Genomic DNA, 57,005 nt, shown 5'->3' with positions numbered 1-57,005 from the left:
TTCAAATTCAATCAGGTTTTCGTCTTTCATTCAGCGTCCCTCCATTTGTACTAATACGCTTATTTTACAAAAAAAGACATGATTTGTATATGTATCAAGCCATATAAATAAAGAGCGGAACAGAAATCGAATGGATTTCGTAGTTCCGCTCTTCGCAGAGATGATGCGTTTTTATAAAAAATTGAGTTCACATGCATAAAGCATCGTTTACTCATTTTTATCGTTGATAGTACATGGCGCAGTTATAAACCAAGCATGAACAACTTCTGCTTGGTTTATTCGATGTTAAAATGAATCGCTAAGTATTATGAGTGCACCATTCAGCGACACATACGTGTAAAGAATCTGGATGTGATTCAATAAGATTTGGCGATGTCATCTTGATTTACGACCGATTACACTAAAAAAGCGCGCACCCCATCCTCATTGAGTTCACGCTTTGTCGTCAATATTTAGTTGGATGGGGTACTCTGAGCTAGACAATATTTGTATGTGGCAAACATTATCGTTGCACTCATTTGCTTTAATGTAGTAGTAGTGTATTAATTAAACTAATTCGATAATTACTTTTAATGCGCCATCGCCGTGACGTGGAGCAACTTTAAGAATACGAGTGTAACCACCTTGACGTTCTTCATAACGTTCAGCGATTTCACCGAATAATTTTTGAAGTGCTGTTTGTGTTGTTTCATCTTCGTTTAAGATTTCAACATTACGTAAAGTTTTTGCTGCTTGACGACGAGAAGCCAAGTCACCTTTTTTACCTAAAGTGATCAGTTTTTCAACTACGCTACGAAGTTCTTTCGCACGTGCTTCAGTCGTTTCGATGCGCTCACTTACGATTAATGATGTAGCTAAATCACGTAACATTGCTTTACGTTGATCTGAAGTACGACCTAATTTTCTGTAACCCATGAGTTAACCTCCTTTATCAATCTTCTTTTCTTAGACCTAAACCTAAGTCTTCTAATTTATATTTTACTTCTTCAAGAGACTTGCGACCTAAGTTACGAACTTTCATCATATCAGCCTCTGATTTATCAGCGAGTTCTTGTACAGAGTTGATACCTGCACGTTTAAGACAGTTGTAAGAACGTACAGATAAGTCTAATTCTTCGATAGACATTTCTAATACTTTTTCTTTTTGATCTTCTTCTTTTTCAATCATAATTTCAGCATTTTGTGCTTCATCAGTTAAACCAACAAAGATATTTAAATGCTCAGTCATGATTTTCGCTGCTAATGAAACAGACTCTTGTGGTGTGATTGAACCATCAGTCCATACGTCTAATGTTAATTTATCAAAGTCAGAACTTTGACCCACACGCGTATTTTCCACTGTGTAATTCACACGTTCTACTGGTGAGTACAATGAATCAACTGGAATAACACCGATTGGTAGATCACTTGAGTTGTTTTGATCAGCTAATGCATACCCGCGCCCTGTACTTGCAACTAAACGTAATTTAAGGTGACCACCTTGCGCTACTGTTGCAATTTTAAGATCTGGGTTTAAGATTTCAACATCACTGTCATGTGTGATATCTTTTGCAGTGACTTCGCCTTCTTCTTTAACATCGATTTCAAGTGTTTTATCTTCTTCTGAATATATTTTAAGTGCTAACTTTTTAATATTCATAACAATTGTTGATACGTCTTCAACGACATGATCAATTGCTGAGAATTCGTGTAAAACACCTTCAATTTCGATATATTTAACAGCCGCACCTGGTAATGATGATAGTAGGATACGACGTAAGGAGTTTCCTAGTGTAGTACCGTAACCACGTTCTAGTGGTTCAACAACGAACTTACCGAATTTAGCATCATCACTAACTTCAATTGTCTCAATTCTAGGTTTCTCAATTTCAATCATTTACATATCCTCCTTAAGTACGTCGACTTGCATAAACTTTAAATTCAAGTGATTTGTGACAAAACAAAAATTTAATTATACGCGACGACGTTTTGGTGGACGGCAACCATTATGTGGTACTGGAGTAACGTCTTTAATCGCTGTTACTTCTAAACCTGCTGATTGTAATGCACGGATCGCTGATTCACGACCTGGACCAGGGCCTTTTACAGTTACTTCTACTGATTTTAAACCATGTTCCATTGCTGCTTTTGAAGCTGTTTCAGATGCCATTTGTGCTGCGAATGGAGTAGATTTTTTAGAACCTTTGAAACCAAGCGCACCTGCAGATGACCATGATAAAGCATTACCGAATTCATCTGTAATAGTTACAATTGTATTGTTGAATGTTGAGCGGATGTGTGCCACACCGTTTTCAATATTCTTTTTCACTCTACGTTTACGTGATACTTGTTTACGTGCCATAGTATAATTTGCCTCCTTTACCTATTATTTTTTCTTGTTAGCTACAGTTTTAACTGGGCCTTTACGCGTACGCGCATTGTTTTTAGTTTTTTGACCATTTACTGGTAAACCACGACGGTGGCGGATACCACGGTATGATGAGATTTCCATCAAACGTTTGATGTTTAAGTTTGTTTCACGACGTAAGTCACCTTCAACTTTATAGCCGTCAACAACTTCACGGATACGACCTAATTCATCATCAGTTAAGTCTTTAACACGTGTATCTTCTGAAACGTTTGCTTCTGAAAGGATCTTTTGTGCTGAAGTTTTACCGATACCGTAGATATAAGTTAATGAGATTACTACGCGTTTATCACGTGGGATATCAATTCCTGCAATACGTGCCATTATATTTTACACCTCTCTTTTAATTAACCTTGTTTTTGTTTATGCTTAGGATTTTCACAAATTACCATTACTTTACCTTTACGTTTAATGACTTTACATTTTTCGCAAATTGGTTTTACTGATGGTCTTACTTTCATTTTTAAACCTCCTTCAATGTTGGAGTGACAATTATTTATAACGATATGTGATTCTTCCGCGTGTCAAATCATACGGAGACATTTCTACTGTTACTTTATCGCCAGGTAGAATACGAATATAGTTCATTCGAATTTTACCACTCACATGTGCTAGAATTTCATGACCATTTTCTAATTCTACTTTAAACATTGCGTTTGGTAAAGTATCTAATACTGTACCTTCAAGTTCGATAACGTCTTGTTTTGCCATTGGAATAACGCCTCCTTTTTGTTGTAAGGATGTTGAATATTAACTCAATAATCGCTTGGCTCGTTTCACTTTCAAAATATCGTTATAAAGCCTTATCACAATCAAATACATTTATGATACTAAAGATAACGACTTAAGAAGTGATAACCAAGTCGCTATTATTTTAATGATTCCAAAATATTTATGACGTCTGCTGTAACTTCATCAATATTTCTAGAACCGTCAATATTTTTCAGAACACCTTGTTTGCTGTAAAAATCTAAAATAGGTTTAGATTGTTTTACGTTTACTTTCAAACGATTAGCAACAGTTTCTGGGTTGTCATCTTCACGTTGATAAAGCTTACCACCATCAAGATCACAAACACCTTCAACTTTTGGAGGGTTGAAAACAAGATGATACGTTGTGCCACAAATCTCGCAAATACGACGACCTGTAAGACGATTCATTAATTCCTCTTCTGGCACTTCGATATTCACAACTGCATCAATTGTTCTACCAAGTTCTTCTAGAATAGAATTTAAAGCTTCTGCTTGCTCAATCGTACGAGGAAATCCATCTAATAAGAAACCTTTTTTCGCATCGTCTTCAGAGATACGTTCTTTGACAATACCTACTGTTACTTCATCTGGTACGAGTTCCCCACGATCCATAAATGATTTTGCCTCTTTACCAAGCTCAGTTTCATCTTTAATCGCTTTTCTAAACATATCCCCCGTTGAAATATGAGGAATAGGGTACTTTTTGGTAATCTCAGTCGCTTGAGTCCCTTTACCAGCACCAGGTAATCCCATTAAGATAATGTTCATGAGTGCCCTCCTACATATTATCGTCTACCAAAGCCTTTATATTCTTTTTCATTCACTTGTGCTTCTAAGCTTTTCATTGTCTCAATCGCTACACCGATAACGATGAGTAAGCTTGTTCCACCTAACTGAATGGCTTGAGGTAAGTTCATTACTTTAGTCGCAATAATTGGCAAGATTGCAATGACTGCTAAGAAAATTGAACCTACAAAAGTTAAGCGATAAAGGACTTTCGTAATATATTTTTTAGTTTGTTCACCAGGACGAATTCCTGGAACATAACTGCCTTGCTTCTTAAGATTTTCTGCCATTTTTTCTGGGTTAACTTGGACAAATGCATAAAAATAAGTAAATGCAATGATCAAGATCACATAGACAACCATACCCATATTATTAGATGGGTCTGCATAGTTCCCCACTTTTTGTGCCCAATCTGCTTTTGGGAAAATCAATGTTAACGTTCTTGGCAATAAGAAGAATGCCATAGAAAAGATAACTGGAATAACCCCTGCAGAGTTCACTTTTAACGGTAAGTACGTTGCTTGTGAACCAAGTCGCATGTTGGATTGTTTTTTTGCATATTGAATCGGTATTTTACGAATGGCTTGTAAAACATATACAGCCCCAACAGTAAGTAAAATCATACCTAATACGAGACCGCCTACTTTTAACCAAGCAAGTGTCACATCATCTTGACCGATAAATTCTTGTTGATAGAATTGGATCAAGGCAGATGGAAGTGTAGATAAAATACCTGCAAAGATAATGATAGAAATACCATTACCCACACCATATTGTGTGATTTGTTCACCCAACCACATTAAAAACGCAGTTCCTGCTGTAAGCACTACTGCAATAAGCAAATAAGACATTACACTTTGCTCTTTAATAAGAGTTCCGTTCAAATAGTTATTGAACTGAAACGCCATACCAATGGACTGAATAAATGCTAAAACAATTGTAAAATAACGCGTAAAGTTAGTTAACTTCTTACGTCCTGTTTCACCTTGTTTTGCCCATTCAGTAAACTTCGGTACAATGTCCATCTGCAACAATTGTACTACGATAGAAGCAGTGATGTAGGGCATGATTCCCATTGCGAAAATGGAAAAGTTCTTCAAGGCTCCGCCACCAAACGTGTTTAACAAGTCAGTGACGCCTTGAGAACCTTGTCGATTATCAAAAGCTTCTGGATTAACACCAGGTGCTGGGATGTACGTACCTATTTTGAAAATGACTAACATTGCAAGAGTAAAAAGTATCTTGTTACGAACTTCTTTTGTTTTGAAAAAGTTCACAAGCGTGTGAAACATTAGATCACCTCGTGTGCTCCGCCTTTCGCTTCAATAGCGTCCTTAGCTGATGCTGAGAATTTATGCGCTTTGACAGATAATTTCTTTTCTAATGAACCATTACCTAAAACTTTAATGCCAGATTTTTCACTTTTAACTACGCCTGTTTCGATTAATAATTCAGGTGTTACCTCAGTACCATCTTCAAATTTGTTAAGTTGGTCTAAGTTAACGATAGCATATTCTTTACGATTAATGTTTGTGAAACCACGTTTAGGAATACGACGGAATAATGGTAATTGACCACCTTCGAAACCTGGTCTTACGCCACCACCTGAACGTGCTTTTTGACCTTTTTGACCACGACCACTAGTTTTACCGTTACCTGTAGCCGCACCACGACCTACACGGTTACGTACTTTACGTGAGCCTTCTGATGGTTTTAATTCATGTAATTTCATTTTGGCACCTCCTTAATTATTTTTCTTCTACTGATACTAAGTGACTTACTTTGTTGATTTGTCCACGAATTGCTGGGTTGTCCTCAACGATAACAGAAGAATGGATCTTGTTTAGACCTAAAGCTTTAACTGTTTTACGTTGTGTTTCTGGACGCCCGATAACGCTTCGAGTGAGGGTGATTTGTATTTTAGCCATTTAAATGTTTCCCTCCTTAATTATAAAGTTCTTCTACTGATTTACCACGTAAACGGGCAACATCTTCAGCATTTTTTAAGTTTTGTAAACCATCAATTGTTGCGCGCACCATGTTGATTGGTGTGTTTGAACCTAAAGATTTACTTAAAATGTCAGTAATACCTGCAAGTTCTAATACGGCACGAACTGGGCCACCTGCGATAACACCAGTACCAGGTGCTGCTGGTTTCATTAAAACACTTCCTGAACCAAAACGTCCAGTAATTGTGTGTGGTGTTGTACCATCAACACGTGTTACAGTGATAAGATTTTTCTTCGCTGCTTCAACTGCTTTTTTGATTGCTTCAGGTACCTCTTGTGCTTTACCAGTACCGAATCCAACGCGACCATTTTTGTCACCTACTACTACAAGTGCAGTAAAACGGAAACGACGACCACCTTTTACTACTTTAGCAACACGGTTAATCGTAACTACGCGTTCTTCAAATTCTTTAACTTCTTCTTCTCTACGAGCCATTATATATTGTCCCTCCTTTTAAATTAAAATTGAAGTCCATTTTCACGAGCTGCATCTGCTAATGCTTTCACACGGCCGTGGAATAAGTATCCTCCACGATCAAATACAACTGCTTCGATTCCTTTTTCGCTTGCTTTTTTAGCAATTGCTTCACCGACTTTAGATGCTAATTCAACTTTTGTAGCTGAAGCGTCTGCATCAACGTCTTTAGTAGAAGCTTGTGCTAAAGTTACGCCTTTAGTATCATCAATGATTTGTGCATAGATGTGTTTGTTTGAACGATATACGTTTAGACGTGGCTTTTCGCTAGTACCTGACAATTTCGTACGAACGCGTGCATGTCTTTTTAAACGTACTTTGTTTTTATCAATTTTGCTGATCATGTCAATACTCCTTTCTGTAGAGTTTATTTATTATTTACCAGTTTTACCTTCTTTACGACGAACATATTCGCCTTGGTAACGAATACCTTTACCTTTATAAGGTTCTGGTGGACGAACGTCACGAATTTTAGATGCTGTTGCACCTACTAATTCTTTATCGATACCTTCAACCTTAACAGTTGTGTTTTTATCTACTGAGAAAGTAATGCCTTCAGCAGCTTCGATTTCAACTGGGTGAGAGTAACCAACGTTTAATACAAGATTTTTACCTTGTACTTGAGCACGGTAACCTACACCGATAAGTTCAAGTGATTTTTCGTATCCTTTAGATACACCTTGTACCATGTTATTGATTAACGCACGAGTTGTACCATGAACAGTTCTGTGTTCTTTAGAATCTGATGGTCTAACAACTTCAAGTGTGTTTTCTTCTTGTTTGTAAGTCATTTCTTCATTTAAAGTTCGTGATAATTCACCTTTAGGCCCTTTAACTGAAACTGTATTACCTTCGATAGTTACAGTAACGTCGCTAGGGATTTCGATAATTTTTTTACCAACACGGCTCATGCTATGGCACCTCCTTATTTATTATATCTTACCAAATGTATGCTAATACTTCTCCACCAACATTACGTTTTCTTGCTTCTTTATCAGTAATTACACCTTCAGAAGTAGAAACTAATGCGATACCTAAACCATTTAATACTTTAGGTACTTCGTTTGCTTTCGCATATACACGTAAACCAGGTTTAGAAATACGTTTTAAGCCTGTAATAACACGCTCGTTGTTTGAACCATATTTTAAGAATAAACGGATAACACCTTGTTTATCATCTTCGATATATTCTACATTTTTGATGAAACCTTCGTTTTTAAGGATTTCAGCAATTTCTTTTTTAATATTTGATGCAGGTAATTCTAATTTTTCGTGACGCACCATGTTTGCGTTTCTTACACGAGTAAGCATATCTGCAATTGGATCTGACAATGTCATAGTTTGTTGCCTCCTTTCAAGAGTTAAATTTTTACCAGCTAGCTTTACGTACGCCAGGAATTTGACCTTTGTAAGCTAATTCACGGAAACAAATACGGCAAAGTTTAAATTTACGAAATACAGAATGTGGGCGACCACATTGTTCACAACGTGTATATTCACGAACTTGGAACTTTTGTTCACGTTGTTGTTTAGCAACCATTGATTTTTTAGCCATTTAATTCGCCTCCTTCAGAAATTATTTTTGAAACGGCATACCGAATTGAGTTAATAATTCGCGCGCTTCTTCGTCTGTATTAGCAGTAGTAACAATAACGATATCCATACCACGTACTTTTGATACTTTATCGTAGTCAATCTCAGGGAAGATTAATTGTTCTTTAACACCTAAAGTGTAGTTACCGCGACCGTCAAATGCGTTTTTAGAAACACCACGGAAGTCACGTACACGTGGAAGTGATACTGAGATTAATTTATCTAGGAATTCATACATTCTTTCGCCACGTAAAGTTACTTTTGCACCGATTGGCATACCTTCACGTAAACGGAATGTTGCAACTGATTTTTTCGCTTTAGTGATTAATGGTTTTTGACCAGTGATTGCAGTTAATTCCTCAACAGCGTTATCTAAAACTTTTGAGTTTTGTACTGCGTCACCAACACCCATGTTCACAACGATCTTTTCGATTTTTGGTACTTCCATTACTGAACTGTAGTTAAATTTCTTAACTAAGTTTTCAGTAACTTCTGAGTTAAATTTTTCTTTTAAACGGTTCAAAGTGGATCCTCCTTTCAACTATTATGAATTAGACTTGATTTCTTCGCCAGATTTTTTAGCGATTCTTACTTTTTTACCATCGACAAATTTGTATCCAACACGAGTTGGTTCGTTTGTTTTAGGGTCTAATATTTGTACATTAGAAACGTGAATTGCTGCTTCAGTTTCTAAGATTCCACCTTCAGGATTAAATTGAGTTGGTTTTTGGTGTTTTTTAACGATGTTTACACCTTCCACAACGACACGGTCTTTTTTAGGTTCAGTTGCTACAACTTTACCAGTTTTACCTTTGTCTTTACCTGCGATAACGATTACGTTGTCACCTTTTTTGATATGCATGTGGGCACCTCCTTAAGATTTATGATTATTATTTACGATTAATTATAGTACTTCTGGTGCAAGGGAAACGATTTTCATAAAGTTTCCTTCACGTAATTCACGCGCTACTGGACCAAAGATACGTGTACCACGTGGTCCTTTGTCATCACGAATTACAACACATGCATTTTCATCAAATTTGATGTATGAACCGTCTTTACGACGTACACCTGATTTAGTACGTACGACAACAGCTTTAACAACATCGCCTTTCTTAACAACGCCTCCAGGTGTAGCATTTTTAACAGTAGCTACAATAACGTCACCGATGTTAGCAGTTTTACGGCCAGATCCACCTAATACTTTGATTGTAAGTACTTCACGAGCACCAGAGTTGTCTGCTACTTTTAAGCGTGTTTCTTGTTGTATCATGATTAAACCTCCCTTATCTTTTAAATAGTCATTAAATAATTACTGATTCTTCGACGATTTCTACTAAACGGAAACGTTTTGTCGCTGATAAAGGACGAGTTTCTTGGATTCTAACGATATCTCCGATTTTAGCTGTATTGTTTTCGTCATGTGTTTTATATTTTTTAGAGTATTTTACACGTTTACCATATAGTTTGTGTGTTTTATATGTTTCAACTAAAACAGTGATTGTTTTGTCCATTTTATCTGAAACAACTTTACCAACGTAAACTTTACGATCATTTCTTTCGCTCACTTTAGTAACCTCCTCTTTCAATCATTATTGGTTTGCTTTACCTTGTTCTAATTCTCTTTCACGTGCAACAGTTTTTAGACGTGCAATTGTTTTTCTTACTGTTTTAATGCGTGCCGTCTCTTCTAATTGACCTGTAGCTAATTGAAAGCGTAGGTTAAAAAGCTCTTCTTTTGAAGATTTGATTTGCTCTTCGATTTCTGAAGTGGTTAAGTCTCTAATTTCCTTAGCTTTCATTTGTTTCACCACCCAATTCTTCACGTTTTACAAACTTCGTTTTAACTGGAAGTTTGTGACTCGCTAAACGTAATGCTTCACGCGCAACTTCTTCAGATACGCCTGCAACTTCAAATAAAATTCTACCTGGTTTTACTACTGCAATCCAGCCTTCAACCGCACCTTTACCAGCACCCATACGTACTTCTAAAGGTTTTTGTGTATATGGAGTGTGAGGGAAGATTTTAATCCAAACTTTCCCGCCACGTTTCATGTAACGTGTCATAGCAATACGAGCTGATTCGATTTGACGAGATGTGATCCATGAAGTTGTTGTTGCTTGAAGACCAAACTCACCGAATGTTACAAAGTTACCGCCTTTTGAACGACCCTTAGTGTCAGGACGATGTTGACGACGATATTTTACACGCTTTGGTAGTAACATAATTATTTTCCTCCTTCACTATTTTTCTTAGTAGGAAGAACTTCACCACGATAAATCCATACTTTAACACCTAACTTACCATAAGTTGTGTCAGCTTCTGCATGTGCATAATCGATGTCTGCACGTAAAGTATGAAGTGGTACAGTTCCTTCTGAGTATTGTTCAGCACGTGCGATGTCTGCACCGCCTAAACGACCTGAAACTTGAGTTTTGATACCTTTAGCACCTAATTTCATTGCTCTTCCGATAGCTTGTTTTTGAACACGACGGAATGAAGCACGGTTTTCTAATTGACGTGCAATGTTTTCAGCAACTAAACGTGCATCAAGATCAACTTTCTTGATTTCAATAACATTGATGTGAACTTTTTTATCAGTTAATTGATTTAATTTGTTACGAAGTTTTTCGATTTCAGAACCGCCTTTACCGATAACCATACCTGGTTTACCAGTATGAATTGCGATGTTGATGCGGTTAGCAGCACGCTCAATCTCAACGTGAGATACTGAAGCGTCTTTTAATGCGTTATCAATAAATTTACGAATTTTTAAATCTTCATGTAAAAGTGATGCGAAATCTTTCTCTGCGAACCATTTCGCTTCCCAGTCACGGATAATACCAACACGAAGACCGATTGGATTAATTTTTTGACCCACGGTATTCCCTCCTTAATATTTGATTAAGCTTCTTGAGCTTCCTCTTTACCATCACTCACTACGATTGTGATGTGGCTTGTTCTTTTGTTAATTGCGCTTGCACGTCCTTGCGCACGTGGACGGAAACGTTTTAATGTTGGTCCTTCGTTAGCATATGCTTCTTTAACAACTAATTCATCTGTGTTCATGCCATAGTTGTGCTCTGCATTAGCTAAAGCGGACATTAATAATTTTTCTACTACTGGAGAAGAAGCTTTGTTTGTTAATTTTAAAATCGCTACTGCTTCTCTAACATCTTTTCCTCGGATTAGGTCTAATACTAATCTTACTTTACGAGGTGCGATTCTGATCGTTCTAGCAACCGCTTTTGCTTCCATTCGTTTTTCCTCCTCTACTCATTAAAAATTGTTTATCTTCTTGTTTTCTTATCGTCTGCAGCATGTCCTTTGAATGTACGTGTTGGAGCAAATTCACCTAATTTGTGTCCAACCATATCTTCAGTTACATATACAGGTACATGTTTACGTCCATCGTATACAGCAAATGTGTGCCCAATAAAGTTTGGGAAAATTGTTGAACGACGTGACCATGTTTTAATTACTTGCTTTTTCTCGCTATCGCCTTGAGCTTCCACTTTTTTCATTAAGTGATCATCGACGAAAGGTCCCTTTTTAATACTACGAGCCATAGTGGCGCCTCCTTTCTTATTATGTGCGTGCAGCGATTACGCCGCACACCCAAATAAGCTATTTTTATTTTCTCTTACGTCCACGTACGATAAGTTTATCAGAACGTTTTTTACCACGACGAGTTTTCTTACCAAGCGTAGGTTTACCCCATGGTGACATTGGTGATGGACGACCGATTGGTGCGCGACCTTCACCACCACCGTGTGGGTGATCGTTAGGGTTCATTACAGAACCACGAACTGTTGGGCGTTTACCTAACCATCTAGATTTACCAGCTTTACCAACGTTAACAAGTTCGTGTTGTAAGTTACCAACTTGACCGATTGTTGCACGGCAAGTTGAAAGAATCATACGTACTTCACCAGAGCGAAGTCTTACAAGTACATATTTACCTTCTTTACCAAGTACTTGTGCGCTTGCACCTGCTGAACGAGCAAGTTGACCGCCACGTCCTGGTTTTAATTCGATGTTGTGAATAACTGTACCGACTGGAATGTCTTTTAATTGAAGTGCGTTACCAACTTTGATGTCAGCTTCTGAACCACTTTCAATGACTTGACCTACTTCTAAGCCTTTAGGTGCGATAATGTAGCGTTTTTCACCATCTGCATAGACGATTAAAGCAATGTTTGCTGATCTGTTTGGATCATATTGGATTGAATCCACTTTACCTGGAATTCCATCTTTGTTACGTTTGAAATCAATAACACGGTATTGACGTTTGTGACCGCCACCATGGTGACGTACCGTCAATTTACCTTGGTTGTTACGACCCGCTTTTTTCGGTAGCGGTTGTAATAATGACTTTTCAGGTTCAGATTTTGTGATCTCAGCAAAATCTAATGTAGTCATATTACGACGACCATTAGTAATTGGCTTATAATGTTTAAGAGCCATTGTCGCTTACCTCCTTATTGGTATGTTTTTAGTTGAATAAGTCGATTTGACCTTCTTTAAGTGTCACAATCGCTTTACGGCGTTTGTTTGTATAGCCTTGGTAACGGCCCATACGTTTTTTCTTTGGTTTATAGTTGATGATGTTAACATTTGCAACTTTAACTTCAAAGATTTCTTCTACTGCTTTTTTAACTTGAGTTTTGTTCGCACGAACATCTACATCAAAAGTATATTTATCTTCAGCCATTGCTGCAGATGATTTCTCAGTGATTACGGGGCGCTTTAGAATATCTCTAGCTTCCATTATCCGAGCACCTCCTCAACTTTTTTAGCTGCTTCTTGAGTGATTAATACGCTATCAGCGTGTGTTAAATCTAAAACATTTAAACCTTCTGGTGTTGTGATTTGTACGCCAGGAATGTTACGTGCTGATAATTCAACATTCACATCTTCTCCAACTGTTACAACCAACACTTTTTTAGGTAGCTCTAAATTTGTTAAAGTTGTTTTGAATTCTTTTGTTTTTGGTGCTTCTAAGTTAAAGCTGTCCACAATTTTGAATTCATTTTCTTTAACTTTGTAAGAAATTGCAGAACGTAATGCTAAACGACGCATTTTCTTAGGCATTTTGTATGCGTAGCTTCTTGGTGTTGGACCGAATACGACACCACCACCACGCCATTGAGGAGCGCGAATTGTACCTTGACGCGCACGTCCTGTACCTTTTTGTCTCCATGGTTTACGTCCACCGCCACGTACTGCTGAACGGTTTTTTACCGCATGTGTACCTTGACGTAATGAAGCACGTTGTAAGTTAATTGCTTCAAATAAAACTTCATTATTAGGTTCGATTGCAAATACTGCATCGCTAAGTTCTACTGAACCTGCTTTTGAACCATCAACTTTGAATACATCATAATTTGCCATTATGCATTTCCTCCTTTCGCTACGATTTATTTGTTAGCTTTAATTGCTGATTGGATTTGAACAAAACCTTTTTTAGGACCAGGTACGTTACCTTTAACTAAAATTACGTTGTTTTCCGTATCGACTTGAACAACTTCTAAGTTTTGAACAGTTACTGTATTACCACCCATACGGCCTGGTAATTTTTGCCCTTTAAATACACGTGATGCGTCTGAAGCCATACCGATAGAACCTGGCGCTCTATGGAAGTGTGAACCGTGAGACATTGGTCCGCGAGCTTGATTATGGCGTTTGATTGCACCTTGGAAACCTTTACCTTTTGAAGTTCCTGTTACATCAATGATGTCTCCAACTTCAAATGTATCTACTGAGACTTCTTGACCTACTTCGTATTCGTCAACATTAACGTTTCTGAATTCACGAATGAAGCGCTTAGGTGCTGTGTCAGCTTTTTTAGCGTGACCTTCAGCTGGTTTATTCGCATATTTGTTTGTTTTTCTATCTTTTTTGTATGCTTCTTTGTTTTCAAAACCGATTTGGATTGCGTTGTAACCGTCAACCTCAACCGTTTTCTTTTGTAATACTACATTTTCTTTTGCTTCTACTACAGTTACTGGGATCAAGTCGCCGTTTTCACCGAAAACTTGAGTCATCCCAATTTTTCTTCCTAAGATTCCTTTGGTCATCGAAAGTCCACCTCCTAAAATTTTCTATTATAATTTAATTTCGATGTCTACACCTGATGGTAAGTTTAAGCCCATAAGCGCGTCAACTGTTTTTGGCGTAGGATTAACAATATCGATTAAACGTTTATGTGTACGTTGTTCGAATTGTTCACGAGAATCTTTATACTTATGAACCGCACGAATAATTGTGTAAACTGATTTTTCTGTTGGTAATGGAATTGGACCAGAAACATCCGCTCCAGAACGTTTTGCAGTTTCAACAATTTTCTCAGCTGATTGATCAATCACACGGTGATCATAAGCTTTTAATCTAATTCTGATTTTTTGTTTTGCCATAATTTACCCTCCTTATACGTCTTCATTAAAGTGATAGACTTCTCCACGAAAACTATCTCACACAACGCCATGGCAAAGCGGCCGGGTGTGTCAGTAACCTTTCGCTTCATCGCATTTAAAGTCCAACATTAGACATGATACATGAAAACCGTTGACTTGGCAACCATTTCCCTAAAGTTTTTTATGTCTAATTCACATACCATGTTATTTTACTTGAAATACGGCTTAAGTTCAATAGTTTGAAAGAATTTTTTTCGTTATCATAGAGATAGTTTTTGTGAGTCATTGGATTACAGTTTATAATAGAAGAAAATGATCTTCACTGATAGATCATCATTTTTAAGTGTAGTTATTATTTCTGGTGAATCACTTGTGCGGTGTATGTAAAATGCTTAAACTTAAAGTTTTTTATTTAATGAGTGAGCCAGATTTGTCACTTCTTTTTAAAGATAGGAGGTGAATCGAGTGACTAAAAATTCTAAAACAGCCTTAATTATTCTTGCGCTAATTGCTTTAGTTTCTGAATTTATTGCTGGTTTCCCATTTTTTGGAGGCTGGTATGTATTAGCTTTAGGATGGCAGCCATTAGCTTTTAATGCTTTTATTTATTTGGTGATGGTTTTAATCTTTATCTTTGGTCAACAAAATACGATACGTCCTATGCTTTTAATTCCAGCATTTGGTATCGTAGCGAATGGTATCGCTATTATCCCTGTCATCGGCATGGTTTTACACTGGATTATGTTAATTTTGCTTATCTTTTTCCTTATGATCGTATTAGTCTCTCCAGTGTATATTCGTAACGCTAAAGCTACTGTGATTTACACAGATGAAAATCAAAATAAAACACAACACAATAAGTAATCTAAGTCATTATTTGAAGTATGTAAGCATACTTATAATTGTCAATGATTAGATATATACTTTAAATTTAAAACCTAAAAAAAGAAGTTAGATACATGAACAAGTCAAGCCTGTTCGTTCTAACTTCTTTTATATATATACTTATATATCAATCTATTGAGTTTATCCGTGAACAAATACAAAATATAGAATAAAGATAACCAATAAACCGTACATAATAGGATGGACTTCTTTATGACGTTTCGTTAATAACATTGTAATAGGATAGAAAATGAAGCCACACGCAATCCCTGTCGCAATAGAATAAGATAAAGGCATCATAATAATTGTGACGAAAGCTGGCACTGCAACTTCAAATCGTTTCCAACTAATTTCCGCTAGACTGGAAGCCATCAATACCCCTACAACAACGAGTGCAGGTGTCGTTACTGCTGGTGTGACTACAGCCATTAGCGGGTTAAAGAACAACGCAAGAAGGAAACAAAAGCCTGTAACAATACTTGCAAAACCTGTCCGAGCCCCTACTGCTACGCCTGATGTCGATTCAATATAAGAAGTCGTCGTTGTTGTACCAAAAATAGCACCTGTCATCGTCGCAAGTGAGTCTGAAAACAACGCTCTCCCTGCACGAGGTAACTTGTTATTTTTCATGATACCTGCTTGTGAAGCGACGGCAACAATCGTTCCCGCAGTATCAAAGAAATCAATAAATAAAAATGTTAGGATGACAATTAAAAACTGGATTGTAAATAATTGTGATGGATCTTGAAATGATTCAAAAGCAGCACCAAATGTAGGCGCAATGCTAGGTACCTTACCTAAGACCGCATGTGGTGGTGCGATTTGTTGTGTCACTAAACCAGCAATCGCTGTGACTACCATACCAATAAATATTGCGCCTGGTACTTTCTTTGCATAAAGTACAACGGTAACGATAATCCCCACGATAGCAAGTAAAACGTTAGGGTCAGTGATTTTTCCTAGTGTTACAAGTGTCGCATCTTGATTTTTAATAATTCCTGAACTTTGTAATCCTACAAAGGTAATAAAAAGACCAATCCCTGCCGACACTGCCATCTTCATTTCATATGGGATGGCATTAATAATGGTTTCTCGCAATCCAGTTGCTGTTAGAATCGCAAAAATAAATCCAGAGAAGAACACACCTGTTAAACCTGTTTGCCATGGAATCCCCATTGTTAACACGACAGTAAAGGCAAAAAAGGCGTTCAATCCCATGCCCGGTGCAAGTGCAATAGGATATTTTGCAATGAGTCCCATAAATAAACAGCCTACAAATGCTGCTAATGCAGTCGCAACAAATACCGCACCTTGATCCATTTTTTGATCAGCTGGAACACCATCCACCCCTGCTAAACTTAAAACTTGTGGATTAACAGCTAAGATGTATGCCATTGATAAGAAAGTCGTCAAGCCACCTAGAATCTCTCGTTTATAATTCGTTTGATTCTCGTCAAAACGGAAATAATTTCTCACTTTAAATTTCTCCTTTTAATGAAATACTTTAACATTTTAATACGATTACTCACGAATTTCAATATGAGAAACGAACTTTAATTGATAAAATTAGATTTTTGTTCGATTTTTAGCTTACTTATAAGTTTAAACCTTTCAATGCATCTTTGAATGGATTGTTTTCCAACGTATCCTCTTTCATATACTTTTTCATATCTTTTCTATTTACTTTATCTTTGCCTTTATTTTTAAATCTTTTATCCATTTGCACTTGCGATTCAGTATAGCCACACGAACAACGATACGTTGCTTGTTTACCTGTACCAAATTTAGTCAAACGTTTTTTACATTGCGGGCAACGCGCTTTGGTTTGTGTTTTAACATCTTTTTTAGTTTTACATGATGGGTCTTGACAGACGAGCATTGAGCCGTTTTTCGTTTTTACTTTTAACATAAACTTTCCACATGTCGGACATTCTGCAGCTGTTAAATTATCATGCTTATATTTTTGTTCACTCGATTTAATCGTATGAATGATTTCATTTGTAAAAGCTTTCATTTCTTGAATAAACTGTTTGCGTTGATACTGCCCCTTTTCAATTTGAAGCAGTTTATCTTCCCATTGCGCCGTTAAGCGTGGCGATGTAAGTGATTCAGGCGCTAAATCTAATATTTGCTTTCCTTTAGACGTGACCTTAATTTTTCCGTCTTGACTTTCAATTGCGTTCATATGAAAAAGTTTATCTATAATATCCGCACGTGTTGCCACTGTACCGATACCGCCAGTCACTTTAAGTGTTTGTGCTGATTTTTTATCTTTTAAATCAAAGTATTTATCTGGTCGTTCCATCGCTTTTAATAGAGAGCCTTCATTAAAATAAGGTGGCGCTGATGTTTCGTGCGTTTTAATAACATATTCATTCACGGTTAACTGTTCACCTTGCTCAAACTGAATTACCGGATGGCTCGTATCTACATTTTCTTGTAAAGCCTTAAAGCCCATGTCTATCGTTTCTTTGGATTTATACAGAAACGTTTTGCCCATGAGTTCTATTTCGACTTGTGTTTCTCTATAGCGATAAGGAGCAGATAAAGCTTCCAAAAAGCGCTGAACAATCAATAGATAAATTTTCTTTTCTTGTGTTGATAAATCTGCCATGTTTGCGCGTACTTCTGTAGGTATAATGGCGTGGTGATCAGATACTTTTTGATTATTTACAAAAGACGATTGTTTCGTGTAACGTTGATTCATCAGTCCGCGCGCATGCGGTTGATATTCTGTTCCCATTGTCGCCTGTATACGCTCTTTTAAAGTATCTACCATGTCTGTTGTTAAGTAACTTGAATCTGTACGCGGATATGTGACAAGTTTATGCCGTTCATAAAGTTGTTGTAGTGTGTTCAATGTCTGTTTTGCGCCTAAACGATAGCGTTGATAAGCGGCTTGTTGTAAATCTGTTAAATTAAACAACGGCGCCGGATATGTTTTCTTCTCTCTCGTTACGACTTTTTTCACGAGCGCTTGCGCATGATTCACTTTTTGAGCTAGTTTTTCTAATTGTGCACGTTCATATATCCGCTTCTCATGCTGATAGACAAACGTTGCCCCTTTCACATTGATTTCAAGCGTATAATACTGTTGCGGCTTAAAATGCTTAATCTCTTCTTGTCTCATTGCTACTAACTGAATAGTAGGCGTCTGAACACGGCCTAGTGAGAGTTGGGCATCATACTTCGTTGTTAATGCACGTGTTGCATTAATTCCGACAATCCAGTCAGCTTCACTTCTTGCTAATGCCGCTTGATAAAGGTCACTGTATGCTCGACCATCTTTCAATTTTTTAAAGCCTTCTTTAATTGCTTTGGTTGTTACTGAACTGATCCATAAACGCTTGATTGGTTTTTTAACATGAGCTTTTTCAATAATTAAGCGTGCAACTAACTCCCCTTCGCGTCCAGCATCTGTGGCAATAATTATTTCATTGACATCATTTCTTTTCATCAAATGTTGAACCGTGTTGAATTGTTTTCTCGTTTTACCAATGACAACAGTTTTCATATGCTTCGGTATAATAGGTAAATCATTCAATTGCCAGCGTTCATATTTTTTATCATATTGCTCTGGTGTTGCATTTGTCACAAGGTGACCTAATGCCCAGGTCACAATATAACGTTGATTCTCAAAGTAACCTTCTTTCTTTGAGTTAACACCTAGCGCTTGTGCAATGTCGCGCCCTACTGAGGGCTTTTCTGCTAAAATGAGTGACTTCATTAATTGTTCATTCCTCCATCAAAAAACACTTCTTCATTTTTATTGTAACACGCCCTATCAAAATTTATAGAAAAGGTTGAGCTCGTTTCAAATGTCTCACATTCATCCTTCATAACTATTAAACCTCGATACTCACGTGTTAAGCACTGAATCACTGAATTCATCATCTACAAACATATCGAAGTCTATTCTTCTTACACGTTTATTTCAGTAGACATACGCCTTTCATTTCAAATCGAAAAAACTTATAATAAGATAAAGTATCATACTAAGGAGGCGCACGATGAAGATTACTCAAGTCACTCCCAGTCGAGAAATTGCGTCATTTATACAAAATTATGCCACTGAAAAACAATCGTATACAAATAAACTGCCACTTAATCATATTGATGCTTTAGAACATTTTTTAGAAACAGCTGATGGCGAAATCAGTATATTTGTCGTTGAAGAAGCCTCAGACATTAAAATGGTTTTACTGTGCATGAGCTATGCGGAAAACCGTTATAAAGTAATCGGTCCTATTAAACAGAAAGATTATACATCTTCTGGAGAAGTATTTAAACAGTTATTTGATCAAATGACAGCACAACATACGCAACCTTCTACCTATTATTTTGCATTTTCAGTTCATCATGAATTAATCAAAGACTACATGAAAAACATTGGCGCATCTTATACGTTTACAGATTATCATTTAGAAACGAGTCAAGATTTGGGCGAAACCGACAACTTACGTCACATTGTTCCATATGCTAAAGCGTATCATCGCTATTTCCAAAAATTACATGAAGATACGTTTACACATCATGCGATGACAGCAAAAGAAATTATCGCATCACTAGATGATCAACATGAACTCGTCCTTTATATGGCAGAGGGCCTTTTAAAAGGTTACTTATATTTAATCTATGACGAAGAACAACACCATGCTGAAATTAAATATTTTTCTAGTCATTCAGACTATCGTTTAAAAGGCATCGCTTTTGATTTAATCCAACATGCAATACATCGTGCTTTATCTCGTCCTCAAATAGACCGTGTGTATTTTAAAATACGCAGTAAAAATCATCGCTTAGTTACTCGTTTTCATGAACTCGGCTTTAATATTACTTCAGAATATCAAAAGTTCAAGATATATCAATAAAAGTGTAAATAGCCCATCTTAGACGATTCGATCGACTTGCAAGCATTTATAAAAGAAGCGTAGGCAACTTGACTTGCCAACGCTTCTTTTATATACCTATTCAATCTCGCGTTTTTAATTAATGTTCGAGCTTAACTTATCCTTCCCCAATCAGACAAACAGATATTGATAGACGTACAAAATAACAATACTTATTACAATGGTTACATTACTGGCCATAGCAATGACGGGTAACGTTTTATATTTAAATTGAACCGCATACGAAAGTGCTGCAACACCTACAGGCAATAACCAAGTCAATTGTAATGTCGTTTTAACCATCTCATCTTGGACAGGTAGAAAATAATACACAAGCGTACCAAACAAAATACCGAAACCATAATGTATGACGAGATATTTTAGAGTCAATGGTAAAAATTGACGTTCGATTTTAAAGTCCATTAAAACACCTAATAAAATCATTGACAATGGTAAATTTGCGTGTCCTAAAATCTCGAAAAAGTGAATTGCAAAACTCGGTAAGTGTAATTGCAAAAGATTAAGCGTCAACATCAAGATATACGTCATTAATGGGACTGACTTGAGCATATTGAGTCCGACTTGTTTAGGATTAAATCCGCCACCCACTTGCTTAAAATAACTCGCTGCAAAATAAGTCAAACCAAACATGACAATGGCTCCACCAATATCTGCCATACCAAAATAAAGCAAGCCCTTTTCTGGCCAAATTTGCTGAACGAGTGGATAGGCAAAAATACCAATATTTAAAGCCGCCATCATCATTGCTACCGTACCTCTGATTTCGTTATTATATTTAATAAAGAGAATAACGATAAGTATTTTAGTGATGATACCGTATACCAACATCATGATTGGAAGTATGGTGAGTGACGGATTTAAAGTCACATGATTTAAGTTTACAATGACCACTGCGGGAAGTGTCACATTTAAAACAAGTACAGAAAGAACGTGACTCTCATGTCCCTGAATAAACCCGATTCGCTTAAGTACGTAGCCTACAGCAATGAGAAGTAAAATCATTAAGAAATTCTCTGTCATGCTACACCCCCTAGAAAATACCTTTCAAAAATTACTTAATTCTATGTTACTGTAAAACGTTTTAATAAAGCAATGTGAACATGCTATAATAGTAGAGATTCATTCAAGGAGGAAACTTATGGATTTAGAAAATCAGTTACAAGAACTTAAGCTGGATTACATTCGTATACAAGGAGATATAGAGAAACGCGAATCAACTTCACAGCAAGTAGATCCACTCGTTAGACAACTTGAGCACATCGAACATCAAATTGCTGACATTCGCGCTGAACTACAACAGCAGTAATGTCCCACAATGCCTTAATAGGACGATACAGAAAGGATGTACTTCATGTTAGCTTATCTTATCTTACTTCCACTGATGTACTTAATCGTAGGATATATCAGTATCTTTAAATTACAAATCGCGATGCCTAAAATATTACGCGCGATTATGGGAATTTTATTAATTATCGTTGTTGCGACTTCTCTCATTTACTACCCTGCACAAACTTGGTGGTTATTTGTCGTACTCTTACTACTGATTGGTAATGTTGAAATAACAGCCTTCAAACATTCTAAAGGAGACGAAAAAGGGGTTCAAATTTTAAATATGATGACCCTTTTTATACTCGTTATTTATATCATCATCGCTTTTATTTTTGTATAAATCCATGCATAATTATCATTAGATGATGTAACGTCTAACCATCAAACCAATAAGCACAGCACGTCTATGTTGAGATATGACCACATCTCAACCTATTTTAGCTTTTATTACAAGTATTCAGAAAGAGTCTGGGACTTCAACCCCAAAATAAATAGCGCTAAGATGATCTTTAATAGAAAATCGTCTTAGCGCTTCTTTTTATGATAAAACACTTTATTTATTTCAAACTTTTTCGTAAGTTCCGGTTTCTGTAACGCGCCATCTCTTTTTATTCGTCAAAAAACGATCAATTTAACCTCTTATTTTGCAGAATCGTTTTGATATAAAGATTTCAAAGAAACTAATCTTTCTAATGCGGTATTTAATTGCGCTTCGTCGATAGCAAAAGAAATTCGAACGTAGCCCTCCCCTTCTTCACCAAAAGGGTGACCAGGCGCCGCAAGTATTGACTTTTCTTGTAACAAATAGTCTATGAACGCATCGCTAGTAAATCCATTTGGACATTGTAACCAGAGGAAAATGCCCCCTTTGATAGGTTCATGTGGAATCTCTGCTTCATTTAATGTTTTTTCGATTAAATCACGACGATGGCCAAACACACGACTCTGCTCATTTAATACATCATCGCATTCGTTTAATGCCACTGTACAAGCATCTTGTAATGCACCATACATACCGGCTTGTGTATGGGTATGATATTTTTGTAAATTTTCAATCATTTCAGCGTTTCCGACGGCGAACCCAACGCGATAGCCAGACATATTATAGCCTTTAGAAAAAGAAAACACTTCAACAGCACAAGACTTTGCACCTTCAGCCTGTAGAATACTCGGATTGGGTTGGTCAAATCCAAAGGCTTGATACGCAAAATCATGAACAATTTTCGTCTTCGTTTCTTTAAAACGATCAATTGTGTCTTGGAAAAAGGCTTTTGTAGCTACCGAACCTGTTGGATTATTTGGATACGTCAAATAAATAAGGCGTGTATTTGTCGTGTCTACCACATTCCAATCGGGTAAGTAATGACGTGCTCTAGACAGTTTCAATGGTTTAGGGTGTCCTTTTGCTAATAACACACCCGCAAGGTAATCCGTATACCCGGGATCTGGCAATAGCACTTCATCCCCTGGTTCAATAACACATGTCGGCAAGGCCACTAAACCGTTCTTCGTACCATAGAACAGACAAACTTCCTTTTCTGGGTCTAAAGTGACACTAAACTGACGTTGATAAAAATCAACAATAGCTTGCTTAAGGGTCGCTTTACCTTGGAATGCTAAATATTTCTGATTTTCCGGCTTCACAATAGCCTCTTGTAAAGCTTTAATAATCACATCTGGTGTATCAGCATCAGGTATTCCTACTGCTAAATTAATTAAGGGTAAGGGGCCGTGTTCAACCTTCTTTCCCATTGTTTTACCAAAATAACTATCTGGAATCTCACTGAGTATTGTCGTGTACGCCATCCTATCGTCCCCCTTATTGTTATGGCTAATCGAAATTACGCTTAGTTCTTTTTAAACGTCTAAGTAGAGATAACCGAATTGAAATGCTCAATACTTGTAGCGACTTCAATTCGGAATGCTCTTCATCACTCGCCGTCATTTAAGGCTTCAACATGATGACTCTATCCAATGTTTAGAGAATTGATAATGATTCTATCTTACAAAAGCTCTTACTGAACGTCAACGACTTATGAACGATGCTGACGTCGCATTAATTTATTTCTAAGAGTGAATAAGATTTCATAAATAACAGGGACCACAACAAGTGTCAATATTGTTGATGATAAAAGTCCACCGATTACTGTGGCAGCAAGTCCTTTTGAAATCAAAATTGAATTGTCCTGACCAAACAATAATGGAATAAGTGCACCAATCGTAGCTATCGCAGTCATCAAAATCGGACGAATCCTTGTGCCCCCCGCTTCAAGTAACGACTCTTTCATCGACATACCTGACTTTTCATTATTAATCACTCTATCAATTAGTACAATTGCATTTGTCACAACAATACCAATTAACATCAATAAACCGATCATACTAGGTACAGAAAGTGTTTCTCCTGTTAAGATAAGCGCAAGGACAACACCAATCACGGTATATGGTAGCGCAAACAAAATTGTAAATGGTGCGAGCCCGCCTTTAAATGTAAGGACAAGCACTAAATAAACAATAATAATGGCAGCAAGCATCGCAAATGTGAGTTGTGAAAATGCTTCTTCGATGTCTTTATTTGTACCTCCTACAGAAGTATGCACATTTCTTGGTGTTTTAACTTTGTTCACTTGTTTGTTAACCTCTTGTGCAATAGAACCGACATCTTTACCAGAAATCGTAGCAGAAACGGTACTTGTGTAATCTCCGCCTTCTTTAACGAGTTTATTCGGTGTTGATGATGTTTTTAACGTTGCAACATCACTCAATTTCAAGTTCTCACCTGTTGGGGATGGTAATGGCGTTTGTTCTAATTTATCTTTTGTCCAATTCGTTTGTTTATCACGTTTAACGACAACATTGTACGTATGATTTTTCTCTTTCACTTTTGAAATGGTCATGTCAGGAATATTTTGATTGAGTATCATTGCGAGTTGCGCTGATGTGATACCTGTTTTACCTGCTTTATTCGGATCGACTTGAACTTCATATTGGTCATATGTTTCTGTTAAGTCTGATTTGACATTCGTTAAACCAGATACTTTGCCCATTTTCTTTTCGACCGCTTTGACAGTGCCTTCAATTTCTTCTGTAGAAGGACCTGTAACTTGGACTTCTAAAGTATTGGATTTGCCTCCTGTGCCCATATCAAGGTTTTTCCAATCTCCCGGGTGATGATAGGTCTTAATATGATTCAAGACACGGTCAGGCTCCTCTTTAAAATTAGGCGTATGTGTATCATATTTCACCATCATTGCCATACTATTCGTTGAACCTGTTGGATCGATTGGCGACGCGCCTCCAACTGAATATTGTACATGTTGAACATGTTTCTGCTTAGACAAATATTTTTCGACTTGTTCGGCATGATGTAAAACACCTTGCTCCGTTTCACCTGGTTTTGGTGAATATGTCAGTGCCATAAATTTATCTTCCCCAGTAGATATGAAACTTGTTCCTACTTTCATCGTACCTAAGACCACACTTCCCACTAATAACAGTGTGCTTAAAATAATGACAAGCCATTTATGATCTAAGCTCCAGCTTAATACCTTTTTATAGTAGCGACTGATGACACCGAGCTCTGACTTCGGTTGACGCTTAATCCCATTCTTAAAGAATACAGATCCCAGTACTGGAACAATCGTAATAGAAACTAATAAGGATGCAAGTAAACTAAATGTGACAGCATAGGCAAACGGTCTAAACATTTGTCCAACAGAGCCTGTAACGAAAGCTAAAGGTGCAAAAACGACAATCGTTACAAGCGTTGAAGACATAATCGGAATAAAGACCTCTTTCGTTGCAGAAATAATTAAATGATCACCAGAAAGCGACTCCTCTTTCCTTGTGAGTCTCCGGTAAATATTTTCAATAACAACAATTGAGTCATCAATGACACGACCCACTGCAACAGTTAAAGCACCTAGCGTCAAAATATTTAAAGAGACGTCAGTCAGTTTTAATGCCACTATAGCAATGAGAATTGACAATGGAATCGAAACTACAGATATAGCCGTCATTCTTACATTTCTAAGGAACAGTAAAATAACGATGATAGCCACAATTGCGCCGAGTAATGCTTTTTCAATCATGGTATTTAAAGCGTCTTTAATCGGTTTTGCAGTATCCATAATTTGTACGGATTTTAAATCTTTGTGCTGTTTAATAAAATCCTTCACCGTTTTTTCAACTTCATTTGCGACAGCTACAGTGTTTGCATCTTGTGCTTTAATAATTTGTACATCGACAGCATCTTTACCATTCGTTCTTGAAATTGACTCTCTTTCGTCTGCAAGTTTCACATCTGCGAGTTTTTTTAACGGCACAGATTGAGTTACGTCCGCTGCATTTGCAGATTGTCCTGACGACGATTGTGTTGACTGCAATGCCTGATTCTCTTTTTTATCATCACCCTGCTGTTCAGGACGACTTGATGATTGAGAAGCGATGGCTAAAGGAATCTCCATATTTTTCAGTGCATCGACAGAGGTATATTGACCGTCAATGACAATCGATTTTTCTGTATCACCAAATTGAAATAATCCTAAAGGTGATTTTTTGGTCGCTCCTTCAATATAATCTGAAACTTGTTGTGCATTAAGCCCTGCCTTTTGTAACTTTTGTTCATCAAATTTAACAGTCACTTTACGTTCCGTTTGTCCGTTGACAGTTGCTCGTTGCACGCCATCAATTGTTTGAAGCTTAGGAATTAATTGCGATTCTACTTCTTTCGTGCTCACTTTAACATCGTGATCATGCAAAATAGAGTATGCGACAACAGGAAAAGCATTAACTGTACTTCTTCGGATTTCTGGTTCTTGCACACCATCTGGAAAATCGATTTTCTTCAAAGCTTTTTCGATATCTTGTTCTGCTTTATCAAGATTCGTTTTTTCATCAAAATTTACAGTTACCATTGAAGCATTGGAGAGTGATTCCGTTTTTACACTTGTCACACCTGCCATGCCACGTATTTCTTCGTCAATAGGGTTACTGACTTCTTTCATAACTGTTTCTGGTGTTGCACCTGGCATTGTTGTAGTTAACGTCATTGTTGGAGGTTCAGTATCTGGTAAAAGTTCTAACTTCATTTTAAAACTCGCATAGGCCCCACCCAATACGATGAGTATCACCATTAACATGATTGCAAATTTATTTGACAATGAAAAATCTATCAATTTTTTGACCAAGTTTAACTCGCCCTTTCTCCCGCATTCATTCTTAAGTAGCGTTTATCCATCATTTTTTAAAAGTTTATTTCGCAATTGTCTTATGTAACGCAAAAATACTGCTCAAACATAAGCAATGATAACCGTACGGCGTATTATCATTGTTAAAGTGAACAGTGTCTTGCTTTAATTTAGTTTTCTTTATTTCGAAGCGCTTTAATCCGGCGAACCAGTTTGATTTTTAAATGTGTGAGTTGTGGTTTAAATTGCTCAACCGCTTTATAAACGATTGGGTTTAACACATAATCAAACTCCCCTATTTTTTCACTTAAGTGTGTACCCCATGCTTTTTTAAATGCCCACAAGCCATAGTGACTTGAATCTTTATCAGGTTGATTGTCTGTACCACCAAAATCATAAGTCGTTGCACCTTTTTCACGTGCATATTGCATCATTCTAAATTGCATATGGTGATTTGGTAAAAAATCACGATAATGATTAGAAGATGCACCATATAAGTAATATGATTTCTGACCGGCAAACATCAATAGCGCGCCTGAAAGGTATATTCCATCAGGATGCGTACGTTCTAGCGATTCCATGTCTTTAATCAATGCACTATTCTTATCACGCTTTTGTTGTGCATCTTTTAATTTATTACGCACTTTTTTATTGGCTTGATCTTTTTCCGATAGCCCCTGAATCTCTTGTTCTAATTTTTCTTGCTCATCACGCAAGTCTTTTAATACAGGCTTAGGCTCAAGTTTAACTAAGAAAAGTTCTGCGTCACCATCTGGATGTAGCGCATCATAAATCGTTTCAAAATATGAAACATCACGTGTTAAGAAGCCATCTCTTTCACCCGTTTCTTTCATTAAATTAGCAAATATTTTTAAATCTTCGCGTCCTTTGCGTTCTACTTTCGTTCCGCGTTTAAGTGCAAGTCTTACTTTTGAACGATTGCGGTTCTCAAAGCTTTGGATAAGCGCATCATCACTTTTATCGATAGGCGTCACCATGGTCATTCGCGGTTGAATATAGTCTTTTGCGAGGCCTTCTTTAAACCCTTTATGCTTAAACCCTAAATCTAATAAATCTTGCACTACAGTCATCCCTTGCTCAACTTCAACATCGGGATCAATTTTAATTGTGTAAGCTTTTTCATCTTTCGCGACTTTGATGGCCTCGACCAGTAAAGTCTTGAGTGCCCGTTGATCTGAATAATCAACGACAAAGCCTCGTGAAGCGTAGCATAGTGTATACGGAAGTTTCGGTATTTTTTTAAATAGTAATTGGGCAACCCCTTTAATTTCACCATTTTCTCCGACTGCAATTCGCTTCGCATACCAACCTGTCAGCTTTTTAGTTTCTCCCCATTTTGTCAATTGTAATAAATCGCCATTCGGATGACTTTTAACAAAGGCGTCATGTGCTTGATCAGTAATATTCATTAATTTCATTTTGACATTAATACTCCTTTAAATTATGGTCTTTATTTATTTTTTAGTATAATCAATCATACGTATCATTGAATTATCAATGAGATAGACATTTCAATTTTAAAATGAGGAAGCCTACTTGTCATCCAAAAGGAGCAGATTCAAGTTCAAAATTGTTATGACACACTTTCTCTCATTTAAAAGGGATTGCAAGTAACAAGCAATCATCTAATACAATCACTGGAGGTACTTAAATGCGCAATATCATACTTATTTTTTTATCTATTGTAAACTTAATCATTATAGAAATCACACTTAGCTTTAATACTGGAATAGATTACTTAAGTTTGCGCATTATTTTTGTTGCTTTTTCATTAGTTACGAGTGTCTATATGATTTTACTTTATCGAACATCGAAGCAACTTATTATTGCGCTTATAGCCGTTTTCATCTCGCTTATTCATATATTGCTTATCATACGTATCGTGTTTCAGGCGATTTATTCTTGAGGTGGTACGAATTGATAATTTGCACCCCGTGTCCGAATTGAGACTGGAGAATCAATGGTTTGATCGACAAACTGTACCGTATCGATCGCATCATCTTTACCCTCTACAATTTTAAATTTCACCTTTTTTGCTGGACTATGTAATATTGTATAGCGATCAGCAGTTTCTACCGTTTCCATATCAAACCATTGCTTCCAGTTTTCTACCATTGTTTGGCGTTGATGAGACAAGAACGTAACCATGTCGATTTTAAAGTTAGTTTGAAAGTTTTCTTCCAATTCAGCTTCTCTTTCTTCATCTGTTTTTTGCCACTGGATAAAAAATGGCATCATCATATCAAAATGATGGTTATTGACGTATAAAAGTTGCCATTGAACCGAATGCCCCTTTTTATTTTCACGTGTCATTGTAATAGGACCCACTGTTTCCAATCCACGCGCTTCGAACGCTTTCTTAAGTTTGACAATATCATGCGTTCTAAAGCAGAGCTTTTTAAAACCTTGCTTATAATCACTTTCCATAATGGCCTTCGCAAATGAATATTTACCATTTTGCGTTTTTGATTGTTGCTTCATTTTCCCTTGATTATAAATATCTAACAACTCAATATAGGATAAATCAATCTGTACTAAGCGATTGAATGTTCCTAGCGATTCATGTTGGCCGCCATATTGAATTTCTAAATATTTCCCAGGAAATTCAAAACGCTTTAAACCATGTATATAATGAATGATGTGATCCAATTCTATATCTATCATTTACTTACCTCCCACTTCGCAAGCCTTTGCTTCATTTTAACAAATATCATTCATGAAATCTCGATATACACTTAATTTAGCACGATACGTTTGATACCTATTATATTGCTACCCCATTCATCATGCATCCATTTAAAATCTTTGAAACTATGCTTGAACTATCTATGTTAAATCAAATAGATACGATTCATATATAAAGATATCGTAAACGCTCTGCTTTTTCGTCTATTTAGATGACGTGATATAATCAAGCTATTACGCAACAGAAAGGAAATCCTTATGAAACCTTCAGTATTGTTTGATGATTTGATGAAACTTCATCGTCCATATATTAAATATGTCCAACCTTTGTTGAATGAATATGATTTACACTCTGCACAATGGCTTGTATTAAAAGATATCGCTGCCCATCCCAACACAACACTCGTCCAAATTTCAAAGCGTCGTTCAATTGAGAAGCCGACGACACGAAAAATATTGAAAGTACTCAATGAAAAGAATTGGTTGACTATCCAAACTGGCGAAGACAAAAGAGAAAAATTGTTAAATCTCTCTTCATCAGGTCGATTATTACACGATACTTTAGCGCAACGCATTACTGAGCTACAAATGTCACTCTTAAACGAACTTTATTTATCAGATCAAGAAGTTTTAGCAGCAACCAAACTGATTGATGAAATTTACCATATCCTCCTTAAACATTTAGAACACAATGAAGAAAATAAAAAATAATAACTTAAAGTCATACGAGTCACAAAACGAGACTCATATAGGCGATATCTCTTCACAAATATAGCAATTTAACGCTTTTAGCATCATCAACTTATTTGTAGTGAGAAATTACCCTACTTCATCTCTATATTTTACTCAATTTTTACATTCTTTATATTCCTCTTTTGATATACTAAATATGAAATATATATTTTAGGAGGCAATCTATTGAAAAAGAAGTTAATTGGTAAAACTGTTGTTTTAAGCTTATTGCTGGCGCCCCCTGTTTTTCACGCGCAAAATACGTTCGCTAATGCACAAGGACAAGCACAATCAACACATTCTATTCAAATTCATGATATTCAAGGTGCAGGACACTTCTCACCTTTGAAAGGACAACATGTTCACAATGTTGAAGGCATCGTTACATATCAATATCAAGTAAAGGGGAATCATTATTTCCATTTACAAACACCTGACAAATATAAAGACAAAGACCCTAATACGTCAGAGGGGATTATAGTTTATGCGGGCCACTCTGCACCGTCCGTCAAAGTAGGTGACCTTGTGCAAGTTTCAGGTATGGTTGATGAGTATGCAATCGAAGGTTATGATACAAAGCAACAAACGGATCTGCCGGTCACAGAAATTGATGCACGTACTTCTAAAAATGGAAATATTAAAACATTAAAACATGATCAACCTTTACCAAAACCGATTAAAATAAAAAAAATACCTAAAACCATCGCATCTGATCAACATTTCTCAGTATATAATCCTAAAAAATACGCGATAGATTATTGGGAATCGTTAGAAGGTATGCGTGTGCAAATAGGAAATGTTCGAAGTGTAGGCCCACAATCTCACGGAGAAGTTTTTACTGTTTTAAATCGCAATCGCCAAGAAACTAAAAATGGTGGCGTGTTATTAAAAGAAGACAATCAAAATGGGCAACGTATCGCTTTTAAAATGAATGATAGCAAAAATCGTGCTCATCAATTTAATGTCAATACGGGGGACTACTTCAAAGGGCCTCTCATCGGTTATGTCAATTATAGTTTCCAAAACTATAAAATCAATATTGACTCAAAAGAGATGGAAGTCGCATACCGAAAGGGTAAAGCACAACAACAAGGCACTTACCTTAAACCTTCTGAAAATAAATTGTCTGTTGCATCATACAATCTTGAAAACTTTTCAAATGATGTGAAAACGTCAAGTCAAGATAAAGCTCAAAAATTAGCTAGAGGCATTGTTACCGATATGAAAAAACCTGATATTATCGGTGTTACAGAAGTGCAAGATAACGATGGACCTGGCAAAGGCGGCCCCGAAGCCCAAGCTTCATATGAGCGTCTCATTAAAGCAATAGAAGTGGCTGGTGGTCCAACCTATCGCTACGTGAACATTGATCCTAAAATGAATGTAGATGGTGGTCAACCGGACGCTAATATTCGCGTCGGCTTCCTATACAATCCAGATCGTGTTAAATTTGATGATCAAATCAAACCTGGTGATGCTGATACAGCCGTCGCATATCGAAATAACCAACTAACACATAACCCTGGACGTATTTCACCACAGGATCCAGCCTTCAAAGAGGTTCGAAAATCTTTAGCTGCACAATTTGAATTCAAAGGCCAACAAGTCATTGCCATCGCAAACCATTGGAAATCTAAGCGCGGTGATGATGGTTTATTCGGACGTCACCAACCTGTCAACGTTCGCACTGAACCTCAACGTATTGAAATTGCAAAACGTGTAGGTGCATTTGTCGCACAAGTTCAACAACAAAATCCTCAAGCGCATGTGATTTCTGTTGGAGATTATAACGATTTTCAATGGACACCTTCGTTGAAAACATTTGAAAGTTATGGCCTTAAAAATATGGTCAATACAGTGCCTAAGAAAGCAAGATATTCTTACGTATATCAAGGTAATACACAAACATTAGACCATGTTTTAGTGTCTAAACATTTGGCACCCCAAACACGTCTTGATATGATTCATGTTAATAGTGATTTCACTGAAATGTCTGGCCGTGCGAGTGACCACGACCCATTACTTGCGCAAATCGACTTATCAAAATATATTAAGAAGCAACATAAAAAATAATGCTACAACTTTAAAAACCCTTCAAAAGTCACATGAAAGATGAGACCTTGAAGGGTTTTATTTAATTATGAGGCAATCTTGACATCTCAGTCTATCTGCGCTGTCGATTAACCCCCGATATAGTTCATATTTATTTTATTCTTACGGCGACGCGCAACAGTTTGTGCTGTACGTTCATCAGAGTAACGGTCATCACGGACATGCCATAACTGTTTAAGTTGTGCTATGATCTCCTCATCTGTCATCTGGCTTCTTAAAAGTTGTCGCACATCGAATCCATTGACACTGCTAAACAGACAGCCATAAAATTTACCATCGGATGAGAGTCGTGCACGTGTACACGTTGAACAAAATGAGTCAGAAACGCTTGTAATTAAGCCGAATTTGGACTGAGCGCCTACGTATCGATAATACTTTGCAACTTCTCCAAAGTATTTAGGTGGCTCTGCTTCTACCTCAAATTCCTTATGAATCATTTCTAACATTTCATCTTTTGTCACAACTTTACTAAAATCCCATCCGTTATCATTACCTACATCCATAAATTCAATAAAACGTATTGTAACATCTTTATCTTTAAAATAATGGAGCATTGGAATAATTTGATTATCATTAATCCCTTTTTGGATAACGACATTGACTTTAACTTGTAAACCAATAGCGACTGCATAATCAATTTGTTCAAGTATTGTTGAAGCTTTAATACCACGATTGTTAATCGACTGAAATACCGGATCTTCAATAGCATCTAAACTGACATTGATTCTTCTTAATCCAGCATCATACAACTTTTGTCCATGCTTTTTAAGTAACAAGCCATTGGTTGTCACGCCTATATCTTCTATTCCTTCTATCGCATTAATTTGAGCGATTAATCGATGCAAATCACGGCGCAGTAATGGTTCTCCACCGGTGATTCTTACCTTTTTCACACCTAATTGTGCATAAAGTCGTGTAATTCTCGTAATCTCTTCAAAACTCAATAATTGATCTTTAGGTAAAAAGACATAATCATCCCCGAAAATTTCTTTTGGCATACAGTAATCGCATCGAAAATTACATCGATCTGTGACGGAAATGCGCAAATCACGAATGGGTCTTCCCAACTTATCTAATATTTGTTCAGCCATTTTGCGCCCCCCTTTTTTCCATTACTCTATCATTTCTGCTTCTAAAGTTGCCAAATCATCTTGGTAGTTAATATTTTTAAACCAATAACTTGGGCCGTTAATTGAATCTGCATCCAACCAATCGGTAGAAACTTGTTCATAAACATGCTTCATACTTAAATCATCCGATTGAAGCACTCGTTCAATAACCGGAAATACACGTTTATGATAAAAGGCAATCGTAGGTATTGGTGCCCCTTCATTTGCAAACCCTGCAATATCTAAATGTTCTTCTATAAGATTAGAGACCATAAATTGATAAAGCTGGCTAATCGCTTTTTTAGTAACCATCGGCGTATCCACCGAAATAACGAAGTAAACATCTTCCATTTCATCTTGAACCATCGCACTATAAATACCTGCAAGAGGTCCCTTACCGCGATGATTTGCATCATCAATGACCACTTGTGCTTTTTGCGCTTCGAATTGCATAGCCAAACTTTCATTCGTACTAATAATAATATCACTGAACATATTTGTTTCTTGTAGCGTATCGATTAACTTATGATAAAAGGGTGTGCCTTTAATTTCTGCAAATGCTTTGGGTGAACCAAACCTTTCGGAGTGACCACCTGCTAAGATGATAGCTTTCATGATTTGTTTTTAACCTCCACTGACTGGTGGTATGAGCGCAACCACATCGTTCGGCTGTATCACATCATCCACTTGAGCAAAATCTTCGTTGATTGCCACTTGGAATTTTTTTCCTTGAATGGCAGGATAATTTTGATATAAATGTTGTTTCAAAGCTGTGACCGCAATCGGATGATCAAAGTGGAATGTTTCTTCAGATTGACCTAATAATTCTTTGATTTCGGCAAAGTATAATACTTTCACGACTGCTGTCCTCCCTTTTGAATGGCATCTTCATGGTACCCTTTTTGGTGTCCTTGCCATTCGGCACCATCTTCCCATATTTCTTTTTTCCATATTGGAACCATTTCTTTTATACGTTCTATCGCGTACTCATTCGCTTGGTATGCATCTTTTCGATGCGGCGATGACACACTAATACAAACCGCAATGTCCGAGATTTCTAACGCACCAATACGGTGACCAATTGCAGTTATTGTGCCTGGCCAACGCTCAGCAATCTCATCACCAATTTGCTTCAATTTATTTTCAGCCATCGGAACATAAGCTTCGTATTCAAGATATTGTGTCCGTATGCCTTTGGTCCACTCACGTACATGTCCTGTAAAGACAACAATCGCCCCTTGCTTTTCATTCAAAGTGTACATGCGATATTGTTCAGGATTGAGTGGTTCCGTTGTAACTTCAAACTGTTTCAATCTCTTCATCCTTTATTATTTTGCACCCACGTATCAAGCCATCTTTCAAATTGACCAAATTCATCGACAACTTTATCTCTATGCAGTGCATATTTTACATTACTCAATCTATTTAACTGTTCAAATTCCGCTTGATTACGATATAAAACCACTTTATCATAATCAGCATCCTTATACCCTTCAACTAGAATAATACTGTCATCAATGGTAACACATTCACCGATCAAAGTCTGTAAACTCATTTCATCATAGCGTTGTATTGATTCTATATATTGATGACCTTGAACAATACTTTGATCTGCGCCCGCATTAAAATGTCGCATGTGATCTACATGCTCATGTGGTAGTGTAATCTCTTCATGTGCATGGCCATGATGCTTAATCGTAACGACAGGATAGCCTAATCTTTTAAAATGTTTTACGATTCGAGATACAATTGTTGTTTTACCTACATCTTTATAGCCGACCACTTGTAAAATCATAAAAACAGTTCCTGTTGATAGGCTTCAGATGATGTGAGCACGACACTTACTTGATGCCCCTTCTGGAACCCTCTTGTTCCGCCAGGCAATACCATCATCGCATTACTATGCGCAATAGATACTACGGCACCAGATTTGTTAAAACCTGATGGTGAAACAGTGGCTTCACGCCCTGTCAAAACAACATTGGCACGTACAAATCTTGTAAATGGGTTGGCCTTTTTAAAGTCTTCCATTAATGTGGCGCGGATAACTGCTGGATAATAGCGTTGTGCATGCATCATATGATAAATGGCTGGTTTAACGAAAAGCTCAAACCCTGAGTAACATGCAGATGGATTGCCCGATAAGCCGAACAAATATTTTTCGTTCGCAACAGCGACAGTTGTTACACTTCCAGGTCTCATTGCAACCTTATTAAACAGGACCTCTGCGTTTAAAGCGCGATAGATGTCAGGTAAATAATCATAATCTCCGACCGAGACGCCCCCAGTAGTAATCACGATGTCATGTTTCTGATGCGCTTCTTTGACAACAGCTAAACTGCTGTCAAAATCATCTTCTTGAATCCGATATAACGTGCCTTCAATTCCTTCTTTACGCAACAGTGCATGAATCATAGGTCCATTCGAATTTCTAATCTTTCCAGGCTCTAACGGTGCGTCAATATCGAGCAGCTCACTGCCAGTGGCGATGATAGCGACACTTGGCTTTTGAAAGACAGGAACGTCGACATAACCGAATGTAGCTAATACGGCCACCACACCAGCATTAATGCGTTGACCTTTTGTCAGTACAACATCCCCTTCACGTGTCTCTTCACCCATCATGGAGATATTCTCATTTTTATTGAAAGGTTTACGAATAGTAAAACCTGATTCGCTTTCAACAGTTTGTTCTAGCATAACGACCGCATCGGCACCTTGTGGAATTTCTGCACCAGTCATAATACGGACAGCTTCCCCTTTTTGTAATTTTTGAGTTGAGACCGCACCTGCGCCGATATGATCAACCACTTTAAATGCTTTGCGATGGTCATGACTCGCACCTTGTGTATCTTCACTGCGCAATGCAAATCCATCATAGGGCGATTTATCAAAGCGTGGAATTGCATAAGTGGCAACAATATCTTCTGCTAAAATATAGCCTTCACTTTCATATATGTTGACCTTTTTGGCAGACAACAAAATATTTTGTTTCACAACACGTTCAATAGCCTCCATCACTGGAATGGGGTGTCTCTTTTCTATTGGCATTCCGCATACACTCCTAACAAATTAAAAGATTCATGCTATACTAACCTTGCATCATTAAGGAGGAATAGCATGTCTGAATTTACACATTTAAACGAACAAGGTAACGCCAAAATGGTTGATGTTTCTGATAAAAACACGACCCAACGTACTGCCATTGCCCACGCAAGCATCCAAGTAAATGCGACAATTTATGAACAAATCATTCATAATTCTAATAAAAAAGGAAATGTCTTGAATACTGCACAAATTGCGGGAATTATGGCAGCTAAAAACACATCAAACATTATTCCTATGTGTCATCCACTCGCGCTGACTGGTATAGATATTGCTTTTGACTGGGAAATGAAGGATGATGAATACCGACTTCATATCGATGCCACTGTTTCAACGACTGGAAAAACAGGTGTTGAAATGGAAGCACTGACTGCCGCCTCTGTCGCAGCACTAACGATTTACGACATGTGTAAAGCTGTCGACAAAGGGATGATTATTGGCGAAACTTACTTAATCAAAAAAACAGGCGGAAAATCAGATTTTAGTCGTCACTAGCTCTATTACCAAATGTAGATAATGGTCTTATTCAATCAAGTGGGCCACTCAAGTCATTCCTATTTCTTACTTTATGCGTTGCCCGCTTGATTAAATTGCAATATGTGCACAGTAAATCACTAAACTGTCTGAAAACCACATTTTCTCTTCAAAACACTCTTCTTTTTACTCTCCGTTAATGCTAACGATTCATTTCATGAACGAGATGATTGATTTCAGGTAAGATCAATCGATTCATTCCCAACTTAACTGCGCCTGTCGAACCCGGCAAACTAAAAATTAATGTTTGACCTGCCGTACCGCCTATAGCTCTTGATAATAAAGCCCGTGTACCGACGTCTTCTACAAAGCTTAAATAACGGAAGAGTTCACCAAAGCCTTCGATTTCTTTCGTCAGTAACGGTCGTACCGCTTCGATAGTGACATCCCTAGGTGCAATTCCTGTCCCACCTGTCGTTATAATGACATCGAGCGGCTCTGTTAACCATTGCTTAAGTTGTGATTCAATTGCAGAGCGGTCATCTTTAACAATTTGATAGTGTTCGGGCTGAACCATACAATTCGTTGTTTGTAACAACGTTTGAACGAGTTGCCCCCCTTTATCTGTATCAACAGTTCTTGTATCAGAAACTGTAAGTACAGCACAACGTATTTCACGATTGAGCTTTACATTCGTATGCATTGAATAACCTCCTTTTATGACTAACCAAACAATTTATGTACTAAAACTTGTGCTTGATGTAAATCTTTTAACCCATGTATGAGTATGCGGCCATCTTGAAAAGCCACAATACGATAAGTTTCAAAGTTGAAGCGAATTAAATAACCATTCGATTGATAAGGGATATGACGTTCTTGTAAAAATATAATGAGCGCTTCATGTGTCAACGAAGGATGTTGATATTGTACAGTATCCCTTCCGCACAATGCCGCAAAGTGTGTCGCATGTGCATTCATATAAGGGTAAGTCGGTGCTTTCCCACATGTTGGACAATCTGAACGATATAGGCGTTGCATGCCAAATCGATAATGTGTCCCCTCCCAAATGTCACCGTATGTGAGTTTTGCTTCTATTGGCGTTTCAGTCAAAATTTTCAAAGCATCAGCTAATTGTAGACTTGTGGTCATCGTCACAGCAGGCTGAATCACCCCCACTGTGTCACACGTCAAATTCATTGATGGAATTTGTGGCACGAGACATTGAAAGCAAGGCGTTTCACCCGGAATAAATGGCGCTTCCACATAAGTACTTTGTACCACACCCCCATAAATCCATGGTGTGTGATATAAATAAGCGGCATCGTTAATCAGTAAACGTGTTTCAAAATTATCTGTTGCATCCATAATTAAGTCTACTTCTGGTACAATTCGTTCTAAAAAAGGACTGTCGACATGTTCGATAAACGTTTCGATTTCTACATCACGTCGTATCGCATGCAACATTTGTTGCGCTGCAATCACTTTAGGTACACTTTCATCAGCATCTTGCTCTGTAAACAATGTTTGTCTTTGCAAATTTGAATGTTCAATATAATCTCGGTCGACAATCATTAGTTTTCGGATACCTGCACGCACTAAGCCTTCAGCAACGTGGGTCCCAAGCGCACCCATCCCTACAATCAACACTGTCTTTTGATTTATTTTTTCTTGGCCACTTTCACCGATGCCTTTATATCGTATTTGTCTAGAATAGCGATCCTTTGCCATATTAAAACGCCTTTCCATTGATTCTTTTTATTTATTATACGGCCTCTATTTTATCTACTCAATTGATTAAAACTTAATTCTAATTTTTTCACAATTAGGTAAAACCGTATTATTCTCTCAGTAGATTCCCTACATTTTAATGACACGTTTGAAGCTCAATAATAGCCTCACTCATCACACTATTAAGATGAATAGGTACTTTAAAACTCATAGATGTCTTCATTGAAGCACGATAGTTTCATCCGCTAATGCATTGGCTTCCCATTTCGAGTGCGTAACAAAAATAATAGGTATTTGCCATTGTTGATATATTTCTTTGATTAAATCAATCCCTTGTTGCTTTGTCTCATCGTCTAAACTTGAAAATGGTTCATCTAACAGTAGTAAATCTGGTTTCATACTTAATGCACGCGCTAACGCAATACGCTGTTTTTCTCCACCAGAACAACGCTCTGGATATGACGTTAATAAGTGCTTTATGTTTAATTGGTCAATTAAACGTTCAATGTGCGCATTATTTTGTGCCATAAAGGTAATATTTTTAAATACTGTCATGTGTGGAAATAACTGATAATCTTGAAACAGATAGCCTATACGTCTATGTTGAATGGGTATATGTACACGTTGTGACGTATCAGTCAATGTCCGATGATGTATGCGAATAAATCCTTTATCTGGTATACGAATACCAGCAATCATATTTAGTAATGTCGTTTTACCAATACCAGAATTACCTTGTATCGCATAGATACGTGGCTGATCATTTTGAATATGAGTATGAATCATGCGATGGTTAATCTCTGTTTGAATATTTATCTCGAACAATTACTCCACCTCCTGATAACGATCACGGTTTAACATGTTCATTGTACCGATGACCGATATGGCAAAAGCGACGAGTACAACTACCCATAGCCAAGCTTGGTTCTCTCGACCTTGTTGGACTAAAAAGTAAATCTCTAAAGGCAATGTATTCGTTTTCCCCGGAATATAGCCTGCCACCATCAATGTTGCGCCAAATTCACCAATGGCACGTGCAAAAGATAACATCGTTCCGGTGATTAACGCCCGCTTAGATAACGGCAAAATAATTTTAAAAAAGATTTTCAGCTCAGATGCCCCCATCGTACGTGCGGTATTTAACATTTTAGGATTAATATTTCTAAATCCTTGCACGACGTGTTGATACATTAACGGAAAGCTCACAATCACTGAAGCAACCGTTGCCCCTATCCATGTAAAAACTACTTTAACACCAAGTACATCCGTTAAAAAATGACCGAAACCTCCATTCACTGAAAAGAGCATCAGTAACAAAAAACCAAGAACTGTTGGAGGTAAAACAATAGGAAGTAATACAATGCTTTCGAGCATATGCGTCCACTTTTGTTTTCGATGATACATCGACTTTGCGAGTAAAATACTCAAAATAAAAACGATGATGGTGCTTACCACTGCCACACGTATTGAAATCCAAAGCGGCGTTAAATCGTGCATATCAACTCACCTAATTCTTAAAATGATAATCTTTCATAATTCGTTGTGCTTTGTGACTCTTCATAAAGTTGTACCAAGCTTTTGCTTCTTTTGTATCTGTAACTCTACCCATACGATAAACAATAGGCTTTTTAAGTGGCGCTTCAGCTACTTTTTCGACACCGTTACGTTGTTGCTTTCCGACGTATAAATCTGTGTTATAAACAAATCCTAATTGCGCGTTCCCTTTATCAACATAATTTAATACTTCACGCACATCTTTTGCATAAACGACTTGAGGTTCTACTTTTGACCACAATTTTTGGCTTTCGAGATAAGTTTTCGCATATTTTCCAGCCGGTACAGATTCAACTTCACCCATTGCAAGATGATCTTTATCGACTAATTGATTCACGCTTTTGATAGGGCTTCCTTTTTTGTGAATTAATACGAGTGTATTGCGTGCATAATCATACGTCTCTTTAACTTTTCCTTTTTGATTGAGTAAATCTACATCTTTCGTATTTGCCGACATCAATACATCTGCAGGTGCCCCTTTATCAATTTGTTGACGTAAAGCGCCTGATCCTCCGTAGTTGAAGTTCACCTTAACATTAGGATATTCTTTATGAAAAGCTTGCTCCAAATCTTTTGTCACATCTGTCAAACTTGCAGCCGCTGACACAGTTAACGTTTTCGACTGGTCTTCTTTTGAATTGGATGAAGACTGTCCGCAGGCTGACATTAACAATAAGCAACTTAATACAAGTAATCCAAATAACTTTTTCACCTAAACCGCTCCTTTTTGTCAATGCTATCTATAATAAAAAACGTTCGAAATCAGTATATCAAATTTCGAACGTTTTGATGTGTCACGATTCATTTAATGTGATGATAAAGCGATTAAAAGCAGTTTGACCTTTTGGGTTTCTTTTAAACACGCCTGCATCATGTAACACTCTTTCAAATTTATAACCTACTTCTTTTCGGACAATTTTAGAAGCATCTAATTGCTGAAAATCATATTGACGTTTCATCTCAAGTGCCCATTTTTCGTGTACACCTAATGAAACATTTTTGTCGCCTTCTAAATAGGCAATCACATTTTGGAGCTCATTTTTTAACCGTCCGGGTAAAATGGCGGTGCCCATGACTTCGATTAAACCTATATTTTCCTTTTTGATATGTTGGACATCTTGATGTGGATGAAATAGGCCATCTGGATAGGCTTCGGTCCGTTGATTATCACGTAAGACCAAGTCCATTTCATAACATTGATTTCGATACCTCGCAATCGGTGTTACCGTATGATGCCGTTCTCCAGAGTTACTTCTAGCCTTAATTTGCACTGTAGGATCACTATAGTCTTCCCATCTTTTTCTGATCCATTCACTTGCTGCAATCAGTTGTTTGGTATCTTTTGAAATGAGACGAATCACACTCATTGGCCATTGAACGACACCTGCTGTCACTTCTGGATATGACTGTAAAGTAAAGGCCCGTTCTACTTTAGCGAGCGCCATTGGAAATTCATGTCGTCCTGCTTGATAATGGTTGTGGGATAATATGGAGCCCCCTACGACTGGAATGTCCGCATTAGAACCAATTGTATAATGTGGAAACTGCCTTACAAAATCGAGCAAGTTTTCAAATGTGCGTTGGTTAATTATCATTGGTGTATGGGGTTCAGATAATAAAATGCTGTGTTCATTAAAATAAACATAAGGCGAGTATTGGAACCCCCAAGTTTCCCCATTAATGTTCAACCGGACTATTCTGTGATTCGAACGCGCGGCTTGGGTCATACTGCCATAGAACCCTTCGTTCTCTATACAAATCGCGCACTGCGGATATTTTGACGCAGGTGCAAGCTTTTCTTTCTCAATCTGACGTGCATCTTTTTCAGGTTTCGATAAATTAATTGTAATCTCGAGTTTGCCATATTCAGTCGATACATCATACACAATGTTTTTGGCGACTGCTTCTTGCTTAATGTAGTGATTAAGATGGCTTAATTCATAAAAGTAATCTGTAGCCGCTTGGGGTGATTGTTGGTATTTTTGGTAAAACATTCGATTCACAGTAGAGGGTTTTGGGGTAAGCAAATCCATTAAACTCGCTTCTAACTGTTCGCGTTCAGCCAAAATATCATCGCATACACCACGCTGAATCGCATCTTCAATAAGAACATTTACAATGTCAATCGGTGTCTGAGGTTGCACATCAAATTGATTATCCAGTAGCGCAACATCGTTTGCTTTCAGACGCGCTAAAATTTGGTTCACAACATAAATTCGGTCTTCTATTTCAAAATCGCCTTGTTTAATAACAGCATCCGCGAATTGATAAACATGTGATGCATTTGCCATAACGCGCCTCCTCTAAACGTTTTCATAGCCATTCGGATGACTTTGATGCCACTGCCATGCCGTTGCGATAATTTCATGAATGTCGTCATGTTGAGGTGTCCAACCTAATCGCTGCATTGCTTTCTCACTAGAAGCAACCAGTTTACTCGGATCACCTGCGCGTCTCGGTGCAACAACTGCTGGAATTTCACAACCTGTCACTTCACGTGCAGCATTTAAAATTTCTTTAACGGAGTAGCCGTGGTTTGTTCCTAAGTTAAACGCACCACTCTCCCCACCTTCTTTTAAATAATTGAAAGCAAGTATGTGTGCAGCGATCAAATCCGTCACATGTAAATAGTCTCTAATCGGTGTTCCATCTGGTGTATCATAATCATCGCCAAACATCTTTAAAGCATCTCGTTGACCTAAAGCCACTTGAAGAACAACAGGAATCAAATGCGTTTCTGGATGATGGTCTTCGCCAATGGAACCATCCGCTTTTGCACCTGCCACATTAAAGTAACGTAAAGCAGCATAACGGATACCGTATGCCTCGTGACACCATCGCATCATTTTCTCCATCATTAACTTACTTTCACCATAAGGACTCGTAGGCACTTTTTTAGCAGTTTCTTCGATTGGAATAACTTCTGGTTCACCGTATACCGCTGCTGTCGAACTAAAGATAATATATTGTACATCGTGTGCACGCATCACTTCGAGTAGCACTTGTAAGCCGTACACATTGTTATTAAAGTATTCGAGCGGCATGGTTACAGATTCCCCAACTAACGAAAAGGCACAAAAGTGAAAAACGCCCTCTATTTGTTCTTGCTCAAATACTTGATTGAGAAAAGCTGCGTCACGTATGTCTCCTTCATAAAATTTTGCTGTTTCATGTACAGCTTGGCGATGCCCTTTCACTAAATTATCAACAACGACAACTTCATGTCCCGCTTCCACTAACTGATTAACACAGTGACTTCCTATATAACCGGCGCCTCCTAAGACAAGTAATGACATGTTTTATCCACTCCTTTAATCTTCCTCTAAAGTACGTACGCCATTGGCAATATCAACATGATAAAACGAAGGTGCATAACCGACTGTGCGTGTATATTCTTCTGTCACAATGCGCTCTAAATCTTTAATCTTATCTTGGTGAACAAGCGCAATGGCACAACCTGCAAAGCCAGCCCCCGTCATTCGCGCACCTAACACACCCTCTACTTTTTGTGCGCATTCCGCTAATGTATCCAACTCAATCCCTGTCACTTCATAATCATCTTTCAATGAAGCATGAGAAGCATTTAATAACTGTCCAAACGTATCAAAGTCATGTGACTTTAATGCTTCATAGGCTTGCTTCGTACGCTCATTTTCAGAAATGGCATGTTTGGCGCGGCGACGCAATTTTTCATCTCTAATGACATGTGCATAATCTTCAAATTGCGCCATCGTTATTTCTCCAAGCGACTGTACATCAAGATGTTGCTGCAATTGTGCTAGCGCTTGTTCACATTCAGCGCGACGCTCATTATATTTAGACTCTGCCAATTCGCGTCGCTTATTTGTATTCATAATTGAAATTTTGTACGTGCCAAATTCCGTAGGGACATAATGGTATTCCAAAGTGTTTGTATCTAACAATATTGCATGATCCTTTTTACCAAACCCAATAATAAATTGATCCATAATTCCAGAATTCACACCAATAAAATCATTTTCAACGCGCTGCCCCATTTTAACGAGCTCTAGTCGATCCATGTTAATGTGAAATAAAGACGTAATTAAATGGCCAGTAAGCAACTCAATTGAAGCAGATGAAGATAAACTCGCTCCGTTCGGAATATTACCTTCATAAATGATATTGAAGCCTGTTTCAATTTGAGGATATCGTTCAACAAGAAAGTGAATGATGCCTTTAGGGTAATTGCCCCATTGGTCTGAAGTCTTGTATTGCAAATGGTCTAAATCAAATGAAATCACACCTACTTCTTCAAAATTTGTAGAGTATAGTTGAATTAGTCTGTCGGATCTCTTAGAAATCGCACCATACGTGCCTAATTCAATTGCGGCTGGGAAAACAAATCCCCCATTATAATCCGTATGCTCACCAATTAAATTAATCCGTCCTGGTGCAAAAGCTGTCAATGTGGGTGCTTCATGAAAAATATCAGTAAATTTTTGCGTTAGTTTTTGCATAGGTCACACCTCAAAGTTAAATTTATAGTAAACATCAACTACATTTTACTGTTTAGCGAAAGGGCTGTCAATAGAGGTTAGTGCTTAGGAAAACTACTTCGGTATTGCAATTCTGTATTAAGCTGCATATGAATGGCGACTTCACGTTGTCCTTTCATTAAATCTTGAGCCAAACGCACAGCCTGACGCCCAAATTCCTCTATCGGAATATGAACACTTGATATCATAGGTACGGTATATTGGCTAATTTCTGAATCATTAAAACTCACAATTTGTGTATCCTTTGGAATATGAACGCCATACTGTTGTAATCCTTGGATGACACCCACCGCAAGCATATCATTACCAGTAATAATCAATTCAGGTAATGTCGACTGCTGCGCTATTTTCTGTCCTATTTCTAAGCCACTTTCCCGATCCCAGCCAGACGGGTAAACAACAGGCGTCTTCTGATTTAAGTCGCACCAATCCAAATAGGCACGTTGTCTTGCATCCAATTGAAGGCTATAATCTGAACCTATGCCTCGTATCTTAGTTTCGCCGCCCACATAAACAATCGATTCCATTTGACGTTTTTGAATATCACTTAATAACACTTTCATACTTTGATACAAATCAGAAGAAATGGCATCAATATCACCTGGAGCATCTAGCTGATTGATTAAAATGAGCCGCTCATTATATTGATAAAGCTGTTCGATAAAAGATTGCTTAAAAGGACCGATGACGATGACTGAACCTGCCTTTTGAATACGCTCAAGCATTTTATGATGCGTTATTTCATGTGTGCGTATCGTCTTTTTCAAAGTAAGGTTTAAATGTTGAACTTCCTTTTCGATTGCCAAACGAAGCTCTCTATAATAAGGATCGATCATTTCCTTTTCTTTTGATGCATGTGTCACAATTTGGATTTGCCGTGTCAACCGTTTTTGCTTTGTGTAACGTAATCTATTTGCAATTTCAACAATGCGTTCCCTCGTTGCGGTTGCAACGGATAATGAAGGGTCTTCGTTCAAAACACGAGAAACCGTCCCCGGACTTACGCCCGCCTCTTTCGCTATTTCTCTTATACTTGCCATCGTAATTCACACTTCCTTAGTTTGTTTACTACATTTTACTAATTTTAAATACTGTTTTCAATCACCATACTAGTAATATTTCTTTTAAAAGACAGCATTAACACTTAAAATAAAAACTATATAATCTGTCAATTCTGTGTCAAACAAATTTCACAATTTTCACATTGAAAGGGGCGACAGACGATTGGACTCAGATATTCGTTTAAATCAGTCCATTATACGTTATGAGAATGGGAAATTATATGCAACGACAGATGATTACGTCACGGAATTCCCACTCACGATAATGGTGAATCAAGAAGAGTTTGCGACCGTCATATGTAGTCCAAACTATATCGAAGAATTGGTATTAGGCTTTCTTGCATCTGAAGGCGTGATACTTAAAAGAGATGAACTTAAATCTATAGACATTGATGATCAAAGGGGTTATGCACATGTCGAAACGACAGTCCCGCTTCATTACCGAATCCAACTATCAACCAAACGTTTAGTCGCTTCGTGTTGTGGTAAAAGTCGCGAATTTTATTTTCAAAACGATGCTGCTATTGCTAAAACAGCGATGACAACCATCCAAGTCACACCCGAACAAGTGTTAACGATGATGGCTGAGCTACAAGAACAAAGTGAAGTCTTCCACGCTACTGGTGGGCTACATAATGCTGCTATTAGCGATGGCGCTCAATTTTACATTCACCGCCAGGATATCGGACGGCATAATGCATTGGACAAGCTTTATGGTTATTGTATCGAACGCCATATTAGTGTGCGAGATAAAATTCTTATTTTTAGCGGTCGTATCTCATCCGAAATCTTAATTAAAGCAGCTAAAATAGGTGTAGGTATGATTATTTCTAAATCTGCCCCTACGACACTTGCGGTTCAACTCGCTGAAGACTTGAATATCACGGCCATTGGCTTTGTTCGAGACGGTCACTTTAACATATACAGTCATCCAGAGCGCATTCAAAATCTTTAAATGAAAAACCATAATAAAAAGCGCTAAGTTGATGTTTAATAACTATCAGCTTAGCGCTCGATTCATTTGATATGCAATTGCTTTTTTATAGGTATACAACCTTCAATCTTTACTCCAGACCACTTTCCAAAATAGCTTGATCAAATAATTTAACGCTATCTTTAGACTAAATATGTAGACTGGCAGATTCGGTTGGATGCGTGTCAATGTGTTCTTTGAGCGCACTGTATTGAAAACTTACATAAGTGTATCCTTGCTTGATATACATCTCTTTCGCTGTATCCTCTGCATCCGCAACTAAAATAACAGGTCGTTTTCCTGCAATTTTACCTACTTTAGCTTGCATACTCGAACCTATCCCTTGACCGCGATACTTCTCTACAATAGCAAACCCATCAATTTCAACCGTATTTTCTTTCTCAATCAGGTTCAAAATACCAACGGGTCGGTCATCCAAATAAGCAACGTAATAATCCAATGTGCGCTCTCCTAATTCAACATGCTTTCTTACAGCATCACTAAACTCTGCAGCATAATCATCTCCATAAGGAAGGTTTAACGGTGTAGCCACTTGCAGAAAATCTTCCACATGATTCGTTGTAACACGTATCATTCGAACTGGTTTCTCTTTTAATTGTCGCAACATATTTGCTTCAATCACATAGAGTTCCAAACATCCTAATTGAAAACCTTGCGCACGAAGAAACTGCATCATTGAAGGCTTTGGTTTTACATTCTCAGGAAACTCAAACTGTAAGTGAGCCGCACCTATTTTTTGATGCATCACTTGCTGTTGCAACATATCCCCTTTCAATGTAAGTTGATCAGGCATTTGATGGTAAACCCATTTATTTGCGTCATAAGCGAGCGGACGCGAAGGCTTAGCATAAATCGTATATCGCTCATTTGATTCAATGATTTCACCTTCTGTATAAATACTTTTCATTTGAATTTCCATCGTCTTCCTCAACCCCTTGGACAAATTTTTAACGTGCCATTTGGCGCATCACACGGGAAACGATTGGATTTTTTAACAATGCTACCGCAATGAGTGTAGCAACAATCGCTTTTATCAAATCACCCGGTACAAATGATAGTGACAACCATAATGCTTTAGGAATAGGCATATGTATAATCAAGCCCATTACAATCGCACCGACAACATCTAATAAAATAACACCAATCAACAATAATATAAGAAAAATACGTTTAAAGTCGAGTTGCTCAAATTGACGGTCTCTTGCCCAGCCGATTAAAAAGGCAACTACCGGATACATAATAAGAAATCCTGCGCTCGGTCCAAAGAAAACACCATATCCCCCACGTCCGCCAGATAATAATGGCGCACCTAGTAATACGAGTAATAAAAACACGATGACACTTAATGCACCATATTTACGTCCTAACAAGATTCCTGCTAAAAAGATACCTACATTTTGTAAAACAATCGGCACCGGGAAAAACGGTAATGGAATCGCAGGAACAAATCCCATAATCGCGATAATCGCTGTCATTAACGCTGTATAAACTAGAAATTTTGTATTCACTTCATTTCCTCCTCAATACTGAAGTCACTCGAAGTATGACCACTTCATTACAGTATTATAGCATTAATGTAAACGAAAATTCTATATCAGTTTACAATTCAGAAACCGCCCCGATAAGCGCGGCATTATTTTGCAACACGGCAACTTCAATTCGTGCATGCCCATAGCCTTCAGGAAGAAATTGCGTGATCTGCGGTTGTATATATTGCAACAGCTGTTCACCTTGCGCTGACACACCGCCACCGATAATGATAATTTCTGGATCATAAATCACTTGGATTTCAGCTATCCCTCGTGCGATTTCATAAGCCCATTTTTGAAGATATTGTCTTGCTATGACATCGCCACCTTGAGCATCTTCAAATAATTGTCGAACATTACACTCAGGGTATGTGGCTTGAATTTGTTTTTTTAGTGCTTGAGTTGAACCGCGTTGTTCATAATTGGTTTGTGTGACTGGATCATAAAGCAGGTGACCGATTTGATTTGGACGATGCCGTTGTCCAGTCAGTAACCCCATATCATGATGATAATAACTACCGCCTATTCCTGTCCCTAACGTTAGGCAAAATGCGCTGTGATAAGTCTCATTTCTAAAACTCAGCTCCCCTAACAAAGCGGCATCAACATCGTTATAAATACACAGATCATTTACAAATGGTGCCAGCCTTTCCCCAAATTGTGTGCCTGTGTAATCTTTAATATTAGGATTTGCATAAGCAATAGACGCTGTTTCACGATTGACCGCCCCTGCTGTAGAAATCCCTACCAATACTTTTGAAGTACGATAACGTTCAATATATTGTTTTAGGCGTTGCGCCACAACATTTAAAATCGCTTCATTTTCATTGATGGGTGTTTTAACTTTTTCATAATCTAACAATTGATTCTCTTCAGTGATAACAGCTGATTTGATATAGGTGCCCCCAATATCAAAAGCAAATTTATTCATAAAACTCCGCCCCTCTCATCAGATGTTGCGTCAAAAGTTCTTTTGCCAATACATAATTTTCATTCATTAAAGCTTCGTATATTTTTCGATGTTCCGACAAACTCCGTTCATTTTCAGTTTGTGTTGTTTCAATCGCCATTTGATAAAAATACGCCTGTACGACTGCACTCATTTGCTTAAATAATGATGAATCTACAGCAGCTAATAAACTTTCATGAAAAGCTTGATCTGCCTCAACATTGAAATCCTCTACATTATCAACTAATGCTTCCTTGATTGCCGTGAGTGGCACATTTTTTCGTTCAATGATATCAATCGCAGCGAGTTCAAATGTCAGTCTCAACATCATCAAGTCTTTTAAATTCCCTTGTGAAACTTGAAAACTAAATAAAAACCCCTCTATTAATGGGGTAATATCTTGTGCTTTCACTAAAGTCCCACGACCTTGAACACTCTCAGTCACCCCTGTATTTTCCAAATAACTCAATGCTTCACGTACAACAGAACGACTCACTTGATACGTTTCAGCGAGCTTGCGTTCTGTCGGAAGTTTATCTCCCGCTTGAAGTGATTCAGCTAAAATATAATCTTTTATTTTTTTTACTACAATTTGTTTTAAATTGGTGCCTGATTGTCCTACTTCTTTGCCCATCCAACAGCAATCTCCTTGTTATTAATTTGTTATATTTTACCACAATCTGAACATTCTCAAATAAAAATTAATATTGACCCCATTTATAATAACGCTTACAATTGAATTATAAATTGGTCTGACCAATATTACAAATCTGTTTTGGGAGGTTTTAAAAAGATGGAGGATCATCTCAAAGGCTTATACGCAGCTTTACTTGTTCCATTTAATGAAAAAGGCGAAATCAAGGAAGCGGGTTTACGTCAGATTGTACGAAATGCGATTGATACGCAAAAACTTGATGGTTTGTATGTCAATGGTAGCTCAGGAGAAAATTTCTTGATGAACACAGCTCAAAAGAAAGAAGTTTTTCGTATTGCTAAAGATGAAGCAAAAGATGCCATTCGGCTAATCGCACAAGTCGGTGCACTTGATTTAAACGAAGCCATTGAATTAGGGCAATATGCGACAGAACTTGGTTATGATGCATTATCCGCAGTTACGCCTTTTTACTACCCTTTTACATTCGAAGAAATTCGAGATTATTACTTCAAAATCATTGAAGCAACAGGCAACAAAATGATTGTTTACTCTATTCCAGGACTTACTGGTGTCAATATCTCAATACAACAATTTGAAGAATTATTCCAAAACGACCATATCATTGGCGTGAAATATACTGCACCTGACTTTTTCTTACTTGAACGTTTAAGAAAAGCATTTCCAGATAAATTGATCTATTCTGGTTTTGATGAAATGCTGGTCCAAGCGGCCATTTCAGGGGTAGATGGGGCAATTGGTTCGACTTTCAATGTCAATGGCATACGTACACGTCAAATTTTTGAAAATGCACAACAAGGGCGGATCGAAAGTGCCTATCGAATTCAACATGAAACGAATGACATTATCGAAACTGTATTAAAATTAGGTCTTTATCCAACACTTAAAGCCATTTTAGCTGAGAAAGGCTTGGATACGGGTGTACCTAAAGCACCTTTCCATCCATTTAATGAAACAAATCGTGAAACACTACAACAATTGATTCAACGTTATCAACTTTAATTCATAGGTAATGTACCCTATGTATGAAAAACGGGAGTGAGTCATGTCGTGTCTCTATGTATGTTACATACTCACTCTCTTTTTTACAGTTATTTGTAAGCGCTTACTAATTATTTAATTTATTTTAAAACAAAATGAGAGGTGTCATTAATATGCATACAATCGGATTTGGATTTTGGAATTGGGTAGCATTACTTTGTTATTTATTGTTAATGTTAGGTATTGGAGCATTCTTTACTAAGCGAGCGGGTAAAGATACAAATAGCTTTTTTACCGCAAGTGGTCGACTGCCTTCTTGGGTCGTAGGGTTCTCTATTTATGCGACAACACTAAGTGCCATTACTTTTATGTCTACACCCGAAAAATCTTATTTAACTGATTGGTCTTATATTGCAGGTAATGTTGCAATCGTTGCAATTATTCCATTGTTAATCTATTTTTATATTCCTTTTTTCAAAAAGTTAAAGATTACATCTGCTTATGAATATTTAGAAGCACGTTTTAATCCAGCGGTTCGTGTTTTAGGTTCTTTATTATTTGTACTTTTCCATTTAGGACGTGTCGCAATCGTTATCTATTTGCCAACACTCGCAATTACAGCTGTATCCGATATTAATCCATATCTCGTTGCGAGTTTAGTCGGTGTGCTTTGTATTGTTTATACATTTTTAGGTGGTTTTGAAGGCGTCGTTTGGAGTGACTTTATTCAAGGTGTAATTTTACTAGGCGGTGCACTGGTCATTATCATTATCGGCATCGTTCATATCGATGGTGGCTGGGGCACTGTAGTCAATGAGGCTGTTGACAAACAAAAACTCATCAGCGCAGACAATTGGAAATTCACCGCCGCATCAGCAGCCATTCCAATCATCTTTTTAGGGAGTATTTTTAATAATTTACAACAATATACAGCAAGTCAAGACGTGGTACAACGTTATCAGGCCTCTGAATCACTTAAAGAAACTTCACATTCTTTATGGACAAATGGCCTTCTAGCTATGATCTCAGCACCGTTATTTTATGGCATGGGGACTGTCTTATTTGTTTTTTATACGCATCATACGACGCTCCCAAAAGATTTTAATACCTCTTCTATCGTGCCTTATTTTATCTTAACTGAAATGCCACCTTTTGTAGCTGGATTAATGATTGCTGCTATCTTCGCTGCTGCACAATCAACAATTTCATCGAGCTTAAATTCTATGGCTGCTTGTTTATCAGTCGATATTAAACAACGGTTCTTTGGTAAAAAAAGCGAGGAAGCAGAAGTACGTTTTGCACGACTTGCCACTATTGTAGTCGGTCTGCTTGGCATGTTGATTTCTTTATACCTTATTGCCGCAAACTCTAATGATGTATGGGATTTATTCTTATTGATTACTGGTCTCTTCGGGGTACCGATTGCTGGTATTTTTGCCGTAGGTATTTTCACTAAACGTACACATGGCGTTGGTGTAATTATTGGCATCATCATCGCTGTCATTGTCAGCTACTTCTTACAAGGTGTTGGCGGTGCAGGTTCCCCATTTTATGTATCGATTATTGCTTTTATTACAGCCTTTGTGACTGCTTATATCGCCAGTCTTATAATTCCTGCGCCAAATAAAGACATTTCTGGTCTTACGATTTTCGATAAAAATGGTGCAATCACATACGAAAGAAAAGTAAAATAATGATTTAATACGGTGATAAATGCTCAAAATATGAAAAAGCACTAAGATGATTATTGTTCTTCAAATCATCTTAGTGCTTATTATTTTATGATGAATTTCATCGTCTTTTAACGCTCTAAGTTTAACTTCGCTCTATTGATGTGCTAATAATTGTTTCTTTAAGTCTTTTCGAATTACATCTAATGAATAAGGATCATTATACCAATAGACTTGTGAATCTACATCGAATGCATGATGTTGTTTAACTGCTGGCAAGTTATTCCAAATTGACGTATTTTGGAATTCTGGTTTTGCAGCATCTTTTACTTTTGCAGTAATCACATAGTCACCGGCGTATTTGTCAATTTCTTCTTTAGAAATCTCTTTCCAACCTTCTTTTTCAGTTGCTTTTTCTAAAGCCTCAGGCATTTTCAAACCAAATGCTTGATAAATTACTTCACTGCCTCTTCCCCAGTTTTTACCATATGCATAAAGTTTTTTATCAAAATCTTCGAAAATAGAAACTGATGTGTTGTCACCTAATTGTTTTTTAATTTCTTTACCATCTTTTTCAGTTTGAGCTTTCCAATCTTTAATCCATTTTTCCGCTTCATCTGATTTACCTAAAATTTCACCCATTGCTTTTTGTTGCTCTAAATAATCGTATTGCCCGTAATCAAAAGCAAGTGTTGGTGCAATCTTTTTCAACTTGTCTGTATTTTTATCTGTGTTGTATGTGATGATTAAATCAGGTTTCAAAGTCGCAACTTTTTCCACATCTTCCGCGCCTACTTTATCCACATCTTTGAATTCTTTTGACAACACAGGACTTTGTTTTATTTGATCAGAAACCCCTACAATATTTCCTCCCAAATACTTCAAACCGCCTGCATAAGTCGGCGCAAGTACAACGATGCGTTTTGGATTTTTAGGAATATCCACTTTATCTTCACCTTTTGCTGTTTTTAATGCAAAAGATTTTGTATCATTTTTGCTATTTTGACCTCCATTTTGGCCACAAGCAGATAAAACAAGCAAGATTGCTAATAATGGTAACCATAATTTTTTCATTTATTCGCCCTCCAATTGATAACGATTATCATTATTATATAGTGGATACATTTTTAAGGCAATCTTTTTTAAAATATTTTTTAACTTAATAAAAATTACCGATTTCAAAATGTAAAGTTTCTAAAAAGCGTGCGCACTATATAATAACCACATCAATAAAAAGAGTAAGCTAAAAATCTCACTTTGCCTCACAAGATTTCTAACTCACTCTATTTTTGACATATTCATATTAATCTATCTCATTTACGTTAAGCGTACGATTACGCTCTACTTCATGCTGCTTTGGCAATGTCTTAACAAAAGTAAAAAGTACAATCGTTTGAAGAATGACCATCACCATTAACCCCAACCGAATCATTGGCATATCCATCGTCCATATTGAAAAACCGACAACAATATATAAACTCACTAACAATTGAATTTTCTTTTTCATTGTGTAGCCACGATAGCGACGAAAATCCTCGATATACGCTTTATAAATGGTCGTTTGGATGAGCCAATCATGAAAACGGTCCGAGCTCTTTGCGAAACAGAGTACAGCCACTAATAAAAAAGGTGTTGTAGGTAACAATGGTAACACGGCCCCTGCAAACCCAAGTAATGTAAAGATACCCCCTATGCCCACTAAAAGATATCGCATATTAGCATTCTCCTCTGTCCATTTGATGTCCTCATATTATATAAAGTATTCACAAAAGTATCAATAGACAATTAAAGTGTGATACGCTAACTTTTAAATTTTGACGCTACTTTCAGATGTCACATATCCTTTTAAAACTATTTAAAAAGAGTAAGACGTCATCTAAAAACGATAGATAATCCATCTTACTCTCAAAAAATATATTTTTCATTCATACTTTAGCCAACTTCATTGAAATGGCTCAATTGATTTATCACTAAGTGGCTTATTTTTTAAATTTATCTACAAGATCGTTCACTTTATCTTTCGCATTTTCAGCGACTTCTTTAATTTTTCCAGCCGCTTTATCTTCTTTACCTTCTTGTTCTAATTCTTTATTGCCAGAGATATTTCCTACTGTTTCTTTGATGTTTCCTTTTGCTTGATCAAATTTACTTTCATCTGCCATTTTGTAAACCTCCGTTGTAGTTGATTGAATAAATTACAACATAAACTATAACATAATTTTTTAAAGTTTAATCAAAATTGCATTCCATAACTTTGAATGTTCAATCATCAAACATCTGAGTCTCTAAACTCTGTATCACGCTGTCTGCACGCTGCATTCATTTTTAGCTATTACTCTAGGCATAACGCGACAAAACTAGAACTTCAAATATTTTAGAATTCAATGTGAAGTGTCATTCGCTTTGAAATAAGCTTAATGCTTTTTTAGCAATTTGAGTGTAAGCAAGATCTTCCATTGGTGGGTTGTGTAAACCTGCGCGCATATCGCGATAATAACGTTGAATCGGACGATCCATCTCCAAACTTTTAGCACCTATAATCCGCATAGCAAGATCAACGACCTCTAAACCTTCATTCATCACTACAACTTTGCTCGCAGCGGTTTCGTTACTGATTTCATCTTTCTCACTTAAGTCTGTGTATGCTTTTGCTGTACTCCATAACAAGTGTCTCGCACTCAACAATTTTGTTTCCATTTTCCCAATATTTTGTTGAACGACAGGCAATTCAGAAATTGGCGTTTCGATACTATTAGGCTGGTGGGTTAAAGCAAATTTCAATGCTTCATCACGCGCTGCTTGCGCAATCCCAAGATATGTAGCTGGAATATGGAGCAACCATCCGTTTTGAAATTTAGGACCTTCTCCTTTAATCTCAACTAAAAATTTAGATTCTACTTTTACATCGTTTAAGATTAAATCATGGCTTTCAGTTGCGCGCATGCCGACCATATTCCAATTATCTGCAACTTCTAGTCCTTCTTCATCTTTTTTTATTAAGAAAAATCCAACTTTTTCTCGGTCAGGTATATAGGCGGCAACGACGACATGACTGAGTGCTCGACTCATAGACGTGAATGTCTTCACACCATTTAAAACATAGTGGGTACCATCAAATTGTGCAAATGTTGCAGGACGGCCCCCTCTAGTAGGACTCCCTGTTTCTGCTTCGCTGACTGCACGGTTAACGAGCGCACCTTGTTTGACCGCTTCTGCCAAAAGTTCGAGTATCGCATCGTCCCATAGACGTCCTTCATACAGTTCTCCGATTAAGCCGACATGCCATCCGATTGATAAAGCTGTAGCGCCATCAATTGAACCCAAAACAGTTTGAATGACGGTCATATCCTCTAATGTTGCCCCTCTACCGCCATAAGCGACTGGTAAAGTCAATTGACTATAACCTTCATCAACGAGCCATTGAACATTTTCATATGGAAAGCGGCTTTCGATATCATTACGATGTGCATTCTTTTCTAATTGCTCTCGATGTGCTTCTAATTTAGCTACCCATTCTTTTTGAATTTCAGACTGAATTAACACAGATTTCATAACCAAAACCTCTCAATCTTTTTATTTCTTAGCTACTTACTCAACATTATAGTATAAATCCAGTTCGTTGCCTATCCCTCTGTATCGCACATCATATAAATATAAAAAACGACAGGAAACAAATATTTAAATTTGCTTCCTGTCGTTGACTATGTTTCCAGTCCCTTTCATGTTAATCCACACAAATCATACATATTACTGAAAAGTTGGAAGCGCCCATCTCAAACGTCATCTCTTAAAAGTAAAATGCCGTGAATATTGCTCTGAAATTTCGTATTTTAAATGGTTTAAAATATTCAAATTCTCAAGTTAATATCTCTCTTTCACTTCCACAAGTTATTGCTTCCATTCAAAATGATTCGTTTATAAAGAACTTACATTTACAACAATGCTTCAATTTCATTAAATAATGCTTCAATTTTTGTATACTGCTCTTCAGACACTTCAATGATCACAGTACGTTCATCATGCTCATTACGTTTCTTAGTTAGAAAACCATAATCTTTCAATTTTTGCATAGCCTTTGTAATGTAGTATGGTTTGAACTTTGAAGCTTTAATGATGTCTTTTACATTATAAATAGAATGCTTATTTTCTAATATAAACGTCAGAATAAATAATTCTTCGTATGTTAGCGCATACTTCTTTTTAATTTGTGCATAGATTCCTTTCGTCGTAAAACTAATTGCCATAAGTTCTTTCATATTTTTGATACGGTATTTTTCCATTCGCTTACCCCCTATAGATGCAATCCAAGATGTATAGGTACAATGTCTAATTCTACTCACAACTATATTAACTTGGAAA

Annotated in this window: 72 protein-coding genes (1 of these 72 running past the window's edge); 11 read left to right on the top strand and 61 right to left on the bottom strand. The window is 37.2% G+C overall.

Translation table 11 applies throughout. The annotated features are described in order from the left end of the window. From CD118_RS04070 to rpsJ, 30 genes are all read right to left on the bottom strand, one after another. Positions 1–30: the 5' portion of an energy-coupling factor transporter ATPase gene (locus tag CD118_RS04070; RefSeq protein WP_060829549.1), read on the bottom strand. 780 nt of this gene lie to the left of the window's left edge; only the first 30 of its 810 coding nucleotides appear in the window; its start codon is at positions 28–30; the stop codon falls past the left edge of the window. A 516-nt stretch (positions 31–546) separates the two neighbouring features. Then, on the bottom strand, positions 547–915 hold the full coding sequence (gene rplQ, locus CD118_RS04065) for a 50S ribosomal protein L17 (RefSeq protein ID WP_016426370.1): 369 nt from the start codon (positions 913–915) through the stop codon (positions 547–549). 16 nt (positions 916–931) lie between these two features. Then, on the bottom strand, positions 932–1,876 hold the full coding sequence (locus CD118_RS04060) for a DNA-directed RNA polymerase subunit alpha (RefSeq protein WP_016426369.1): 945 nt from the start codon (positions 1,874–1,876) through the stop codon (positions 932–934). Between the two features lie 75 nt (positions 1,877–1,951). Beyond that, entirely contained in the window at positions 1,952–2,341 is a 390-nt protein-coding gene (gene rpsK / locus CD118_RS04055) for a 30S ribosomal protein S11 (protein WP_014613235.1), read from the bottom strand. A gap of 24 nt (positions 2,342–2,365) precedes the next feature. Next, positions 2,366–2,731 (bottom strand): 30S ribosomal protein S13, encoded by a 366-nt coding sequence (rpsM, locus tag CD118_RS04050; RefSeq protein ID WP_014613234.1) that lies wholly within the window; start codon positions 2,729–2,731, stop codon positions 2,366–2,368. Positions 2,732–2,754: 23 nt separating this feature from the next. After that, positions 2,755–2,868, bottom strand: a complete 114-nt coding sequence (rpmJ, locus tag CD118_RS04045; RefSeq protein WP_002509257.1) for a 50S ribosomal protein L36 — start codon at positions 2,866–2,868, stop codon at positions 2,755–2,757. A 31-nt stretch (positions 2,869–2,899) separates the two neighbouring features. Further along, positions 2,900–3,118: a translation initiation factor IF-1 gene (gene infA, locus CD118_RS04040; RefSeq protein ID WP_001118443.1), complete on the bottom strand. Its 219-nt coding sequence runs from the start codon at positions 3,116–3,118 to the stop codon at positions 2,900–2,902. A gap of 158 nt (positions 3,119–3,276) precedes the next feature. Next, complete coding sequence (locus tag CD118_RS04035; RefSeq protein ID WP_016426368.1) at positions 3,277–3,927, bottom strand: adenylate kinase; 651 nt, start codon at positions 3,925–3,927, stop codon at positions 3,277–3,279. A 17-nt stretch (positions 3,928–3,944) separates the two neighbouring features. Next, positions 3,945–5,237 carry a preprotein translocase subunit SecY gene (gene secY, locus CD118_RS04030; RefSeq protein ID WP_016426367.1) on the bottom strand — a complete coding sequence of 431 codons (1,293 nt, stop codon included), beginning with the start codon at positions 5,235–5,237 and terminating at the stop codon, positions 3,945–3,947. Further along, positions 5,237–5,677, bottom strand: coding sequence for a 50S ribosomal protein L15 (gene rplO, locus CD118_RS04025; protein WP_016426366.1), 441 nt, complete (start codon positions 5,675–5,677; stop codon positions 5,237–5,239). Before rplO ends, secY begins: the two co-directional genes overlap by 1 nt. Before the next feature lie 16 nt (positions 5,678–5,693). Beyond that, positions 5,694–5,873, bottom strand: coding sequence for a 50S ribosomal protein L30 (gene rpmD / locus CD118_RS04020; RefSeq protein WP_050330247.1), 180 nt, complete (start codon positions 5,871–5,873; stop codon positions 5,694–5,696). 16 nt (positions 5,874–5,889) lie between these two features. Beyond that, positions 5,890–6,390: a 30S ribosomal protein S5 gene (rpsE, locus tag CD118_RS04015; RefSeq protein ID WP_016426364.1), complete on the bottom strand. Its 501-nt coding sequence runs from the start codon at positions 6,388–6,390 to the stop codon at positions 5,890–5,892. A gap of 23 nt (positions 6,391–6,413) precedes the next feature. After that, positions 6,414–6,773: a 50S ribosomal protein L18 gene (gene rplR / locus CD118_RS04010; RefSeq protein WP_050330246.1), complete on the bottom strand. Its 360-nt coding sequence runs from the start codon at positions 6,771–6,773 to the stop codon at positions 6,414–6,416. Between the two features lie 30 nt (positions 6,774–6,803). Further along, a complete protein-coding gene (gene rplF, locus CD118_RS04005; RefSeq protein WP_016426362.1) occupies positions 6,804–7,340 on the bottom strand; it encodes a 50S ribosomal protein L6 in 537 nt (178 codons plus the stop codon). A 28-nt stretch (positions 7,341–7,368) separates the two neighbouring features. Further along, positions 7,369–7,767: a 30S ribosomal protein S8 gene (gene rpsH / locus CD118_RS04000; protein WP_014613226.1), complete on the bottom strand. Its 399-nt coding sequence runs from the start codon at positions 7,765–7,767 to the stop codon at positions 7,369–7,371. A gap of 31 nt (positions 7,768–7,798) precedes the next feature. Continuing rightward, a complete protein-coding gene (locus tag CD118_RS03995; RefSeq protein WP_016426361.1) occupies positions 7,799–7,984 on the bottom strand; it encodes a type Z 30S ribosomal protein S14 in 186 nt (61 codons plus the stop codon). Between the two features lie 21 nt (positions 7,985–8,005). After that, entirely contained in the window at positions 8,006–8,545 is a 540-nt protein-coding gene (gene rplE / locus CD118_RS03990; RefSeq protein ID WP_016426360.1) for a 50S ribosomal protein L5, read from the bottom strand. A 21-nt stretch (positions 8,546–8,566) separates the two neighbouring features. Next, complete coding sequence (rplX, locus tag CD118_RS03985; RefSeq protein WP_016426359.1) at positions 8,567–8,884, bottom strand: 50S ribosomal protein L24; 318 nt, start codon at positions 8,882–8,884, stop codon at positions 8,567–8,569. A gap of 42 nt (positions 8,885–8,926) precedes the next feature. Further along, the gene (rplN, locus tag CD118_RS03980) at positions 8,927–9,295 is read right to left on the bottom strand and encodes a 50S ribosomal protein L14 (RefSeq protein ID WP_016426358.1); all 369 of its coding nucleotides are present in this window, start codon (positions 9,293–9,295) and stop codon (positions 8,927–8,929) included. A gap of 31 nt (positions 9,296–9,326) precedes the next feature. Next, the gene (rpsQ, locus tag CD118_RS03975) at positions 9,327–9,590 is read right to left on the bottom strand and encodes a 30S ribosomal protein S17 (protein WP_016426357.1); all 264 of its coding nucleotides are present in this window, start codon (positions 9,588–9,590) and stop codon (positions 9,327–9,329) included. 24 nt (positions 9,591–9,614) lie between these two features. Beyond that, positions 9,615–9,824: a 50S ribosomal protein L29 gene (gene rpmC, locus CD118_RS03970; RefSeq protein WP_014613220.1), complete on the bottom strand. Its 210-nt coding sequence runs from the start codon at positions 9,822–9,824 to the stop codon at positions 9,615–9,617. Next, entirely contained in the window at positions 9,814–10,248 is a 435-nt protein-coding gene (gene rplP, locus CD118_RS03965) for a 50S ribosomal protein L16 (protein ID WP_016426356.1), read from the bottom strand. Before rplP ends, rpmC begins: the two co-directional genes overlap by 11 nt. A 2-nt stretch (positions 10,249–10,250) precedes the next feature. Then, a complete protein-coding gene (rpsC, locus tag CD118_RS03960) occupies positions 10,251–10,904 on the bottom strand; it encodes a 30S ribosomal protein S3 (protein ID WP_016426355.1) in 654 nt (217 codons plus the stop codon). Positions 10,905–10,927: 23 nt separating this feature from the next. After that, positions 10,928–11,281, bottom strand: a complete 354-nt coding sequence (rplV, locus tag CD118_RS03955; RefSeq protein ID WP_016426354.1) for a 50S ribosomal protein L22 — start codon at positions 11,279–11,281, stop codon at positions 10,928–10,930. A gap of 32 nt (positions 11,282–11,313) precedes the next feature. After that, on the bottom strand, positions 11,314–11,592 hold the full coding sequence (gene rpsS / locus CD118_RS03950; protein ID WP_014613216.1) for a 30S ribosomal protein S19: 279 nt from the start codon (positions 11,590–11,592) through the stop codon (positions 11,314–11,316). Positions 11,593–11,656: 64 nt separating this feature from the next. Beyond that, a complete protein-coding gene (gene rplB / locus CD118_RS03945) occupies positions 11,657–12,490 on the bottom strand; it encodes a 50S ribosomal protein L2 (protein WP_016426353.1) in 834 nt (277 codons plus the stop codon). 28 nt (positions 12,491–12,518) lie between these two features. Continuing rightward, positions 12,519–12,794, bottom strand: a complete 276-nt coding sequence (rplW, locus tag CD118_RS03940) for a 50S ribosomal protein L23 (protein WP_016426352.1) — start codon at positions 12,792–12,794, stop codon at positions 12,519–12,521. Further along, complete coding sequence (gene rplD, locus CD118_RS03935) at positions 12,794–13,417, bottom strand: 50S ribosomal protein L4 (protein ID WP_016426351.1); 624 nt, start codon at positions 13,415–13,417, stop codon at positions 12,794–12,796. The genes rplW and rplD overlap by 1 nt, the downstream gene beginning before the upstream one ends. A 26-nt stretch (positions 13,418–13,443) precedes the next feature. After that, positions 13,444–14,103: a 50S ribosomal protein L3 gene (gene rplC, locus CD118_RS03930; protein WP_016426350.1), complete on the bottom strand. Its 660-nt coding sequence runs from the start codon at positions 14,101–14,103 to the stop codon at positions 13,444–13,446. 27 nt (positions 14,104–14,130) lie between these two features. Next, complete coding sequence (rpsJ, locus tag CD118_RS03925; protein WP_001118667.1) at positions 14,131–14,439, bottom strand: 30S ribosomal protein S10; 309 nt, start codon at positions 14,437–14,439, stop codon at positions 14,131–14,133. Positions 14,440–14,904: 465 nt separating this feature from the next. Here rpsJ and CD118_RS03920 point away from each other — a divergent pair, with 465 nt between their 5' ends. Then, positions 14,905–15,303 carry a hypothetical protein gene (locus CD118_RS03920; protein ID WP_060829548.1) on the top strand — a complete coding sequence of 133 codons (399 nt, stop codon included), beginning with the start codon at positions 14,905–14,907 and terminating at the stop codon, positions 15,301–15,303. 162 nt (positions 15,304–15,465) lie between these two features. Here the strand turns inward: CD118_RS03920 and CD118_RS03915 are convergent, their stop codons facing one another. Next, positions 15,466–16,800 carry an NCS2 family permease gene (locus CD118_RS03915; RefSeq protein ID WP_060829547.1) on the bottom strand — a complete coding sequence of 445 codons (1,335 nt, stop codon included), beginning with the start codon at positions 16,798–16,800 and terminating at the stop codon, positions 15,466–15,468. 118 nt (positions 16,801–16,918) lie between these two features. Further along, positions 16,919–19,051, bottom strand: coding sequence for a DNA topoisomerase III (locus CD118_RS03910; RefSeq protein ID WP_103356299.1), 2,133 nt, complete (start codon positions 19,049–19,051; stop codon positions 16,919–16,921). A gap of 283 nt (positions 19,052–19,334) precedes the next feature. Here CD118_RS03910 and CD118_RS03905 point away from each other — a divergent pair, with 283 nt between their 5' ends. After that, the gene (locus CD118_RS03905; RefSeq protein WP_060829545.1) at positions 19,335–20,195 is read left to right on the top strand and encodes a GNAT family N-acetyltransferase; all 861 of its coding nucleotides are present in this window, start codon (positions 19,335–19,337) and stop codon (positions 20,193–20,195) included. 150 nt (positions 20,196–20,345) lie between these two features. On the opposite strand, the gene CD118_RS03900 is transcribed toward CD118_RS03905, so the two are convergent. Next, entirely contained in the window at positions 20,346–21,254 is a 909-nt protein-coding gene (locus CD118_RS03900) for an AEC family transporter (RefSeq protein WP_050345309.1), read from the bottom strand. A 118-nt stretch (positions 21,255–21,372) separates the two neighbouring features. Here CD118_RS03900 and CD118_RS11960 point away from each other — a divergent pair, with 118 nt between their 5' ends. Both CD118_RS11960 and mspA read left to right on the top strand, forming a co-directional pair. Next, on the top strand, positions 21,373–21,540 hold the full coding sequence (locus tag CD118_RS11960) for an SE1832 family protein (protein ID WP_016426344.1): 168 nt from the start codon (positions 21,373–21,375) through the stop codon (positions 21,538–21,540). Between the two features lie 45 nt (positions 21,541–21,585). Beyond that, the gene (mspA, locus tag CD118_RS03895; protein ID WP_016426343.1) at positions 21,586–21,903 is read left to right on the top strand and encodes a membrane stabilizing protein MspA; all 318 of its coding nucleotides are present in this window, start codon (positions 21,586–21,588) and stop codon (positions 21,901–21,903) included. Positions 21,904–22,202: 299 nt separating this feature from the next. Here the strand turns inward: mspA and CD118_RS03890 are convergent, their stop codons facing one another. The 3 genes from CD118_RS03890 to CD118_RS03880 form a co-directional block, all read right to left on the bottom strand. Then, positions 22,203–23,369, bottom strand: coding sequence for an aminotransferase class I/II-fold pyridoxal phosphate-dependent enzyme (locus tag CD118_RS03890; protein ID WP_103356298.1), 1,167 nt, complete (start codon positions 23,367–23,369; stop codon positions 22,203–22,205). Positions 23,370–23,596: 227 nt separating this feature from the next. Beyond that, positions 23,597–26,752 (bottom strand): efflux RND transporter permease subunit, encoded by a 3,156-nt coding sequence (locus CD118_RS03885; protein ID WP_103356297.1) that lies wholly within the window; start codon positions 26,750–26,752, stop codon positions 23,597–23,599. 170 nt (positions 26,753–26,922) lie between these two features. Further along, complete coding sequence (locus CD118_RS03880; protein ID WP_103356296.1) at positions 26,923–28,191, bottom strand: lipid II:glycine glycyltransferase FemX; 1,269 nt, start codon at positions 28,189–28,191, stop codon at positions 26,923–26,925. 233 nt (positions 28,192–28,424) lie between these two features. Here CD118_RS03880 and CD118_RS03875 point away from each other — a divergent pair, with 233 nt between their 5' ends. Further along, on the top strand, positions 28,425–28,679 hold the full coding sequence (locus CD118_RS03875) for a hypothetical protein (RefSeq protein WP_050330225.1): 255 nt from the start codon (positions 28,425–28,427) through the stop codon (positions 28,677–28,679). Here the strand turns inward: CD118_RS03875 and CD118_RS03870 are convergent. After that, positions 28,670–29,437: a VOC family protein gene (locus tag CD118_RS03870; protein WP_050330223.1), complete on the bottom strand. Its 768-nt coding sequence runs from the start codon at positions 29,435–29,437 to the stop codon at positions 28,670–28,672. The two genes, CD118_RS03875 and CD118_RS03870, sit on opposite strands and share 10 nt — an antisense overlap. A gap of 279 nt (positions 29,438–29,716) precedes the next feature. Between CD118_RS03870 and CD118_RS03865 the strand changes: the two genes are divergently transcribed. Next, positions 29,717–30,169, top strand: a complete 453-nt coding sequence (locus CD118_RS03865) for a MarR family winged helix-turn-helix transcriptional regulator (RefSeq protein WP_050330221.1) — start codon at positions 29,717–29,719, stop codon at positions 30,167–30,169. Positions 30,170–30,376: 207 nt separating this feature from the next. Next, complete coding sequence (locus CD118_RS03860; protein ID WP_103356295.1) at positions 30,377–32,263, top strand: endonuclease/exonuclease/phosphatase family protein; 1,887 nt, start codon at positions 30,377–30,379, stop codon at positions 32,261–32,263. Positions 32,264–32,370: 107 nt separating this feature from the next. On the opposite strand, the gene moaA is transcribed toward CD118_RS03860, so the two are convergent. Genes moaA through CD118_RS03830 form a run of 6 tightly spaced genes read right to left on the bottom strand, consistent with a single transcriptional unit; the run spans position 32,371 to position 36,462 of the window. Continuing rightward, on the bottom strand, positions 32,371–33,393 hold the full coding sequence (gene moaA, locus CD118_RS03855) for a GTP 3',8-cyclase MoaA (RefSeq protein WP_050330217.1): 1,023 nt from the start codon (positions 33,391–33,393) through the stop codon (positions 32,371–32,373). 21 nt (positions 33,394–33,414) lie between these two features. Then, on the bottom strand, positions 33,415–34,026 hold the full coding sequence (mobA, locus tag CD118_RS03850; protein WP_060829537.1) for a molybdenum cofactor guanylyltransferase MobA: 612 nt from the start codon (positions 34,024–34,026) through the stop codon (positions 33,415–33,417). Between the two features lie 9 nt (positions 34,027–34,035). Next, complete coding sequence (gene moaD / locus CD118_RS03845; protein WP_050330214.1) at positions 34,036–34,269, bottom strand: molybdopterin converting factor subunit 1; 234 nt, start codon at positions 34,267–34,269, stop codon at positions 34,036–34,038. Then, positions 34,266–34,724 (bottom strand): molybdenum cofactor biosynthesis protein MoaE, encoded by a 459-nt coding sequence (locus CD118_RS03840; protein WP_037559482.1) that lies wholly within the window; start codon positions 34,722–34,724, stop codon positions 34,266–34,268. The genes moaD and CD118_RS03840 overlap by 4 nt, the downstream gene beginning before the upstream one ends. A gap of 5 nt (positions 34,725–34,729) precedes the next feature. Continuing rightward, on the bottom strand, positions 34,730–35,206 hold the full coding sequence (mobB, locus tag CD118_RS03835) for a molybdopterin-guanine dinucleotide biosynthesis protein B (protein WP_060829536.1): 477 nt from the start codon (positions 35,204–35,206) through the stop codon (positions 34,730–34,732). Beyond that, positions 35,203–36,462, bottom strand: a complete 1,260-nt coding sequence (locus CD118_RS03830; RefSeq protein WP_103356294.1) for a molybdopterin molybdotransferase MoeA — start codon at positions 36,460–36,462, stop codon at positions 35,203–35,205. The genes mobB and CD118_RS03830 overlap by 4 nt, the downstream gene beginning before the upstream one ends. A 69-nt stretch (positions 36,463–36,531) precedes the next feature. Between CD118_RS03830 and moaC the strand changes: the two genes are divergently transcribed. After that, complete coding sequence (gene moaC / locus CD118_RS03825; RefSeq protein WP_050330208.1) at positions 36,532–37,011, top strand: cyclic pyranopterin monophosphate synthase MoaC; 480 nt, start codon at positions 36,532–36,534, stop codon at positions 37,009–37,011. A gap of 181 nt (positions 37,012–37,192) precedes the next feature. Here moaC and CD118_RS03820 read toward each other — a convergent pair whose 3' ends face one another. From CD118_RS03820 to CD118_RS03780, 9 genes are all read right to left on the bottom strand, one after another. Beyond that, positions 37,193–37,693, bottom strand: a complete 501-nt coding sequence (locus CD118_RS03820; protein WP_103356293.1) for a MogA/MoaB family molybdenum cofactor biosynthesis protein — start codon at positions 37,691–37,693, stop codon at positions 37,193–37,195. Positions 37,694–37,713: 20 nt separating this feature from the next. Then, positions 37,714–38,718, bottom strand: coding sequence for a ThiF family adenylyltransferase (locus CD118_RS03815; RefSeq protein ID WP_103356292.1), 1,005 nt, complete (start codon positions 38,716–38,718; stop codon positions 37,714–37,716). Positions 38,719–38,937: 219 nt separating this feature from the next. Beyond that, positions 38,938–39,543 carry an ATP-binding cassette domain-containing protein gene (locus tag CD118_RS03810; RefSeq protein WP_060829532.1) on the bottom strand — a complete coding sequence of 202 codons (606 nt, stop codon included), beginning with the start codon at positions 39,541–39,543 and terminating at the stop codon, positions 38,938–38,940. After that, entirely contained in the window at positions 39,544–40,215 is a 672-nt protein-coding gene (modB, locus tag CD118_RS03805) for a molybdate ABC transporter permease subunit (RefSeq protein ID WP_060829531.1), read from the bottom strand. A 10-nt stretch (positions 40,216–40,225) separates the two neighbouring features. After that, on the bottom strand, positions 40,226–40,984 hold the full coding sequence (gene modA / locus CD118_RS03800) for a molybdate ABC transporter substrate-binding protein (protein WP_082704403.1): 759 nt from the start codon (positions 40,982–40,984) through the stop codon (positions 40,226–40,228). A gap of 82 nt (positions 40,985–41,066) precedes the next feature. Continuing rightward, complete coding sequence (gene galT / locus CD118_RS03795; RefSeq protein WP_103356291.1) at positions 41,067–42,563, bottom strand: UDP-glucose--hexose-1-phosphate uridylyltransferase; 1,497 nt, start codon at positions 42,561–42,563, stop codon at positions 41,067–41,069. A gap of 12 nt (positions 42,564–42,575) precedes the next feature. Next, positions 42,576–43,568 (bottom strand): UDP-glucose 4-epimerase GalE, encoded by a 993-nt coding sequence (galE, locus tag CD118_RS03790; RefSeq protein WP_060829529.1) that lies wholly within the window; start codon positions 43,566–43,568, stop codon positions 42,576–42,578. Between the two features lie 15 nt (positions 43,569–43,583). Then, positions 43,584–44,750, bottom strand: coding sequence for a galactokinase (locus CD118_RS03785; protein ID WP_103356290.1), 1,167 nt, complete (start codon positions 44,748–44,750; stop codon positions 43,584–43,586). Between the two features lie 77 nt (positions 44,751–44,827). Then, a complete protein-coding gene (locus CD118_RS03780) occupies positions 44,828–45,829 on the bottom strand; it encodes a LacI family DNA-binding transcriptional regulator (RefSeq protein ID WP_103356289.1) in 1,002 nt (333 codons plus the stop codon). Positions 45,830–46,013: 184 nt separating this feature from the next. Here CD118_RS03780 and fdhD point away from each other — a divergent pair, with 184 nt between their 5' ends. Next, the gene (gene fdhD, locus CD118_RS03775; protein WP_060829526.1) at positions 46,014–46,805 is read left to right on the top strand and encodes a formate dehydrogenase accessory sulfurtransferase FdhD; all 792 of its coding nucleotides are present in this window, start codon (positions 46,014–46,016) and stop codon (positions 46,803–46,805) included. Positions 46,806–46,971: 166 nt separating this feature from the next. On the opposite strand, the gene CD118_RS03770 is transcribed toward fdhD, so the two are convergent. From CD118_RS03770 to CD118_RS03755, 4 genes are all read right to left on the bottom strand, one after another. Beyond that, the gene (locus CD118_RS03770; protein ID WP_103356288.1) at positions 46,972–47,763 is read right to left on the bottom strand and encodes a GNAT family N-acetyltransferase; all 792 of its coding nucleotides are present in this window, start codon (positions 47,761–47,763) and stop codon (positions 46,972–46,974) included. 28 nt (positions 47,764–47,791) lie between these two features. Beyond that, positions 47,792–48,352 carry a biotin transporter BioY gene (locus CD118_RS03765; RefSeq protein ID WP_050330191.1) on the bottom strand — a complete coding sequence of 187 codons (561 nt, stop codon included), beginning with the start codon at positions 48,350–48,352 and terminating at the stop codon, positions 47,792–47,794. 91 nt (positions 48,353–48,443) lie between these two features. Next, positions 48,444–49,304, bottom strand: a complete 861-nt coding sequence (locus tag CD118_RS03760) for an ROK family protein (protein ID WP_060829524.1) — start codon at positions 49,302–49,304, stop codon at positions 48,444–48,446. Beyond that, positions 49,297–49,956, bottom strand: a complete 660-nt coding sequence (locus CD118_RS03755) for a FadR/GntR family transcriptional regulator (RefSeq protein WP_103356287.1) — start codon at positions 49,954–49,956, stop codon at positions 49,297–49,299. The genes CD118_RS03760 and CD118_RS03755 overlap by 8 nt, the downstream gene beginning before the upstream one ends. A gap of 159 nt (positions 49,957–50,115) precedes the next feature. On the opposite strand from CD118_RS03755, the gene CD118_RS03750 reads away from it, so the two are divergent. Both CD118_RS03750 and CD118_RS03745 read left to right on the top strand, forming a co-directional pair. Continuing rightward, complete coding sequence (locus CD118_RS03750) at positions 50,116–50,997, top strand: N-acetylneuraminate lyase (RefSeq protein ID WP_060829522.1); 882 nt, start codon at positions 50,116–50,118, stop codon at positions 50,995–50,997. 152 nt (positions 50,998–51,149) lie between these two features. Beyond that, positions 51,150–52,670 (top strand): sodium:solute symporter family protein, encoded by a 1,521-nt coding sequence (locus tag CD118_RS03745; protein ID WP_103356286.1) that lies wholly within the window; start codon positions 51,150–51,152, stop codon positions 52,668–52,670. 132 nt (positions 52,671–52,802) lie between these two features. Here CD118_RS03745 and CD118_RS03740 read toward each other — a convergent pair whose 3' ends face one another. From CD118_RS03740 to CD118_RS03720, 5 genes are all read right to left on the bottom strand, one after another. Further along, positions 52,803–53,720 carry an ABC transporter substrate-binding protein gene (locus CD118_RS03740; protein WP_103356285.1) on the bottom strand — a complete coding sequence of 306 codons (918 nt, stop codon included), beginning with the start codon at positions 53,718–53,720 and terminating at the stop codon, positions 52,803–52,805. A gap of 229 nt (positions 53,721–53,949) precedes the next feature. Further along, entirely contained in the window at positions 53,950–54,360 is a 411-nt protein-coding gene (locus CD118_RS03735; protein WP_060829519.1) for a YbaN family protein, read from the bottom strand. A 265-nt stretch (positions 54,361–54,625) separates the two neighbouring features. Then, a complete protein-coding gene (locus CD118_RS03730) occupies positions 54,626–54,808 on the bottom strand; it encodes a CsbD family protein (protein WP_060829518.1) in 183 nt (60 codons plus the stop codon). Positions 54,809–55,040: 232 nt separating this feature from the next. Continuing rightward, positions 55,041–56,198 carry an acyl-CoA dehydrogenase family protein gene (locus tag CD118_RS03725; protein ID WP_103356284.1) on the bottom strand — a complete coding sequence of 386 codons (1,158 nt, stop codon included), beginning with the start codon at positions 56,196–56,198 and terminating at the stop codon, positions 55,041–55,043. A 380-nt stretch (positions 56,199–56,578) separates the two neighbouring features. Continuing rightward, the gene (locus CD118_RS03720) at positions 56,579–56,926 is read right to left on the bottom strand and encodes a transcriptional regulator, SarA/Rot family (RefSeq protein WP_050330179.1); all 348 of its coding nucleotides are present in this window, start codon (positions 56,924–56,926) and stop codon (positions 56,579–56,581) included. Between the last annotated feature and the right edge of the window lie 79 nt (positions 56,927–57,005).

It is taken from the genome of Staphylococcus coagulans, from assembly GCF_002901995.1.
GTDB lineage: Bacteria > Bacillota > Bacilli > Staphylococcales > Staphylococcaceae > Staphylococcus > Staphylococcus coagulans.
Note: the sequence above shows the minus strand (reverse complement) of the source record. Positions and strands in the feature narration are given on the sequence as shown.

Bases quoted from the DNA above. Each gene is read 5' to 3' on its own strand.
- rplQ (WP_016426370.1), bottom strand. From the start codon at position 915: ATGGGTTACAGAAAATTAGGTCGTACTTCAGATCAACGTAAAGCAATG.
- CD118_RS04060 (WP_016426369.1), bottom strand. From the start codon at position 1,876: ATGATTGAAATTGAGAAACCTAGAATTGAGACAATTGAAGTTAGTGAT.
- rpsK (WP_014613235.1), bottom strand. From the start codon at position 2,341: ATGGCACGTAAACAAGTATCACGTAAACGTAGAGTGAAAAAGAATATT.
- rpsM (WP_014613234.1), bottom strand. From the start codon at position 2,731: ATGGCACGTATTGCAGGAATTGATATCCCACGTGATAAACGCGTAGTA.
- rpmJ (WP_002509257.1), bottom strand. From the start codon at position 2,868: ATGAAAGTAAGACCATCAGTAAAACCAATTTGCGAAAAATGTAAAGTC.
- infA (WP_001118443.1), bottom strand. From the start codon at position 3,118: ATGGCAAAACAAGACGTTATCGAACTTGAAGGTACAGTATTAGATACT.
- CD118_RS04035 (WP_016426368.1), bottom strand. From the start codon at position 3,927: ATGAACATTATCTTAATGGGATTACCTGGTGCTGGTAAAGGGACTCAA.
- secY (WP_016426367.1), bottom strand. From the start codon at position 5,237: ATGTTTCACACGCTTGTGAACTTTTTCAAAACAAAAGAAGTTCGTAAC.
- rplO (WP_016426366.1), bottom strand. From the start codon at position 5,677: ATGAAATTACATGAATTAAAACCATCAGAAGGCTCACGTAAAGTACGT.
- rpmD (WP_050330247.1), bottom strand. From the start codon at position 5,873: ATGGCTAAAATACAAATCACCCTCACTCGAAGCGTTATCGGGCGTCCA.
- rpsE (WP_016426364.1), bottom strand. From the start codon at position 6,390: ATGGCTCGTAGAGAAGAAGAAGTTAAAGAATTTGAAGAACGCGTAGTT.
- rplR (WP_050330246.1), bottom strand. From the start codon at position 6,773: ATGATCAGCAAAATTGATAAAAACAAAGTACGTTTAAAAAGACATGCA.
- rplF (WP_016426362.1), bottom strand. From the start codon at position 7,340: ATGAGCCGTGTTGGTAAAAAAATTATCGAAATCCCTAGCGACGTTACT.
- rpsH (WP_014613226.1), bottom strand. From the start codon at position 7,767: ATGACATTGTCAGATCCAATTGCAGATATGCTTACTCGTGTAAGAAAC.
- CD118_RS03995 (WP_016426361.1), bottom strand. From the start codon at position 7,984: ATGGCTAAAAAATCAATGGTTGCTAAACAACAACGTGAACAAAAGTTC.
- rplX (WP_016426359.1), bottom strand. From the start codon at position 8,884: ATGCATATCAAAAAAGGTGACAACGTAATCGTTATCGCAGGTAAAGAC.
- rplN (WP_016426358.1), bottom strand. From the start codon at position 9,295: ATGATACAACAAGAAACACGCTTAAAAGTAGCAGACAACTCTGGTGCT.
- rpmC (WP_014613220.1), bottom strand. From the start codon at position 9,824: ATGAAAGCTAAGGAAATTAGAGACTTAACCACTTCAGAAATCGAAGAG.
- rplP (WP_016426356.1), bottom strand. From the start codon at position 10,248: ATGTTACTACCAAAGCGTGTAAAATATCGTCGTCAACATCGTCCTGAC.
- rplV (WP_016426354.1), bottom strand. From the start codon at position 11,281: ATGGAAGCAAAAGCGGTTGCTAGAACGATCAGAATCGCACCTCGTAAA.
- rpsS (WP_014613216.1), bottom strand. From the start codon at position 11,592: ATGGCTCGTAGTATTAAAAAGGGACCTTTCGTCGATGATCACTTAATG.
- rplB (WP_016426353.1), bottom strand. From the start codon at position 12,490: ATGGCTCTTAAACATTATAAGCCAATTACTAATGGTCGTCGTAATATG.
- rplW (WP_016426352.1), bottom strand. From the start codon at position 12,794: ATGGAAGCTAGAGATATTCTAAAGCGCCCCGTAATCACTGAGAAATCA.
- rplD (WP_016426351.1), bottom strand. From the start codon at position 13,417: ATGGCAAATTATGATGTATTCAAAGTTGATGGTTCAAAAGCAGGTTCA.
- rplC (WP_016426350.1), bottom strand. From the start codon at position 14,103: ATGACCAAAGGAATCTTAGGAAGAAAAATTGGGATGACTCAAGTTTTC.
- rpsJ (WP_001118667.1), bottom strand. From the start codon at position 14,439: ATGGCAAAACAAAAAATCAGAATTAGATTAAAAGCTTATGATCACCGT.
- CD118_RS03910 (WP_103356299.1), bottom strand. From the start codon at position 19,051: ATGAAGTCACTCATTTTAGCAGAAAAGCCCTCAGTAGGGCGCGACATT.
- CD118_RS03905 (WP_060829545.1), top strand. From the start codon at position 19,335: ATGAAGATTACTCAAGTCACTCCCAGTCGAGAAATTGCGTCATTTATA.
- CD118_RS03900 (WP_050345309.1), bottom strand. From the start codon at position 21,254: ATGACAGAGAATTTCTTAATGATTTTACTTCTCATTGCTGTAGGCTAC.
- CD118_RS11960 (WP_016426344.1), top strand. From the start codon at position 21,373: ATGGATTTAGAAAATCAGTTACAAGAACTTAAGCTGGATTACATTCGT.
- mspA (WP_016426343.1), top strand. From the start codon at position 21,586: ATGTTAGCTTATCTTATCTTACTTCCACTGATGTACTTAATCGTAGGA.
- CD118_RS03890 (WP_103356298.1), bottom strand. From the start codon at position 23,369: ATGGCGTACACGACAATACTCAGTGAGATTCCAGATAGTTATTTTGGT.
- CD118_RS03880 (WP_103356296.1), bottom strand. From the start codon at position 28,191: ATGAAATTAATGAATATTACTGATCAAGCACATGACGCCTTTGTTAAA.
- CD118_RS03875 (WP_050330225.1), top strand. From the start codon at position 28,425: ATGCGCAATATCATACTTATTTTTTTATCTATTGTAAACTTAATCATT.
- CD118_RS03870 (WP_050330223.1), bottom strand. From the start codon at position 29,437: ATGATAGATATAGAATTGGATCACATCATTCATTATATACATGGTTTA.
- CD118_RS03865 (WP_050330221.1), top strand. From the start codon at position 29,717: ATGAAACCTTCAGTATTGTTTGATGATTTGATGAAACTTCATCGTCCA.
- moaA (WP_050330217.1), bottom strand. From the start codon at position 33,393: ATGGCTGAACAAATATTAGATAAGTTGGGAAGACCCATTCGTGATTTG.
- mobA (WP_060829537.1), bottom strand. From the start codon at position 34,026: ATGAAAGCTATCATCTTAGCAGGTGGTCACTCCGAAAGGTTTGGTTCA.
- mobB (WP_060829536.1), bottom strand. From the start codon at position 35,206: ATGATTTTACAAGTGGTCGGCTATAAAGATGTAGGTAAAACAACAATT.
- CD118_RS03830 (WP_103356294.1), bottom strand. From the start codon at position 36,462: ATGCCAATAGAAAAGAGACACCCCATTCCAGTGATGGAGGCTATTGAA.
- moaC (WP_050330208.1), top strand. From the start codon at position 36,532: ATGTCTGAATTTACACATTTAAACGAACAAGGTAACGCCAAAATGGTT.
- CD118_RS03820 (WP_103356293.1), bottom strand. From the start codon at position 37,693: ATGCATACGAATGTAAAGCTCAATCGTGAAATACGTTGTGCTGTACTT.
- CD118_RS03815 (WP_103356292.1), bottom strand. From the start codon at position 38,718: ATGGCAAAGGATCGCTATTCTAGACAAATACGATATAAAGGCATCGGT.
- modB (WP_060829531.1), bottom strand. From the start codon at position 40,215: ATGCACGATTTAACGCCGCTTTGGATTTCAATACGTGTGGCAGTGGTA.
- galT (WP_103356291.1), bottom strand. From the start codon at position 42,563: ATGGCAAATGCATCACATGTTTATCAATTCGCGGATGCTGTTATTAAA.
- galE (WP_060829529.1), bottom strand. From the start codon at position 43,568: ATGTCATTACTTGTCTTAGGAGGCGCCGGTTATATAGGAAGTCACTGT.
- CD118_RS03785 (WP_103356290.1), bottom strand. From the start codon at position 44,750: ATGCAAAAACTAACGCAAAAATTTACTGATATTTTTCATGAAGCACCC.
- CD118_RS03780 (WP_103356289.1), bottom strand. From the start codon at position 45,829: ATGGCAAGTATAAGAGAAATAGCGAAAGAGGCGGGCGTAAGTCCGGGG.
- CD118_RS03770 (WP_103356288.1), bottom strand. From the start codon at position 47,763: ATGGAAATTCAAATGAAAAGTATTTATACAGAAGGTGAAATCATTGAA.
- CD118_RS03760 (WP_060829524.1), bottom strand. From the start codon at position 49,304: ATGAATAAATTTGCTTTTGATATTGGGGGCACCTATATCAAATCAGCT.
- CD118_RS03755 (WP_103356287.1), bottom strand. From the start codon at position 49,956: ATGGGCAAAGAAGTAGGACAATCAGGCACCAATTTAAAACAAATTGTA.
- CD118_RS03750 (WP_060829522.1), top strand. From the start codon at position 50,116: ATGGAGGATCATCTCAAAGGCTTATACGCAGCTTTACTTGTTCCATTT.
- CD118_RS03745 (WP_103356286.1), top strand. From the start codon at position 51,150: ATGCATACAATCGGATTTGGATTTTGGAATTGGGTAGCATTACTTTGT.
- CD118_RS03740 (WP_103356285.1), bottom strand. From the start codon at position 53,720: ATGAAAAAATTATGGTTACCATTATTAGCAATCTTGCTTGTTTTATCT.
- CD118_RS03735 (WP_060829519.1), bottom strand. From the start codon at position 54,360: ATGCGATATCTTTTAGTGGGCATAGGGGGTATCTTTACATTACTTGGG.
- CD118_RS03730 (WP_060829518.1), bottom strand. From the start codon at position 54,808: ATGGCAGATGAAAGTAAATTTGATCAAGCAAAAGGAAACATCAAAGAA.
- CD118_RS03725 (WP_103356284.1), bottom strand. From the start codon at position 56,198: ATGAAATCTGTGTTAATTCAGTCTGAAATTCAAAAAGAATGGGTAGCT.
- CD118_RS03720 (WP_050330179.1), bottom strand. From the start codon at position 56,926: ATGGAAAAATACCGTATCAAAAATATGAAAGAACTTATGGCAATTAGT.